Genomic DNA, 57,671 nt, shown 5'->3' on the forward strand with positions numbered 1-57,671 from the left:
ACCGACCTCTTCGAGATCACTCCTGCAGGGGCACTCTCCCTCTTGGCGGGCAAGACCCTGGACTTCGAGACCAAGACCCAACACAGCATTACCGTACGGGTGAGCGACGGCGACAAGACCGCCACCGCGCAGATCACCATTAAGGTGACCAACGTGAACGAAGGTGGAGAAGTCGGCCTCGCCGATGACCCTGCCTCCTTTATCACCACTTGGAAGACTACGGTGGCCAATGAGGAGATTGTTATTGGCACTAACTACTATGAGAATCATGTTTATGACTATGCCATTGATTGGGGAGACGGCACTGTGGAACAGATTACTGTCAGTGATGATGCCACCCATGTCTACGCCACGGCCGGCACCTATACCGTGGCCATCAAGGGCCAGTTCCCACATTTTTTGATGTACAATGAAATTGATCAGGAAAGGGGGAAAAAGCTTATGTCCATAGAGCAATGGGGCACTGTACAATGGGAAGATATGTCGGTTGCATTTCATAACTGTGTCAATATGGTCTATAATGCCACGGATGTACCAGATCTTTCCAATGTGACCAATATGCAAGGTATGTTCGAAGGGGCCACTTCCTTTAATGGGGACATCAGTGGCTGGGACACCTCCAATGTGACCGATATGTCAATTTTGTTCGCTGGAGCCACTGCCTTTAATGGGGACATTGGCGGTTGGGATACCTCCAATGTGACCGATATGTCCTATATGTTCGCTGGAGCCACTGCCTTTAATGGGGACATTGGCGGTTGGGATACCTCCAGTGTGACGAGTTTGGAAGGTATGTTCAGCCGGGCCACTGCCTTTAATCAAGACATTGGTGGTTGGAACACTAGCATGGTGACCAATATGGGCGCTATGTTCTATGGGGCCACCTCCTTTGACCAGAATCTGGGCAATTGGAACATTGGTAATGTTACAAGTATGGACTTTATGCTTGATGGTTGCGGTCTGTCAAGAGTCCATCTGAGGGATACCTTGACAGGTTGGAACACATTTGTGACGAACAACAACGGCCCCAACGACATCACTTTGGGCATGGATGGTCTTACTTCATGCACGGAAGCCAATAATGCCTTCCAAAACCTGAGCAGCAATTATGGTTGGTCCTATACGGGCACCGTTGGGTTCCAGGCCAACTGCGTGGATTTTTGATCCAATAGGAATAGCTTATTTCTTAACATAGATATAATCTTGCCACCGAGGGGCCGTTGTGTCCTTCGGTGGTTTTTTATTTGATGATTGGGTTGTCCGAAGAGACGAAAGAACATAGACCGTAGAGAATAGATTTCGGTTATTCTGTTATTTGGTGATTCGGTTACTGGGTTATTCGTGGTGCTTGTCATTCTGAAAACACGGAGTGTTTGAAGAATCTCCACTCCAAAAAGAAATGCTTTGATTGTCGGAAGTCAGAAGTCCGAAAATTTATTCGTGTATATTGGTGCAATTCGTGTCCACTAAAAAACACCCCTAAAGTCCCCTCGAGGGGACAGTTGCTCTGGATGAGGTCATTCGGTTACTGAGTTATTCGTGGTGCTTGTCATTCTGAAAACACGGAGTGTTTGAAGAATCTGACCCAAAAAGGGATTCTTCACGTTGCTCAGAATGACATGGGACACTGAAACAGGATGCTTCGATTGTCGGAAGTGTCACGTTGAGCGTAGTCGAAACGTCGGAAGAGACGAAAGAACATAGACTATAGAAAATAGACTTAGTATTTTGGTGATTCGGTTATTTGGTTTTTGGAAATATGAACATTTATTCGTGAAGATTCGTGTAATTCCTGCCTGCGGAAGGCCTCAAGGGGACAGTTACTGGTAGGCCCCAATTCAAGCTTTTGACTTCGTGATTTTGAACTCAGGAACTGGAAACCTGAAACTTTAACCAAAGCATGTATTTAACAATTCTATACATTCCTTGAGCTTGACTTTCAGATAAATAGAAAAATCTTCTATTCCTCTATCTCAACGACTTTTCGGGTAAAAAGGTGTTTTTGCTTGATGATTTCAGCAATACCTTCTGGCAGTTCATCTTCCCAACCCTCTTCGTTGTTGATGATTTTCTTGAGCACATCCCTTGAGAAAATGTGGAGCACTTCGGGATCGTAATCGATGATGTCCATCACCTTGCCATTATACTTGAAGAATTTGTACAGCTCCTTCATCCGTGGGTGCACTTTCACGTTGTTGCTGGTCAAGACTTGCCCTGTATTGGGATCCTTCATCGGATAGAGGTAGACCTTTAGGTCTTTGAAGAACAATTTTCCAAAGGCTTCCAAAATGCCACCGCTCAAATGACGGTAGTATTTTTCATCGAATACATCCACGAGGTTGTTCACGCCCATGGTAAGCCCGATCTTGGCCTTGGTGTAGTTATTGAAATATTCCACCAGTTTGTAATATTCCTGGAACTTGGAGATCAATACCGTATGCCCCAGCGAACAGAGCAATTCTGCACGGTCCATAAAATCCTGTTCATCAATTTCCCCGGCCGCCTTCAGGTTGGAGAGGGTAATCTCAAAAACCACAATGGTGTTCTCATATTCCACCGTTTGTTCCCTGATGAAAATATCATACGATTTCTGGAACATGTCCATGTTCACCTTGGTAACGGGCCTAAAACTACCACGAAGTGCCAAGATGCTCTTTTTATAAAGTACGGCAGCGGGCAAGAGGTTATTGCCATCGGGCCCGAACATCACCGCATCCGTCATATCGTTTTTGATCAACTGAAGGCTCATCAACCTGTTGTCCACATCGGCAAAGTTGGGTCCCGTAAAGTTCACCATGTCTATTTCCAAGGTGTCCTTATCAATATGATCATAAAGGTATTTCAACAGTTTTTTGGGCTTATGGAACTTAAAGAAAGCCCCATAGATCAGGTTCACCCCCAAAATGCCCAAGGTTTCCTGCTGCAAGCGGGCCTCGTTCTGTTTGAAGCGAATGTGGAGCACGATCTCGTCATATTCCTTCTGATCAGGATCCAATTGGAAGCGGATACCCACCCAGCCGTGTCCTTTGTACCTTTTGGAAAAATCGATGGTGGCCACCGTGTTCGCATAGGTAAAGAACAGATAGTTGGGATTGCTCTCCCTGCTGATCCGTTCCTCCACCAAGCTCATCTCGTGGTCCAACATTTTTTTCAATCGGGACTGGGTCACATAGCGTCCATCTTCCTCAATCCCATAAATGGCATCACTGAAAGACTTGTCATAGGCACTCATCGCCTTGGCAATGGTCCCAGAAGCCCCACCGGCCCTGAAAAAATGCCTTGCGGTCTCCTGTCCGGCCCCAATTTCTGCAAAGGTTCCGTAGATGTTGGGGTTCAGGTTGATCCTCAGGGTCTTTGCCTTTATGGAAGGTATATTTTCAAAAGCATTCTCTTTGCTGGGTACGGTAGGCATATCCGAAAGTTTACTGTGCCACAAAGTTACACTCTTCATTCAATCTATTACATAAATAAGTTATAATTTTGAATTTCATGGATGACAGGATGACCATCACTTTTTTGGGCACGGGAACCTCACAGGGCATCCCCATCATTGGTAGTGATCATCCCGTCTGCAAGAGCAAGGACCCCAAGGACAAACGCCTGCGGGTCTCCGTACTCGTCTCGTGGAAATCGTACCATTATGTGATCGATTGTGGACCCGATTTTCGTCAGCAGATGCTCAAAAATCCCATAGACCAACTGGATGGTATCCTTTTTACACACGAGCATGCCGATCATACGGCGGGCATAGACGACATCCGTCCCTTTTTTTTCCGTCAGGGTGACATTCCCATTTATGCCCACGAGCGGGTCATCTATTCCCTGAAAAGGCGTTTCGATTATATTTTTGCCGATGAGAACCGTTACCCCGGTGCCCCTGCTGTACAGGTATTTCCTGTGGAAAAGGACAGGCCCATTCGTTTGGGTGATTTGGATGTGCTCCCAATCGAGGCCTACCACAACAGGCTACAGGTATTTGGCTACCGATTTGGGGACTTTGTGTACCTCACCGATGTGAAACGGGTAGAGGAGGAGGAGATCAAAAAAATAAAGGGTGCCAAAGTGCTGGTGGTGAATGCGCTGCGCGAAGAGCCCCATCATTCGCATTTCAATCTGGAAGAGGCCCTGGCCTTCGCCGAAGAGGTAGGGGCGGAAAAAACCTATTTCACCCACATCAGCCATATGTTGGGTTTCCATGCGGAAGTGGAAAAAAAACTGCCCAAAAATGTACATTTGGCCTACGATAACCTGAAACTGAAAATATAGGCTTTCCTTATGCGTTATCCTATCGTGCCCTGTCCGTTCGAGCGCCCGCCTGCCGGACGGGCAGGCAGTCGAGAACCGGAGCGCAGTCGAGAACTAAATTGATTTTCAAAAGAATTGAACCATGAAAAACAAGATTTTCCTCTACCTATTTGTGTTTGCGGCCCTTTTGGCCCTCTATCAATTTGTGGCCGGCAACAAAATGCAAGATGCCCTGAACGCCAAGAATGTGGATATTGACCGTTTGCATGCCGAAGTGGAATCCCTCAACGATTCCCTCTTGAAGACACAGCTACGGGTCTTGGACATGCAGTATTTCACCTTGGAGAACAACGATGATGCCCTGGCCTATTATGACCATCTCAATTTGGAGAACCCATCGCGCTACATCGAGGACAAACTGTTGGAGACCAACGAAAAATCCGGGGACAATCCTTTGGTGCCCTATGCGGGAATGGAAAGCGATTTCAAGATCAACAAGATCAAAGTACTGAACCACAAATGGATACTCGCCGATTTCTCCGACGGAAAGTATTGGGGCGACCTGATCATCAAATATGAGTTGAAGGACGACATGAGCGTGGATTTTACCTTGCTGGACCATTTGCTCTACGCGAGAAACTGATGGGAAAGGTTTTGGGCTAAAGGGTGAAGGGTAAAAGGTAAAAGTTCAAGTTCAAGGAGGGTACAGAATTTCAGGTTACGGATGTTTCAGAATGCAGTTTGCAGCAGAATCTTTCATTCTGAGCAACGTGAAGAATCCCTTTTCGGGTCAGATTCTTCAAATACTCCGTGTTTTCAGAATGACAAGCACCACGAATAACTCAGTAACCGAATAACCTCATCCAGAGCAACTGTCCCCTCGAGGGGACCTTAGGGGTATTTTACGGTGACACGAATTGCACCAATATACACGAATAAATTTTCGGACTTCTGACTTCCGACAATCAAAGCATTTCTTTTTGGAGTGGAGATTCTTCAAACACTTCGTGTTTTCAGAATGACAAGCAAAGACAATTCAATTTATCCAAAACTCGAAGAATCCAACAATCCAATTAACCCAAGTCTAGGCTCTACCCGAGAATCTGCGCAGCGTGGTCATTGGTCTTTACCTTTTCGATGACTTTTTCCACAATCCCGTCCCCATTGATCAAAAAAGTGGTTCGGTGGATGCCATCAAAAGTACGTCCCATGAATTTTTTTGGTCCCCAAACCCCAAAGGCATTGATCACGGTGTGGTCCTCATCGGCCAATAACGGGAAAGGAAATTTGTATTTCTTCTTGAAATTGGCCTGTTTGCGCCCAGAATCGGCACTCACACCCAAGAGTTCAAAACCTTGCTCTTGCAATTCTTTGTAATTGTCGCGCAAATTACAGGCTTCCAACGTACAACCGGGCGTATTGGCCCTCGGATAGAAAAAGACGATCAATTTCTTTCCTTTATAGTAGCTGAGATTAATTGTATTGCCATCTTGGTCTTTTGCGGAAAATTCAGGTACTTTATCCCCTGCTTTTAACATATTCATGCGCTTTCTGTCTTGAATTATTGTTTAATATTTATATATGCAAAGTTAAACAAATATGACCAAACAAGAAAAGGTTGATTTTACCATAAATACCTTGGATGAACTCTACCCCACCATTCCCATTCCGTTGGACCATAAAGACCCTTATACCCTATTGGTGGCCGTACTGCTATCAGCCCAAAGTACGGATGTCAGGGTGAACCAGATCACACCACTTTTGTTCGAAAGGGCCGATAATCCCTTTGACATGATCAAGCTTTCGGTGGAAGAAATACGGGAAATCATCAAGCCCGTAGGGCTTTCCCCCATGAAATCGAAAGGAATCCATGGTCTTTCCCATATTCTGGTGGACAAATACAATGGCGAAGTGCCACGGAGCATTGAACTGCTGGAGGAACTTCCGGCCGTGGGCCACAAAACGGCCAGTGTAGTGGTTTCCCAAGCTTTTGGAATTCCTGCATTCCCTGTGGACACCCATATCCACAGGTTGATGTACCGATGGGGATTCAGCAATGGAAAAAATGTGGTGCAAACGGAACGGGACGCCAAGCGCTTGTTCCCGGAGGAAATTTGGAACAGGCTTCACCTCCAGATCATTTGGTACGGAAGGGAATATTCCCCGGCCCGTGGCTGGGACCTGGAAAAGGACATCATCACCAAGACGATTGGCCGCAAAACGGTGATCGACCAATATTATAAAAACAAAAAGAGCCGCTAATTGCGGCTCTTTCTGACAGTTTGATCTGCACCTTAGTTCAAGGTTACTTCAAACTGATGCTTTTTGTAGTCAACTACATGAATCGATTTGGAGTAGCTAAGCAAAAAATTTACTGTCTTTTGGCTAGCCTTCACCGTTTTCACGGATTTTTGTTCTTCAGAGTAAATATTTTCCATATTCTAGCGTAAATGTTTCAAATAGATAACGCCAGTAAAATGGAAATATTGCAACGTTCGACGTAATGCGCTATTAATTCGTTAAAACGATGTTCTTGCGATTAACGATTTTTCTCAAGTTGATAAGGGCATATCGCATTCTGCCCAAAGCGGTATTGATGCTGACCCCAGTGTTTTCGGAGATTTCCTTGAAACTCATGTCCTTGTAGATCCTCATGATCAACACTTCTTTTTGGTCATCGGGCAATTCCTCGATCAAAAGGGTGAGATCGCTCTCAATCTGATCTTTGATGATCTGTTTTTCAATGTTCAGTTTTTCATCCTTGATCACAGAAAAGATATTGAAATCATCACTGCCTTCGAATTTTGGCATTCTTTTGTTCTTACGGAAGTGATCGATGATCAGGTTGTGGGCGATTCGCATGACCCAGGGAAGAAATTTGCCCTCTTCGCTGTACGATCCCCTTTTTAGGGTCTTGATCACCTTGATAAAGGTATCTTGGAAGATGTCCTCTGCAACATCCCTGTCCATAACCTTTGAGTAGATAAAACTGGTGATTCTTTGGTTGTGCCTGTTGATGAGTATCTCTAGCGCCTTCTCATCTCCGGCAATATAGTTCTTTACTAAAGTCGAGTCATTAATCTGTAGTTCCATACAAATTACTTTTTTGGTTAAAATCATCACCCTTCCTTTTCAGGAAAGACTTTCTGGTATTTAGTTTTTAATCTTAAAAAGTAATTATTCTGTATAGGCCTATTCAGTTTTTTAATTACACTCCAAATATATAGTTTTAGGTAGGCGAGCTAAAAACTATGTTGTGAGTTGCAGATTTTTATATGTTAACTGATGCAATATACGTATTAAGTGTTGTGTATCGTATCTTTGAGACCCTAATTTTAACAAATGGCAGCCATTACCGACCTTGATCCCAAGCAGCACATCATTATAAAAGGTGCCAAACTGCACAATCTCAAAAATATAGATGTGGTGATCCCCAGGAACAAACTGGTGGTGATCACCGGGCTGTCTGGTTCGGGCAAGTCCACATTGGCCTTTGACACCCTTTATGCGGAAGGCCAGCGGAGGTATGTGGAAAGCCTTTCCTCCTACGCCCGTCAGTTCTTGGGCAAACTGGACAAACCCAAGGTGGATTATATTAAAGGTATAGCGCCTGCCATTGCCATTGAGCAAAAGGTGAACTCCACCAACCCTAGGTCTACCGTTGGGACCACCACGGAAATCTATGATTACCTCAAATTGCTCTACGCCCGCATCGGGAAGACCATCTCCCCCATTTCTGGCAAGGAGGTGAAGAAGCATACGGTATCGGATGTGATCAACCACATCAAGGCATTGGAAGAAGGAAGCAAACTGTTGCTCTTGGCCCCCATACATATTAAAGAGGACCGAGATCCCATCAAATCATTGGAACTTTTTTCCAAGCAAGGCTATGCCCGTATCAAATATAAGGGTGAAGTCTTACGGATAGATCAGGCTCCCCAGGATATCGGCAGGGAGTTTGACCTTGTGGTGGACCGGATCATTGTAAAGGACGATGAGGATTTTTACAACCGATTGGCCAATGCGGTGGACAATGCCTTTTTTGAAGGGAAAGGGGTCTGCGCCATTGAGAACCTCCAAACCGGGGAAACCCATTCGTTCAGCAACCAGTTTGAATTGGATGGCATGAAATTTTTGGAACCGAATGTGCATTTGTTCAGTTTCAACAATCCGTATGGTGCCTGTCCCAAATGTGAAGGCTATGGGGACGTCATCGGAATAGATGAAGACCTTGTGATTCCCAACACGGCTCTTTCTGTATATGAAAATGCTGTTTTTCCTTGGCGCGGGGAAAGCATGGGTTGGTACAGGGATCAATTGGTAAACTCAGCCTATACGTTTGATTTTCCCATTCACAAACCTTGGTTTGAACTTTCGGAGGAGCAAAAACAATTGGTCTGGGACGGCAACAAGCACTTTACCGGCATCCATGCATTTTTTGAGCAACTTGAGGAAAAGAGTTATAAAATGCAGAACCGGGTGATGCTTTCTCGGTACCGAGGAAAGACCAAGTGTACCGTGTGCAAGGGGAAACGGCTCCGCAAAGAGGCCGATTATGTAAAGGTAGGTGGAAAATCCATTTCGGACCTGATTGAACTGCCCATCAAACGGCTGATGCCCTTTTTTGGGGAACTCCAACTTTCGGAACATGACAGTACCGTTGCCAAACGCTTGCTGCAGGAAATCACTACCCGATTGGAGTTTTTGGACAAGGTGGGACTGGGTTATTTGACCCTCAACCGAAAATCCAATACCCTCTCCGGAGGGGAAAGCCAGCGGATCAACCTGGCCACTTCACTGGGCAGCAGTCTTGTGGGTTCCATGTATATTTTGGACGAACCCAGCATTGGACTCCATTCCCGGGACACCGAAAATTTGATAGAGGTATTGAAATCCCTTCGGAATTTAGGCAATACCGTTATTGTGGTGGAGCACGATGAGGACATTATGAAAGCGGCGGACGAGATCATCGACATAGGACCAGAAGCTGGGACCTTGGGCGGCGAGGTCGTGGCGACGGGGAACATGGAAACCATTTTGAAGTCCAGCTCGCTTACCGCTGCCTATTTGAACGGGACCCAAGAAATAGCTGTGCCCAAAGCGCGTAGAAATTCCAAGCACTACATCCAGATCAAAGGGGCACGGGAGAACAATCTTAAGAACATAGATGTTACTTTTCCACTGAACGTACTGACCGTGATCACCGGGGTTTCGGGAAGTGGGAAAAGTACCTTGGTCAAAAAGATCCTATACCCCACCATCCTTCAGGCTGTGGGTGGCTATGGTGAAAAGGCAGGGCAGTTCACTTCCATTGAAGGAAAATATTCGCACATCAAGCATGTGGAGTTTGTGGACCAGAACCCCATCGGGCGTTCTTCCCGTTCCAATCCTGTGACCTATATAAAGGCATACGATGACATCCGAAACCTTTTTTCTTCCCAAAAGCTGAGCAAACTGCGCGGGTATCAAGCCAAACATTTCTCATTCAACGTGGACGGAGGTCGATGTGAAAAATGTAAAGGAGAAGGTGAAATCACTGTAGAAATGCAGTTTATGGCCGATGTGCATTTGGAATGTGACGTGTGCAATGGCAAACGCTTCAAAAAAGATATTTTGGAAGTCCAGTTTGAGGGCAAAAACATCGACGATATCCTGAACATGACCATTGATGATGCCATCTCCCATTTCCAGACATACAAACAGGAAAAGGTAGTCAGTAAGCTACAACCATTACAAGATGTGGGATTGGGCTATGTTACTTTGGGCCAGTCCTCCTCCACCCTATCCGGCGGCGAGGCGCAGCGTATTAAACTGGCTTCTTTCCTGGTAAAAGGAACTACAAAGGAAAAAGCCCTGTTCATCTTTGATGAACCCACTACAGGGCTTCATTTTCACGACATCAAAAAATTATTGAAATCCTTTGAAGAACTGATTGCCAAAGGGCATTCCATTATTGTGATCGAGCACAACATCGAACTCATCAAATGTGCGGATTATATCATCGACCTTGGGCCGGAAGGCGGGGAAGATGGTGGTCACCTCATTGCAGAGGGTACCCCTGAGGAAATTGTCCAGAACAAGGATTCACACACCGCCAAATATTTGAGGGAAAAGCTCTGAAAGACGATAGAATTTAGACAGAAGAGCATAGACTATAGAGAATAGACTTGGGTTATTGAGTTATTTTAAAAACAACCTATTGTTCTGCCTAACCTTGAACTTGGACTTGGACTTGAGTTTTTTGGTCTTTTCCAAATCGTCCATCCGTTCTTGAAGTAAATGTCCTACATATTTCAAGCCCCATGCCCTTCTTACTGGATTTTCCTTTTTTCATCCGTTGATCCAAACCCCACTTCCATTAACCCAACTTACCCATCCATCAATTGGACCCCTTTTACAACTTTTCAATTTGTTTCATTTGCACGGAATTTTAAGGCATAAAAGCTAAAAAATCCAACTGTAAATCAAATGCTTATTTGCTTTAGGTATTTCTGCTAGCAATTGTGGATTGCCATAGCGATAAGTAACATTATTCTTCTAACCAAATAAACAAAATGAAGAAAATCGGTTTTGGGAGCTTCTCCGCAACACGCTCCAAAAAAATATGGGCTCCAATCGCCCTTTTAATGTCCTCTATCTACTTTGGTGGTCTTTTGGCCAACTGGAACAAATCAAATGTTATGGACATGGAAGAGGAACTTTTTGCCCCTTCCATTTCAATTGTAAAAACAGGCTTTGCCAGAAGTTTATCGGGAGGTCCAGGATGTGACCGTATAGAGTTCACAATTACTGTTGCCAACACCAGTACCAATGGGGAAGTGTTGGATAATATCATTGTCACCGACCCCCTCCATGTGGTGGGCCAACCAGATTTTGGAAGTGATGACAACAATGATGGCCTAATGGATCCCAATGAAATTTGGACTTACACAATTCCCTATACCATTGAGCAAACAGACATCATCAATGGTTTAATAGATAGTCAGGCCAATGTCAATGCAATTGTACAGGGACAGCCCGGTGTGGAGGTTGCTGATTCGGCACAATTAGTTTTGGACCTGACCGATTGCCAACCAGCAATATCTGTCATCAAAATACTAGGAAGGGCAAACTGTACCACTGCCCAATACAGCTTTCAAGTAGCTAATGAAGGGACCTTTCAAATATTGGAAAACGTGGTCCTTAACGACCCTCTTCTTGGAGGTGACTTGGGTGGGCCAAGTTCTGGAGACGACAATAACGTGGGGTTTCTTGACCCAGGAGAAGTTTGGATATACACACCTCCAGTATATAACATTGAATCAACAGACATTATAAATGGACGAGTAGTCAACCAAGCTACGGTAACAGCTCGATCTCAAGACTTTCCTGGCATCGTGGTCTCGGATGATTCGGATGATAACAGCCCGTTGGAAAATGACCCAACGGTACTAGACCTTACCCCTTGCCAAGGAGCCATTTCAATTGTAAAAGCTGGAACAGCTGTTGGGGATATTGATGGTGGTATGCCTGGATGCAACATTATTATATATCAGTTTACAGTAACCAATGAAGGTGATGTAGGGCTTGATAATGTGGAGGTTGTTGATCCGCTGTTGGGAAACACCCCACCCAACCTTGATTTCGGTGATCTTAACAGCAATGGACTTCTCGATCCTGGTGAGATTTGGCTCTATTCTGCAATCTATAACATTACCCCAGACGACATTGACAACGGTCAAGTGGTCAATCAAGCTACAGCTACAGCTAATGTACAAGGTTTTCTGGATGTAATTGTTTCCGATCTATCCGACGATGATAGCCCGTTGGAAGACGACCCTACAGTAATTGATCTCACTGCGTGCCAAGAAGGGATATCCCTGATCAAGACCGGGCAATCGCTCTCACTTTCAGGTGCACCTGGGTGTGATGTCATCCAATATACCTTTGAAGTGGATAACACAAGTATATTCTATGATTTGAGCAATGTGCTCCTTATTGACCCTCTTTTGGGGAATCCCCTACCAGGTCCGGATTCAGGAGACACCAATAACAACAATATACTGGATACGCACGAAACTTGGATCTATATGGCTTCCTATAACATTACGGAAGCGGATATCATAAATGGGCAGGTAATAAATCAAGCTACGGTAACTGCCGATGTTGAAGGGTTGCCAGGGGTTATGGTTTCTGACGATTCCGATGACAACAGCCCACTGGAAAACGACCCTACAATAGTTGATATCACTGCATGTCGTGCTGGTATCTATGCTATCAAAACTGGTCAGGCTTTAGATCTCTCAGGAGCTCAGGGATGCGATATTATTCGTTATTCAATAGAAGTGGTCAACCCAAGTTGGATCTATGCTTTGGACAATGTGGTACTTATCGACCCTCTACTCGGTGTAGGCCCTCTTGCTGGCCCAGACCCTGGCGAAGATGTTGGTGATGACGGTATTTTGTCTCCAGGTGAAACATGGACATACACTGTCGATTATGATATTACTGAAGTGGATATTGCAAATGGTCAAGTGATCAACCAAGCTACAGTAACTGCAGATGTACAAGGACAACCAGGTGAAAGTGTCTTAGACCTTTCCGATAACGACAGTCCTCTTGAGGATGATGCGACCGTTGTCGATTTAACCCCATGCCAACCCGGCATCTATGTCATCAAAGCAGGACAGGCCCTTTCGATCTCTGGCGGTCAGGGGTGTGATGTCATCCAATATACCTTCGAGGTGGCCAATTCAAGTTGGATCTATACTTTGGAAAATATAGTTCTGAACGATCCGCTTTTGGGAGGCATTTTACCCGGTCCTGATTCAGGGGATGACAATAGCAACGCGTTCCTTGATCCAGGTGAAATATGGATATACAATGCCATATACAATATTACACCAGCGGATATCATAAATGGTCAAGTAATCAATCAGGCAGATGTAATTGCAGATGTACAAGGACAACCGGGCGAAACAGTTTCAGACCTTTCCGACAATGACAGTCCAGTTGAGGACGACCCTACAGTGGTTAGTTTGGCCCATTGCCAAAATCCAGCACTGGGATTGATCAAAGAAGGATTGGTTGTTGATGTAGATGCCGATGGCTGTATGGAGAGTATTCTGTACACCTTCACTTTGACCAATACAGGAGATGTTGATCTGTTTGGTGTATTCATTGAAGATCCATTGTTGGGCGGGCAAATACCAGGCCCAGTGAATGGAACGGATGCAAACAATGATGGGGTTCTTTCTGTCGGTGAAACATGGACCTACGAGGCTCTTTATGCCATCACTCAGCAGGATATCAACAATACCTCAGTGGACAACCAAGCCAAAGCGACAGGGTTTACCAATGTGAATACTTTGGTAGAAGATCTATCTGATGATGACAGTCTTTTGGAAGACAATATTACAACAACATCTGTACCTGCTGATGCTTGTACAAATGGACCCCGAATAGGTCTTATAAAAGTGGGTACGTTGATTGATACTAATGGAGATGGATGTAATGAAAGTGTGCTATACCGCTTTACGGTGACCAATACAGGAGGTATTGACTTAGACGGTGTTGATTTGGAAGACCCATTGTTCGGAGGCCAGATACCTGGTCCAATGAATGGAACGGATGCAAATAATGATGGGGTTCTTTCAGTAGGTGAAACCTGGGGCTACGAAGCATTGTATGCCATAACCCAAAATGATATAGATAGTGGCACCATCAATAACCAGGCAACAGTGATTGCAGAACCTGTGGGCTTTGATGTCCAAGTCTTCGATTTGTCGGACAATGACAGCTTTTTGGAAAACGAACCTACCAGTACGGTAATTCCAAATAATGCATGTGTTGGCAATGGGGCGGCCTTGGGACTTATCAAGCAAGGTATACTAATTGACATCAACGGAGATGGATGCGTTGATACCATTCACTATACATTCACAGCAACAAACACCGGGTCAGTGGATTTGATTCAAATAGAATTGGTAGATATTCTATTGGGCGGAGATGTCCTCGGCCCCATCAATGGAACAGATCAGAATAGTGACGGTATTCTTTCAGTAGGTGAAACATGGACCTACGAAGCTTTATATGCAATTTCTCAAGATGACATAGACAATGGGGCTGTGGTTAATCAGGCTACAATTACTGCTCAGGTTGAGAGCGTGAACAGTCAATTGTTTGATCTATCGGATAATGACAGTCTGTCGGAAAACGAACCCACCAACACTGTTATACCAGCGGACGCTTGTACAAATGGAGGTGCCCGTCTAGGTCTTATCAAACAAGGTGCACTTGTGGATACCAATGGCGATGGTTGTGTGGAAACAGTGCGCTACACCTTCACCGTAACCAATAATAGCAACAGTGCTTCAATTGATAATATTATCCTGATGGATCCATTGCTGGGCGGACAGGTTGCAGGCCCAGTGGTTGGAAGTGATGAGAACAGTGATGGTATCCTATCTATTGGTGAAACATGGACTTTTGAAGCCGACAGATACATTGTCCAAGCCGATATTGACAGTGGTAACATCGTTAATCAAGCTATGGTTACAGGAGAGCCTGTTGGATTTGATATCCAGTTGATGGACCTGTCCGACAATGATAGCTACCTCGAGAACGAGATGACAGAAACCATTATTCCTAGTGATACCTGCATTGATGGCGGTGTTCTTATTGGATTTGAGATTTTCAATGGCATCACGCCGAATGGCGATGGTTCAAACGATTATTTCCTTGTTCTGGGCATCGAAAATTATCCAGATAACCAATTGAAGATCTACAACCGTTGGGGTGTGCTGGTTTACGAAAGCGAACAATATGGTCAGGGTACCAACCTGTTCTATGGCATATCGGAAGGAAGGGCCACTTTCCAGAAGGATAAACAACTCCCTAGCGGCACCTATTTCTACATACTGACCTTCACTGGAGAAAATCCAGGAAAAGATAGCTATTCAGGATACCTATATATCAACAGGGATTAATACAACTGAGCATTTCAACAATGAAAAACCACGAATTTTTAGACAAAAAGATGATTTTGAACAAACATAGGAACCTCTGGCTATCCGCCTTTGCCCTCTTTGCCGTCCTGTGTTCGGCCATTGCCCAGCAGGACCCTCAATACACACAGTACATGTACAACACCCAAGTGGTAAACCCTGCCTATGCCGGTTCTAGGGAAGTGTTGAGTTTTGGATTGCTGGGCCGTACCCAATGGGTAAGCCTCGAAGGGTCTCCAGAAACTGGTACCTTCACGGTGAATTCTCCCGTAGGGCTGTATGACAATATGGGGCTCGGTCTTTCCATCGTGTATGACAGAATAGGCCCTGCTGTGGAATCCAATGTAGTGGTGGATTATGCATATACCATTCGCTTCCTCAATGAAGCCAAACTGGCCTTTGGACTAAAAGCTGGATTGGATATGCTAAATGTCGACTACAGCAAGTTGAATATTTTTGACCCCAATGACCCCCATTTTCAAAACAATGTGGACAACAAACTCCAACCACAGGTCGGAGCAGGCACATACTATTATACCAATAAATTCTATGTGGGGCTATCCGTTCCCAATTTTCTGAACTCCAAGCATTATGATGAAAGTTCGCTGGAAAATGTCAACGTGAATGATATCGCTATTGAGCGTTTGCACTACTTTCTGATTGCGGGTTATGTTTTTGACCTCAACGAAAACTTGAAGTTCAAACCAGCCACTTTGGTCAAATATGTGAGTGGCTCCCCATTGCAATGGGACATGTCCGCCAATTTCCTGATCAATGAAAAGTTCACTTTGGGCGCATCATACCGATGGAGTGCCTCGGTAAGTGCCATGGCCGGATTTCAAATCTCCGATTCCTTTTTTGCAGGATTGGCCTATGATTACCAATCCACCAATATTGAGAAATACAGTGATGGCTCGTATGAAGTGTTTCTCCGCTTCGATATTTTCAATAGATCAGATAGGATTGTAACCCCAAGGTTCTTTTAATATAGTATTAGGATGAAAACAGGAAATATAAAACACACTGCACTGATGGTACTTTTGTCCATTGGTGTTTTAAGTGCACAAGAAAGCAAAGTGAAAAAGGCCGATGAGCAATTTGATAGCTATGCCTATATCGATGCTAGAAAAATTTATCTCAATGTAGTAGAAGATGGCTATGAGTCTGCACAAGTGTTCGAAAAATTGGGAGATACCTATTATTTCAACAGCGAATATTCTGAAGCTGCAAAATGGTACAAGAAACTGGTCCAAAACTATCCCCACGAAGTGGAAGCTGAGTATTATTACCGCACAGCCCAAACATTCAAAAGTATAGGGGAATACAGCGAGTCAGAAAAAATGATGGACAAATACGTAACCCTGTCCGGCAATAGCAAAGTCGCTACAAACCTGCAGAACAGTGCTGTTTCCTTTCAGGATCTAACCAATGACAAAACCGCAAAATATAGGGCCATCAATATTACCGAAGGACTTTCCAGTTCAGATTTTGGACCTACGTTCCATGGCAATAAAATTGTGTTCGCATCCTCTTCCAAAAATCCGGAAGGTGGAAAAACCCACGATTGGAACGGTCTCCCCTATTTAGATCTTTATGAGGCTGAAATAGGCGAAAATGGTGCTTTGGAAAATCCCATCGCTCTTGCAGGGGATATCAACACCCCATACCATGAGTCTTCAGCTGTCTTTACCAAAGATGGGAAGACCATGTACTTCACGCGGAACAATTACATCAACGGCAAAAAGAAAAGGGATAAAAAACGATTGGTCAGCCTGAAAATCTATAAGGCCAGCAAAAAAGACAATGGTAGTTGGGGAGATGTGGAAGAATTGCCCTTCAACAGCAACTCATATTCGGTGGCCCACCCAGCATTGAACAACGCAGAAAACCGTTTGTATTTTTCTTCGGACATGGAAGGCTCCCTCGGAAAATCAGACCTTTGGTATGTGGATATTTTGGGAAATGGACAATATGGCCAACCCGTTAATCTTGGCCCAAAAATCAATACTGAAGAGCGGGAAAGCTTTCCTTTTGTGAGTGGAAATGAAAATCTATACTTTTCCAGCGATGGCCATATAGGTTTGGGAGGTCTTGACGTTTTTGTAGTTTCCCTGAATGGTAATGGCCAGTTCAAAACGGTTACCAACCTAAAAGCGCCTATCAACTCCAACCAAGATGATTTCGGTTTCATCATAGATGAATCCAGTAAAATAGGTTACTTTTCCTCCAACCGGGAAGGCAATGAAGGTAGTGTTTCCGATGACATCTATGCATTCAATGAAAATTGTGGCACCATTATAAAGGGTATCATTACCGATGAAAAAACGGGCAGACCCCTTGAAGGTTCATTGGTCACCCTTTTGGATGAAAACAATGAGGTTGTTTCCCAAAAGACAGTTCAAAGCAATGGTGCCTATAGTTTTGAAGGTATCGTCGATTGCGGTACACAATATGCGATTAGGGCCTCCAACAATGAAATGGACTACCAACCCAAGGAAAAGACCCTCACCACACCCACTGGGATAATGACCACACAAGTTGATTTGGCCCTTGCCCCACCCGATTGCCCAGTCAATGATCTAGGATGTAGATTGGATCTGCAACCCATCTATTTTGACTTTGACAAACACAACATCAGACGTGATGCGGAAGTGGAACTTGCCAAGATCTTGCAAGCGATGAAAGAATACCCCCAACTGATCATTCATATAGAATCCCACACCGACTCCAGGGGAGATGACAATTACAATAGGCAATTGTCCGACAGACGGGCCAAATCTACATTGGAGTGGCTGGTGAAAAAAGGAGTGGACAGGAACAGGTTGACCGCCAAAGGATATGGCGAATCTCAATTGGTCAATAAATGCTCCAATGGGGCAAACTGTTCAGAACAAGACCATCAACTCAATAGAAGGTCCATGTTCATTATAAAAAATTAAACCACCTAAAATAAACCGCAACTTTCTAATAAATAGATAGTTGCGGTTTTCTCTATTTTTTTGGCACGCTGATTGCTATTACTTGGTTGGATACAAATAATTGTATCTAGAACTTAAAACCTTGTAATATGAAAAAGTTAGTACTCATAATAGCAGCGGTTGCACTTGGAATCCCAAACATCCAAGCAGCAAAGACAGAAAACACGATTGAGACAAATTTTGTCCGTGGATACGGTAACTCATTCATCTTTGTGGAAGATGGGGTAACTTTTTCAGTTTATCCCGATGGTGAGTTCGACTTTTACATGGACAACAGGGTGAATGTGGGAATCGGTGCCCAGATCGGTAATGTGGGTATCACCTTCAACTCTGGTTACGACTACAACCCTTTTGTGCAGTATGATGATTATGGAGCAGTGATCCAAGTAGAGAACATTCCCATATTCTATGATTATTATGGACGTGTTTCCCAAATTGGAAATGTGGACGTTTGGTACAACAACGGTAGGGTCCGAAGAATTGGTGGATTGCACATTTATTACAATGGAGGTGTCTTCAGTCACTATACAGGATACATCAACATCTATAACAGACATTATGTGTACATGCCTTACCACAGATACTTTATAAGACCTACAATTGGGTTCTGTAATGTGTACACAAGGCCTTACAGGAGATATTACACCCCTGTCCGTTACACCTATTATGCCCCTTACAGAAACAATGTTCGTAGAAGTTATGCTTCTGTTGGAAAGGTATATCGTAACGATAACCGTTACAGAAGGGATAACATTTACAGAAACGACAACAGGGTCGCCGTACGTGACAACAATACGATAAGACGTGCCGATTCTGGTAGAAGCAACAAATCTGTGGCCCAGTACAGTGAAAGAAATGGCAGCCCGGCTGTCCGTTCCAACAATGGTAACAGCAATGTGAAAAGACAGGCTACATCACAGAAAACTATACAACGCAGCAGCAGTGCTTCAAGGAGCAATGGGAACAACGGCAGGAATGTGAGCCAAAAACAAGTGGAACGTACTCCCAACACAAGGAGCGTAACACAACGAACAGTCACATCTACCCCAGAACGCAAAACGGTATCGCGATCCACGACCACCTCAAAAAAGCCTGAAACTAGGAGTTCATCCAGCAGTAGGCCAACGGTGAGCAGGGGAAATGATACCAAGAGGACAACAGTCTCCAGAAGTACTGGTAGTTCCGTAAATAGAAGCTCTGGCAATTCCGCTAGCAAAAGAAGCAACAGCAGCGCCAGAATATCTTCCTCCAGAAGCTCTAGAGGAAACAATTAAAAAAAGTTTTTAGGTTGGTTAGTTGTTTGCCCCGTGGTTGGATTTATCCGCTACGGGGCAATTTTTTTGAGCCATTTGTTCAACAGGCCAGAAACATCTTCAGAAATTCCGAAGCGGTACAAAACGAACACATAGGCTCCCATTATCATACCGGATTTCAGTATAATGTTCAAAATAGGATGAAAGGGAAACTGCAATAAGTAAAACAGTGCCGATAATACCACCAATGTGGCCAACACCTTGAGGGTTTCTTGGGTGAAGGGCAAAATGCCAAACTTCATCTTTACAAAAACAAGTTTTACCAGGTTGAAGATAAAAATAGAAACAAAACTGGCCAATGCAGCGCCTTCTAGTCCCAAGCGGGGAATCAACAAATAATTGAGGACTACGGTCAATACGGCAAGCCCCACCCCAAATCCCAAGACCGTCTTGTAATATTGGGAATTGAATAAAATGGAGTTATTGTTCCCCAAAAGAGAATCCAACACCTTGGCCAACCCTATCAAAAACACGATCACAAAACCACTTCTATAATTCTCAGGAATCAACAGATAAAGGTCGTTCAGGTTCAGAATGATCAGCACAAACAAAAGGCCCGAAGCGATGAAAAGGGTGAGCGAACTTCGTTGGTACAGTTTCTTCAGCCCGACCATATCCCCCAAATTCAAGAGTTCTGCCGTCAAGGGATAAGTAATCTGATGCATCGCCCGCGACGGAACAATGATCACTGTGGCAATATAGACGGCCACACTATAGTAGGCCACATTCTCGATACTGACGAATTGATTCAGCATCACCTTGTCAATTTCCAATAAGATCAGTGCTGCCGACCCACCCAGAATGATCAAAAGCGAGTAGTACAGTATTTCCCTTGTATGCCTTGGAAAATGGAAATCCAACTTGGGATACCGGAGTGTGAAGGCATATATTTTGATGATAACCGTTCGCAACAGGTGCAGACCGACCAATAGCTTCAAAAAAGTATCCAAGGATATCATCTCAAAATAGAACAGGGCCAATAAGATGGACACCCCCACCCTTACAAAGACCTCTTTCATGAAATTCCCGAACACGGACTTCATATGCACCTTGCACCAAGCGTTGAACACTTCAAAATAGGCCATGGAAAGGCCAACAATAAAGATGTACCACAAATAGTCCTTGACGATAGGGTTCACCTTAGAAATCAGATTGCCCAAAGGATCGTAGCCCAACCAAACAACCAATGCCAAAGGAACAATGCCCAATAAAGGGGCAAGGATCATCAGCGTCAAAAAACCATTTTTTTCCTCCTCGGGGCAACGGCTATAGAATTTCACCAAAGTGTTGTGCACCCCAAAGGTCATCAAAGGCATTAAAATGGCACCCGAAGCAAGGATGAACGTAACAAGTCCATAAAAGGCATCCGGCAATATTTTGGTATAGAGAAAAAGCGTATTGATGGCAGCAATAAAAAAGCCGGCATACGTGTACACTACATTCTGAACTGATTGTTTGAGAACAATTCCCATTAGATGAATTTTGCCAAGGATTCGGTCAATGCCCTCCGATGGTACTTTTCAATATTCCCGGAGCCGCATTCTAAATTTCCATGCTGATAGCTTATAAAGCCATCCAAAAGTACATTTTTTAACAAAGCGACATCGGCGTGGGAGCATACCTTACCGGCTTGTGCTTCCAAAACCATGTTGCCCGCCTCCCATCCTTCGGGACCGATGGCCAAAATGGGACGTTTGGCGTTCAGGTACTCGAAAAGTTTTCCTGGGATGATGCCCTTGGTCTCTTCGGAATCAATTTCCAATAACAAAAGCAATTGGGACCGCTGCTGTACTTTCAATACTTCTTCGTGGGACAGATAGCCCATTTGGACCACATAGGCATCCAATCCAAAATCCCTGATGGATTGTAGGACTTCCTCCCCTACTACCCCTGCCAACTGTATCTTCAAGTGTTTTTGAAATCCCGCGTTTTCTTGGACCAATTCGCTGAGGGCCTGCCATAATCCTAAAGGGTTTCTTCCCGTCAACAACGATCCGATGTGGGAAATGGTGAACTCCGAATCCAAGCCAACAGGCTGCAACACATCATCAAAACCGTTGGTGATTACCTTGATGGGCTTGGGCGTAATCGCCTCAAATTCCTTTTGGGTCGTGCGGCTGGTCACTACCACCTTATCCGCCAAAACCAATACTTCTTTTTCCATCCTCAAGTGTTTCTTGCGCGCAAATGGGGTCAAACGTAATTTGCTGTGATAGCCAATGGAAGTCCATGGATCCCGAAAATCGGCGATCCATTGCAAGTCATATCGCTTCTTCAACCCCATTCCTATGAGATGTAGACTATGGGGCGGTCCAGTGGTGATGATGGTTTGTATGCCCTCATCCGCAATGAGTTTTGCCAAAAAGGAAATGGAAGGTTTTACCCAAAACTTTCGGGCATCGGGGATAAAAAAGTTGCCACGGATCCACAGCAATAGTTTCTCCAAAACCGAAGGATCTTTCTCCCTAATGATCCCCGAACTGATGGTCTTGGTCTTTTTCTTGGACAACAGCGATGCAAACCCATAAGGCTCCTTGATGGGTTGTTGGATGACTTTGATGCCTTTGGGGACTTCAGCCATCAATTTTTCGTCCACAATGGGATAGTTCGGATTTTTGGGGACATACACAATAGGTTCAAACCCAAATTCCGGAAGATATTTTACAAATTTTAGCCATCGCTGCACTCCTGGTCCCCCGGCTGGAGGCCAATAGTATGCTATGACCAAAACCTTTCGCATCAGGAATCCTTGGATTTTTTGGGAACAAATGAATAGCCAACACTGCCCACAATAATCAATCCCAATAAAATAGAGGAGATCAAGGCAATTTGGCTGCCCGTTTCCACCACTTCGGGCTGGAACTTGAACTCGATGTTGTGCGTTCCGGCAGGAATTTTCATCCCGCGCAAGGCATAGTCCACCTTGTAGTGTGGCTGCTCCTCTCCATCAATAAAGGCATACCAACCAGATGGATAATGCATTTCCGAAAAGACCGCAAAACCATCATTCGGGTTGGAAGAACGGTATTTGATATGATCGGGACGGTAATCCACTACTTCGATTTGGGCCAACGAATCCACTTCATATCGAAGTTTGGTCAGCTTTGGATAGGTCTTGGTGTTCACTATGGCCTGTGATCTAGAATTGAAATCCTTCAATTTCCCGATCTCTTCGTCCGCTGACGAAATAGGAATCAATTGTTCAACAAACCAAGCATTTCCATTGGCATCGTCGTTGATGGCAGGAATACTGTTGCCTTCTTCATCTTGCTGGATGATGTATTTTACGTTCAGCATATTCAACACCTGAAGGTTGTTCTGGTACAGATGGTATTCGAACAGATTCTGGAGCGCCCTTGGTTTGGCCGCATGGTAGCCCCCGATGGAACTGTGGTAATACGAGGTACGCGCGCCATTTAGCCCTTCCTGTGGATCGAACACCCTGAAAATGGAATCGTCCTGCTGGATCATCTGATCTATTTGACTGGCCTGAAAAGGTTCGCTCATTTGGCGTTGGCGCACAAAATTGTCCTCGTTCACATAGCGAAGGTCCACGCCCACCAAATCGAGCAAAATCAATCCGCCCAATACCAATACAAATACGTTTCTTCCGATCTTTTCCTTGATAAAAAACCAAAGTGTGGCCGCGGCCAGTACCACATAGATCAACGATCTAAGGGTATCTGAAACATATACGGCCTTTCGGTCGCTTTTGAGGATTTCCAATACGGCATCCCCAAAATATTGACGGTAGCGGTCATCATTGGCCCCAGAAAAATCGAAAATGCCCATCAACAAAAAGAGGAACACGACCAATCCAAGGATGATGATAAAACTCCATTTCAAGGCCGCTACTTTTTCCTTTTGGCCCACATTGGCCCTGAACAGTTCCCTGAGCCCCAAAATTCCCAATGCAGGGAAACAGAGTTCCAAAACCACTTGAATGGAGGATACTGCCCTGAACTTGTTGTAGAGCGGAAAATAATCGATCATGAAATCCGTGAGCAATGGGAAATTTTTGCCCCAAGAAAGTAAAAGGGACATCAGCGCGCCTGCCAACAACCACCATTTTTTCTTTCCCTTGACCAAAAATAGCCCAAGAACGAACAAAAACACAATAATCGCCCCAATGTAGGCCGGTGCCGCAGGACCGGAGAATGGATGTGGCCCCCAGTACAGATAAAGCCCGGATACTTCCAAGGCCTGGGAGGGTGGCAATCCTTGATCCACAAAATATTGATAGACCTTGGAATCCTTGCCTAAATTCTCTTGACCTGTTCCCCCGAACAATCTAGGCGCAAAAAGGTCCAATGATTCCGTAACACCATAACTGTATTGGGTGATGTACTCCTTATCCAGACCACTGGTGGCTTCCTTTGGGCTGCCATCAGGATTAATCGTGAGTTCGGATTTTCCCCTCGTGCTCCAATCTGCATATTCCTTGGTGGCCATGATCCCCGTAGCATTGGTGGCAACACCCAGTACAACGGCCAGTATCAAGATACCCACAGAGACAAAAAAATGTTTCAACTCTTTCTCCTTGATGGCATAGATGAACTGTACCAATCCCAGAAGCAACACCAAAAGCATGAAGTAATAGGTCATCTGATAGTGGTTGGCGGTAATCTCCAGTGCCATGGCCACAGCCGTCAATATGAATCCCAATAGGTATTTCTTTCGAAAAACAAGTACAATCCCGCCCAAGACCATGGGAATATACCCGAGGGCATGTGCCTTGGCGTTATGCCCCACTCCAAGAATAATGATGAGATAGGTGGAAAAACCAAAGGCCAAAGCCCCGATTGCAGCCAATCTAAAATCAACTTTCAAGCAGAGCAACAGGATATAAAAACCAATAAAATACAGAAACAGATAATCCGCAGGCCTCGGTAGAAAGCGGATGGCTCGGTCCAGTTTTTTTACATAATCGTTCGGGTAATTGGCTCCCAACTGATAAGTGGGCATTCCACCAAACGCACTGTTGGTCCAGTAGGACTCATCCCCTGTCAGTTCCTTATAGGCATCACGCTCCTTGGCCATACCCTTGTACTGGGCAATATCCGATTGAAAAATGGCCTTGCCCTGCAACACTGGATAAAAGTAGAGCAGTGAGGCAAGGACGAACAAACCGATTACACAAATATGGGTGATAATGGCTTTTGGGGAGAGATTCATGGATAGGTTTTGAAAAGACAAATATTAGTCAATTTCTTCAAAATCTATGTATTCTCCAACTTTTTTTGAAGGGTTGGATCTTCGGAACGGCTTTTTGACGATGGTGGTATCCCCTTCATTTGTTCTATCCCCACCAAAATCCTGAGCACCTCCAAACTGCTGCCCAAACCGTTCACTGGTCTTCTTGATGGCATAATTGAGCAATTTGGGAGCCAACCATTTTAGGAGCAATTTCAACCCAAAATATACTAATATGATGATTAAAATCGTTTGTAGTAAAACCATATAGCTCTCGTTATTGTAACAAAATTACACTGTTGGTCTACTAAACCCCGGAAACGTATCTTAAAATAGTATTAAAATCAGTTATATGGATTTTTCCATTGCCAAAAGGTCAATTTTCTTTTTTGCTTTACTTCCAACGCTTCTCAGCGCGCAGTACACGGATGTCATCAATTCCAATAGGCCGGGAAGGGCCGTGAGTGCCTATGCCGTGGGCAAAGGTGTGGTGCAGGCAGAAGTTGGGCTTTTTTATGAGCAGCAGGACAATGTGGACCTGAACTCCGATTCCAACATTTTCGGTACGGATTACGCACTTCGGTACGGTCTGCTGTTTGAGCAACTCGAAATCAATTTGGAAGGGTCTTTCATGAGCCAGAACATTACCTATCCTGATTTTGGGATTGAAGGGAACCTGACCAATTTTTCAAGAAACCGTTTGGGGCTGAAATACTTGGTGTATGACCCTTATAAGAATCCGGAACGCAACAAACCCAACCTCTACAGTTGGAGGGCCAATAATGTGTTCCAATGGAAAAACCTGATTCCTGCCGTTTCGCTGTACGGTGGGGCCAACTTCCTGTTTGGTGACAATCCCTTTTATCCGGGAGACCCCAGCCTTTCGTACCGAGGAGGCGTGAATACCCAAAGTAGGCTGTCCCCTAGGGTTGTGCTGATTTCCAACATCGCCTATGACCGGATTGGGACTGACTTTCCCGAATGGCGCTATGCCCTTTCGGTGTCCCATGCCTTTCGTGATCCCAGATGGAGTATTTTTGTGGAGGGCCAGGGCATTTCGGGCGACCGCTATTCCGATATCATCCTCAGAACCGGTGTGGCCCGCCTCATCAATTCTGACTTTCAGGCCGATTTTCATCTTGGATCTGGTTTCAAGAATTCGCCCTCACGCATTTTTGCCGTTCTGGGCTTTTCCTACCGTCTGGACTTCCACAAAGATCAGGTGAAAGCCATAGACGAACAACGTGCCGGGCAAAACGGCAGCATCAAAAAGAACGCCAACAAACGAAAGTCAAAAAAGGACAAGAACAAGGAAAAAGATGACATCGATTTCTAATTTTTCATTGAATTATTTTCAGTGATTTAAAACATCGTCTCCTACTTAAATATAGCAACATCAAACCAGTTGATGGAGTTATGGATTATTGAGTTATTAAAAACGTCCATCTAAATAACGGAGTAACTCAATAACAGTTATCCGTTGTATTGCTTTTCAAAACCCAAGATTTTTCAATACATCGCGGTTTCGTTTTTTACTATTACCAATATTCCCTATTATTGGCCTTGCAAAAATTGATGTATGGTCACTATAAAACAGGTCCAGTCCAAAGCCGACCTCAAGCAGTTTGTCAAATTTCCATTTTCCCTATATAAAGGATCGCCTTATTGGGTCCCTCCCATCATCAAAGATGAAATGGCTTCTTTTGACAAGGATACCAACCCTGTCTTTAAAAATGCCGAGGCTTCCTTTTTCTTGGCCTATAAGGACAACAAAATAGTCGGGCGCATCGCGGCCATCATCAATTGGTTGGAAGTGAACGACCAAAACCTCAGGAAAATGCGCTTTGGTTGGTTCGATTTTGTGGATGACCTTGAAGTTTCCAAGGCATTGTTGGACAAGGTGAAGGAAATTGGCCAACAACATCAATTGGAATATATGGAAGGGCCTGTGGGCTTCTCCAATTTGGACAAAGTTGGGGTGCTCATTGAAGGTTTTGATCATATCGGGACCATGATCACGTGGTACAACCATGCATACTACCAATCGCACTACGAATATCATGGTTTTGTGAAGGAAAAAGAATATCTGGAAAACAAGTTCTTGGCCGCAAAAGCCGATCCACAGCTGTTCTACAAGGCCAATCTACTGGTAAAAAAGCGCTACGGCCTGAAGGAAATGAATTTTGAGAAGAGCGCGGACATCATGCCTTGGGTGGACAAAATGTTCGACCTGTTCAATGAAACCTACTCCAAACTATCTTCCTTTGTACGTATCACCGACATCCAAAAAGAATATTTCAAGAAAAAATACATCAGTTTCATCAATCCGGAGTACATCAAATTTGTGGTGGATTCCGAGGATAATCTGGTAGCTTTTGCCATTGTGATGCCTTCATTTTCCAAAGCATTGCAAAAGGCGAACGGCAAACTGTTCCCCACGGGTATCTTTCATTTGTTGAACGCCAGGAAAAACAGCAAGGATGTGATTTTTTACCTGATCGGCATCCATCCCGATTATCAGAACAAAGGGGTCACGGCCATTATCTTTAATGAATTCTACCATACCTTCAAGAAAAGGGGCATCGTGAACTGTATCCGAACGCCTGAACTGGAGGACAATCTGGCCATACGACAGATGTGGAAGCATTTTGATCCCGTGACTCACAAGCGCAGGCGAACCTATCGGAAAGACCTCTAACCATTGGAAAAAAGGGCTAATTACCTTTTGAGTAAGTGACCGCTGTACATCAACACCGTCCTAAAAAATGGCGTGATCCAAAAAAGGATAAGAACTAGAAGAAAACCCTATTATTCTCCCATCGCAGCCGCAACGGCAGCAGAAAGTCGCTTGTAGGTACCGTTTTCCAGTCTTTCCCTAATGGATGAAAAAGCATCCAGGGTTTCAGCAATATCGTCCATGGTATGGGTAGCCGTAGGAATCAAACGCAATAGGATCAATCCTTTGGGAATTACCGGATACACCACAATGGAACAGAAGATACCGTGGTTCTCGCGTAGGTCTTTGACCAAAGCCATGGCTTCTGGAATACTACCGTTCAAATAAACGGGAGTAACGCAGCTTGAAGTTGTTCCAAGGTCAAAACCACGCTCGCGAAGACCATTTTGCAATGCGTCCACGTTTTCCCAAAGTTTTGCCTTGAGTTCTGGCATGGTACGCAACATGTCCAACCTTTTCAATGCACCTTTCACGTAGACCATGGGCAAAGATTTGGCAAACATCTGCGAACGGAGGTTGTATTTCAAATACTCGATGATTTCTTTGTCTGCGGCAACGAAGGCCCCGATTCCGGCCATTGATTTGGCGAAAGTGGCCAAATAGACGTCAATACCGTCCTGCACACCTTGCTCCTCACCTGCTCCGGCACCTGTTTTGCCCAATGTGCCAAAACCATGTGCATCATCTACCAAGAACCTGAACTTGAATTTTTTCTTCAGTTCCACGATCTCTTTGAGGATACCTTGTTCCCCCCGCATTCCAAAGACGCCTTCGGAAATGACCAAAATGCCACCACCGGTCTCATTGGCCATTTTAGTGGCACGTTCCAAATTCTTTTCAAGGCTTTCGGGATCGTTGTGCTTGAAGGTAAAGCGTTTTCCCATGTGTAGTCGCACCCCATCAATGATACAGGCGTGACAATCCACATCATATACAATAATATCGTCTTTGGATACCAATGCATCAATCACGGACATAAATCCTTGGTAACCAAAGTTCAGCAAATATGAAGCTTGTTTGTGTACAAATTCGGCTAGTTCCTTTTCCAACTGCTCGTGGAAATCGGTGTGTCCGCTCATCATGCGGGCTCCCATAGGATAGGCAGCACCGTGCTCCATGGCCGCTTCCCCATCCACTTTTTTGATTTCCGGTCGATTGGCGAGACCCAGATAGTCATTGATACTCCACGTTATAACATCCTTTCCTTGAAATTTCATTCTGTTGGATATGGGTCCTTCCAATTTGGGGAACACAAAATATCCTTCGGCCTGTGAGGCCCATTTTCCCAAGGGTCCTTTATTCTCAATGATTCTATCAAATAAATCTCTCATCTACCTTTTAAATTTGATTCAAGTGCAAAAGTATATATTTTTATGTAGCTCACACAACGAAATTTTTGTACAAAAAAACGACAATGTTTTGCATTGCCGTTTCTTCCAATTTCTATGTATGCATTTTACTTAATGTATTCTATTTTCTCGGGTACTTCAGCATTTTGGATATCGAAAAACCCCTGGTTTTCCATCCAATCGTTGCTATACACTTTGCTCATGTACCTTGATCCATGGTCTGGGAATACCACCACGACATTGCTGTCCGCAGTAAATTCTCCCTCGGTGTCCAATTGGTAGAGTGCTTGCATGGCAGCCCCACTGGTGTAACCTGCAAAAATACCTTCGGTATGTGCCAATTTCCGCGCCATATGGGCACTTTCACCATCGGTTACCTTGATATAGCGGTCTATACTGTTGAAATCCGTGGCCGTGGGGATAAGGTTTTTGCCCAAGCCCTCGATGCGGTACGGATATACCTCATTGTGATCGAACTCACCGGTTTCGTGGTATTTTTTCAAAACGGAGCCGTAAGCATCCACTCCCAAAACTTTCACGTTTGGATTCTGCTCCTTCAAATAGCGGGCAATCCCTGAAATGGTTCCCCCTGTTCCACTACAGGCCACCAAATGGGTGATCTGTCCATTGGTCTGTTCCCAAATTTCGGGGCCGGTACTCTTGTAATGGGCCTCGATGTTCAGTTCGTTGAAATATTGGTTGATGTAGATGGAATTCGGTGTTTCGCTGTGCAATGTCTTGGCCACTTCGTAGTAAGATCGTGGGTCGTCCGCACTCACGTGGGCCGGACATACATATACCTTGGCGCCCATGGAGCGAAGCATGTCAATTTTGTCCGGTGAGGATTTTGAACTTACGGCCAAGATGCACTTGTAACCTTTTATAATGCTCACCATGGCCAGACTGAAGCCTGTATTTCCCGATGTGGTCTCAATAATGGTGCTGCCCGGTTTCAAAAGACCTTGACGTTCCGCTTCTTCAATGATATGGACTGCAATTCTGTCCTTTGAGGAATGCCCTGGGTTGAAGGATTCCAACTTGGCGTAGAAGTTTCCGGTAAGGGGGGCCGCTATTCTGTTTAGCTTAACTAAGGGGGTACTTCCAATTAAGTCTAGGATACTGCTGTGCGCATTTATCTGTTTCTTCATAACTGGTATTAGGTAAGGACCAAATCCTCAAAATAGTGGGGACATGATCCATGCAAAAGTAACATTTTATTTTAAATGGGCCTTTCCTTCCAAATCTAAAATGAAAGCATATTCCTTCGCCGTCTCCTTCAATGCCTCAAAACGCCCAGAGGCGCCACCATGTCCGGCATCCATGTTGGTGTCCAGAAACAGTAGGTTGTCGTCCGTTTTGTATTCCCTCAGTTTGGCCACCCATTTGGCCGGCTCCCAGTACTGTACCTGGGAATCGTGCAATCCGGTGGATACATACATGTTGGGGTAGGCTTTCCGCTCCACATTATCGTAAGGGGAATAGGATTTGATGTAATCGTAATACGCTTTATCATTCGGGTTGCCCCATTCATCATACTCCCCTGTCGTAAGCGGAATGGTATCGTCCAGCATTGTCGTGATCACATCCACGAAAGGTACTGCTGCAATCACTCCCCTGTACAGTTCTGGCTCCATATTGATGATGGCTCCCATCAGCAATCCTCCTGCAGAACCTCCCATGGCATAGAGGTGTGCCGTACTGGTATATTTTTGTTCTACAAGGAATTTGGAAACGTCGATAAAATCGGTAAATGTATTTTTCTTGGTCAAAAGCTTACCGTCTTCATACCAGGGTCTTCCCAAATATTCCCCACCACGGATGTGCGCTATGGCATAGATGAACCCCCTATCCAACAAACTCAACCTGACCGATGAAAAATAAGGGTCAATAGTGGCCCCATATGACCCATAACCGTATTGTAGCAAGGGACTGGTGCCGTCCAAGGGCGTATCTTTGTGGTACACCAAGGAAATGGGCACTTTCACCCCATCGCGGGCGGTGGCCCAAAGCCTTTCGGTTTTGTAATTGTTCTTATCGAACTTGCCGCCGAGTACTTCCTGTTCCTTCAAGACTTTTTTGGTCTTGGTCTCCATATTGAAGTCAATAATGGCGTAAGGCGAACCCATTTCATTGTAGTAATACCGGAGTTCCTTGGTATCAAAATCCAAATTTACCGAAGGCCCGGCCACATAGGTTTCACTATCAAAGGGCAAGTAATAGCTGTCCGAACCGTCCCAGCGGGATATTTTCATCTGGTTCAATCCATTTTCGCGTTCGGAAAGCACATAATAATCCTTGAAAATTTCCACATCTTCCAGCAACACCTCTTCCCGATGTGGTATAAATTCTTTCCAATTGTCCGATGAAGTATGGTTCTCATCGGCAACCATCAACTTAAAATTGGTGGCTTTGTCCTTGTTGGTCAGCACATAAAAGTTTCCATCGTAATGGGAAATGGAATACTCTACCCCTTTCTCGCGTGGGGAAAATATCTTGAATTCACCGTTGGGGTCATTGGCGTCCAAGAAACGGTACTCTGAAGTAAGTGTACTGGTGGAACCTATCACAATGAACTTTCTGGACTTGGTCTTATAGACAAATGTGTTATAGGTGGAATCCTTCTCATGGAAAACCAGCTCATCCTCTGCGGACGGTTTGCCCAAAACGTGCTTAAAAATCTTATCGGAACGTAGGGTGACCGGGTCCTTCTTCGTGTAGAACAAGGTTTTTCCATCATTGGCCCAAACGGAACTTCCCGTGGTATTTTCTATGATGTCCGGATAGATTTCCCCAGTTTGGAGGTCCTTCACCTGAATGTTGTACTGCCTTCTGGATACCGTATCGGTGGCAAAGGCGGCCAGTGTGTTGTCCGGGCTAATGGAAACGCCCCTTAGGTTGAAATATTCAAACCCTTCGGCCATCTGGTTACAGTCGAACATGAGTTCCTCCTCTGCTTCCAAACTTTCCTTCTTTCGGGTATGGATGGGGTACTCCTTGCCTTCTTCATAACGGGTGATGTACCAATACCCATCCAGTTTATAGGGCACGGAAGAATCGTCTTCCTTGATGCGCCCCTTCATTTCCTTAAAAAGATCTTCTTGGAACTTGACCGTGTGGGCCGTCATTTTTTGGTAGTACTCGTTCTCGGCGTTCAAATAGTCAAGGACTTGCTGGTCCTCCCTATTGTTCATCCAATAATAATCGTCTATCCGCACATCCCCATGCTTTTCCAACTTTGTTGGATGTTTGGGCGCCACTGGTGGAACTATGTTCATCGATTCTTCTTTACTGTTTTTGCAAGAGCATGCAAAAGTAAGGCATAAAACTAGAATACAAATTCTTGAAATGGAATGGATCATCCGTTTTGATTTTTCCCAATTTACTACTTTTGTCCAAACGTACAGCATATTTAATTGTTTGCCTTTATGGACTTTTGTCTTCCTGAGCGCAGTCGAAGGATTTGACAAAACGTCTCGACTGCGCTCGACGTGACAATTCAGATATAAATATTATATGTTGACACTTAGTCTATAATCATAAAATTTGAACCTATGTTTGGAGATTTGATGGGAATGATGGGGAAACTGAAAGAAACCCAAAAGAAAGTAGAAGCCACCAAGGAACGGTTGAACACCGTGATGATCGATGAGCAATCATCGGACGGAGCATTGAAAGTGACCCTCACGGCCAATCGGCAGATCAAATCGATTTCCATTGACGATTCCCTGCTTGCGGACAAGGAGCAATTGGAGGACTATCTGATACTCACCCTGAACAAGGCCATTGAAAAGGCGACCAAGGTAAACGAGACCGAATTGGCGGCCGTGGCCAAGGAAGGCATGCCCAATATCCCGGGGATGGATGCTTTTATGAAGTAGCCACACCCCTAAAGTCCCCTGCCTGCGGCAGGCAGGCCTCAAGGGGACATTTTAAATTTGTCAAGTTGAATGTCTAGTCGAGAGCTTCTCGACCCAATCGAAGTGACAACTATCCTATACTTTTCAGGACTTTCAAAAAATGCAGGTGCATCTCATCGGTATAGTCCAAATGGGTCACAATGCGCAGTTTTCCCTGTCCCATACCAATAATGGAAACTTGGTTTTCTGCCAATTGGTCCAGAAATCGTTTGGAGGTCATTTTGGACTCATCAATTTCAAAAATGATGATATTGGTCTCTATGGGCTCCACTTTTTTGATAAAGTCCAGCCCGGAAAGGATTTTTCCAATTTCCGCTGCTTTGTTGTGGTCATCGGCCAGTCGTTCAATATGATGATCCATGGCATAAATGCCGGCCGCGGCCAAAAATCCAGATTGGCGCATACCTCCACCAAATACCTTTCGGATGCGCAGCGCCTTGTCAATATGTTCCCTTGACCCTACCAAAACAGAACCTACGGGGCATCCCATGCCCTTGCTCAAACAGACGCTTATGGTATCAAAAAGGGTTCCGTAATCTTTTGGATCTTCTCCATTTTTCACCAAGGCATTCCACAATCGGGCTCCGTCCAAATGGTATTTTAGATGATGGTCGTCACAGACTTTCCTTATTTTTTGGAGCTCCCCAAAATCCCAGCAGGCCCCTCCCCCTTTGTTCGTGGTGTTTTCGATACAGACCAATGTGGTCAATGGGCTGTGGTAAAAATCAGGGGGATTGATGGATTCCTCCACCTGCTTGGCGGTCATCATGCCCCTATTGCCATCCACCAACCTACAGGAAACACCGCTATTGAAGCTCACCCCGCCACCTTCATAATTATAGATGTGCGCATATTTATCGCAGATCAACTGATCTCCGGGCTGTGTGTGTATCTTGATGGCCGTTTGGTTGGTCATGGTACCGCTAGGAAAAAATAGCGCGGCTTCCATTCCAAAATAGTCGGCCACTTTGGCTTCCAGTTCATTTACGGTGGGGTCGTTCTTAAAAACATCGTCACCAACTTTAGCGTTCATCATGGCCTCCAACATGGCCGAAGTGGGCCTAGTGACTGTATCACTGATCAAATTTATCTCCATATACTAAATCATCGTGCTAGTCCATACAATCCATTCCGATGGGTGAGCCATCGGGAATATCTGGGACCGGAATCAGTTTGAACTCCGAAGGTTCTTCCATAAAATTGTCGATGCGCTTCACCATTTCTGCGGAAATCGCACTCTTCCCATTGCCCAGCAACTGGGTCTTCAAACTTTTAAGGGTTTCATTGGCCATGGCATTCACTTGCGGATGTACGTCATTGTGTGCGGCCAAGTTCATGATATGGTAGAGCACCCTAAAATTGATGGTGTTCTGTACTTCTTCCTCGTAGGCATCCCTGTGGGAAAGATCAAAAGTATTTTTGATGGTCTCCTCCAACACTTCCTGAAGGCCCAATTGGTTTTTGTCCAAACTTTTCTGTTGGATCAATCGGGAAGCGCGTTCTGGGTGCAACAATAATCCCAAGGTCATATCAGCAGCCGTTTCGGCCACAGAAAGGGCATCAAAACTCACTCCGGTCCTCCCTTTGAAGGATTCCCTGGATCGGGAAAAACCAATGGCCCGTGGCGGGAAAAGATCCAGTTTGTCCTTAGGTATGGCAATGACCTTGGCGTCCAATGTTTTCAGTATGGATTCCAATGCTTTTTCCTGAACGGCTTCGTTCACGGGTTTAACAGGGGTCTGCCCGTCCCCTTTAACCGCATAATTGTAATCCAGACCTCCTATTATCTTCGACACGGCCTCTGTCTGGTACCTATGGAAAAAATATACGGGCACAAAAACATCTTCCAAAGTGGAATAGGCCTCTCCTGTTCTGATATTGTCAACGGAAAATTGGGCGATGGCCTTTTCCCTGATCTTCAACATGCTTTCCAATTCTTGACTGGGACTCTTCCCATTGTCCCACAAATGGGCGAGCAAATGGGCTCCGCCTGTTGCGCGGGCATCTTGGTCCGAAATATAACGCAGCCCATCGTCCTGGGCCTTTTTCAAGATACCGTTCAGGGCATCCCGTTCGTTGGTTCCCGAAGGGAAATCGGTATAGGAATAGGCCACGATCACCTTATCCCATTCCCCAATGCCCGTGTCATAGGCATTGGCAAAACTGATGGTATTACCGTTCAATTCAAATTGTGGGTGCGGATAGTCCATGACAGAAGCCCTGTTGTTCGGGCTTGCAGCAAAGTTGTGGGCAAAACCCAGGGTGTGCCCGATTTCGTGGGCGGACAATTGGCGGATACGGGCCAAGGCAAGGTCCAACATCGGCTGGTAATTATCGTCCCGCTCCGCAAAAGGTTTGTTCATGAGCGCTTGGGCAATCATAAAGTCCTGACGGATTCGCAAACTTCCCAAACTCACATGGCCTTTGATGATCTCCCCTGTTCGCGGGTCGATGACACTGGCGCCGTAGCTCCATCCCCTCGTGGAACGGTGCACCCATTGGATCACATTATAACGGACATCCATGGGGTCTGCGTCATCTGGAAGGATCTTCACTTGGAACGCATCCTTGTACCCGATGGCCTCGAAGGCCTGGTTCCACCATTTTCCGCCTTCCAACAGAGCGGAACGGATAGGTTCGGGGGTGCCATTGTCCAAATAATAAATGATGGGCTCCACCGCTTCACTGACCGATGCAGATGGATTTTTCTTCTGTAACCGATGTCTACGCACAAACTGTTTCAGGATTGGTTCCTGAACAGGTGTGGCATAATCATAGTAGGAAAAAGGGAATGATCCACTACGGGGGTCAAAGGCCCTTTTTTTGTATTTATTGTCCGGCAATTGTACCAAGGAATGATGCTGGGCCACGGTCACCAAACTGGGGTCCGGGGTCACCGATCGGATCCATGCCCCTTCGGGAGTGCCCTTGAACGTCAAGGTCACATCAAACTCCACATTCTTAGGAAATGCTTTGGTACGGTCAAAGGCCAAGGCACTTTTGCTCGCATCCAAACTATAGGTACCCTGCTTGCTCCTTTTCAGCCTATTGGAAACGCCGTGCGCATCACGCATCAAGAAGTCGGTAAAATCGATAAGGTAACTCCCTTTGGACTGTTCTTCTATCTTGAATCCGTGCAGGACCGACTTGGCAAAGGCCTGCTCCACTGATTTTTTTTCGAGTTCGTTATCTGTGATGGCCCTAAAAGTCTGGTTGGGCTGCACCAAGAGCAACTTGTTCCCTGCCTTTTTGAAGAAAACGACCTGCTCGTTCCCCAGTTGGCCTCTATCCAAACCAATATCATTGCTCCCAATACCACTGCTCAGGGAATAGACATACAAAAATTCTTTGTCCAGGTCATCCACTTGCAGGTAGATCTTATCCGATCCGTCATCATAATAAAAATTGAAATAACCGCTGAATTTTTGAAAATCCTTGGTCTTTTCAAAAGTTTGGGCCATCATGGCCGATCCCATTAAAAGGAATGCCGCAGCAAGGTTGATGGTGTTCTTCATAGTTTGGTTTGAAATAGACCTTAAAAGTAGGGAAATCATTTTAAAAAAATCTGTCCAAGATCGGAGTTGGTCACTATGTTCAATTTAGTAAAAATAGAGGCCTATTTTTGCTTGTTTCCTTTTTTTGAAGCTCCTTTTTTATGTAATGTTCATGGCATAAGAAGCTGAAAATCCATATTTTACTAAAAAAAGAATATGGGGGCAAACACGAACAAAACCATCTTTTCAAGTTACGTTAGAAAGGATGGGCTCTTTGATGAGGTCTTCGGTAACGACGGAAATGTCAAGTCCGTGTACAAGAAGCTTTTAGATCTCTATGGATCCCGGTCCATTGAGAACTATGTTACTCTGAACAACAAGGCAAAATCCTCCTTTTTCAACCAGGGAATCACTTTTCAGGTCTATGGCGACAAACAGAGCCAAGAGAAAATTTTTCCCTTTGACCTGTTTCCAAGGATTATTGACCCTAAAGAATGGGATGTGATCGAAAAAGGGGCCATCCAACGAAGTCTGGCCCTGAACCATTTTTTATGGGATGTGTACCATGACAAAAAGATTGTCAAGGACAAGATCGTGCCCATTGAACTTTTGAGTTCCTCCCCCAACTATTTGCACCAAATGATGGATGTGGACCCACCGAGCAAGATCTACAACCATATTTCAGGAACGGATATCATTAAACACGCCGATGGCAATTATTATGTATTGGAAGACAATATCCGCTGCCCGTCCGGGGTCAGTTATGTGATCTGTAACCGAACTGCCCTAAAACGTGCATTATTTGGCGTGTTCAACCATTATAAAACATATACTGTTACCGATTATGCGGAAAACCTGCTCAATCTATTGGAAAGCGTAAAACCACCGGGAGTGGATTCGCCCGTTTGTGTGGTGATCACCCCCGGCATGTTCAATTCCGCTTATTACGAGCATTCCTATCTGGCCAAGGCCATGGGCGTGGAATTGGTGGAAGGTCGCGATCTTTTTGTGGAGAATGATTTTGTCTACATGAAAACCACACAAGGCCCTGTTCGAGTGGATGTGGTATACCGGAGAATCGACGACCTGTTCATCGACCCCATGGAGTTCAACCCCGATTCCTCCTTGGGAGTGCCCGGCTTGTTCGCCGCTTACCGAAAAGGAAACGTGACCCTTGCCAACGCCCCCGGCACCGGGGTGGCGGACGATAAGGCCATTTACACCTATGTGCCGGACATCATCAAATATTATTTGAATGAGGAACCCATTCTCAAAAACGTGCATACCTATCACTGTAGCAGACCCGATGAGCTACAATATGTGCTCGATCACGTAGCCGAATTGGTAGTGAAACCGGTTGACGAAGCGGGTGGGTACGGTATTTCCATAGGAAATAAACTGACGAAGGCCGAAATTGAAGAAGTAAAAATCAAGGTGAAGGCCAATCCGAGGAAATTTGTGGCCCAACCTATCATGTCCCTCTCGGTGCACCCTACCTATATAGACCAGAATGAATCCTTTGAACAACGACATGTGGACCTTAGGACCTTTACCGTTTTGGGCCAGGACAAACAATTTGTGCTGAAAGGCGGTTTGACCCGTGTGGCATTGAAAGAAGGCAATTTGATCGTGAACTCTTCCCAAGGTGGGGGATCCAAGGACACTTGGGTACTAAAACAATAAGAACATTATGCTAGCAAGAGTGGCCAACAACCTGTTCTGGATGGGCAGGTATATTGAACGGGCGGAACATATAGCCCGGTTTATGAACGTCAATTATTTTTCTTCGTTGGATGCACCCAACCAACTGTCGCAATCCAGACAGTTTGTGTTGCGGTCCATGCTCTTCATGGTGGGCGACCCGGTCCATGACGATGCCCTCCAGCTGGAAGAAGAGGATGTGCTCTTTGATATCGGGCTCAATCCCGAGAAAAACTATTCCATCATCAGCAGCATCAAATATGCGAGGGAAAACGCCAACTGTTCACGTGATTTGATCTCCACCGAACTGTATGAGAGCCTGAACAAGTTCTATCACTTTGTGATGAACTACCCCAAAGACCTTTTTGTGAAGACCAATCTCTACGATTTTACGGTGAACGTAACGGAAATGACGGCTGTTCTCCGGGGCAAGATCAGGGGCACCTTATTGCATGACGAGGTGTATGCCATCATTATGCTGGGGGTGAACATCGAAAGGGCCATACAGATCACGCGCATCATCAACACCAAATCCAACGATGCCCTCATGGCCCAAGGCAGCTATGGCGATCCTATCGGCAACAGTTTTGAATGGACCACCCTGCTCAAATGTGCCGAGAGCTATGACATGATGCGCCGCTTGTACAAAAAATCACCGAACAGTACGTCGACCTTAGAGTTCCTGATTTTGAACGGAAAATGTCCGAGGTCGCTCATGAACTGCATCAACCAAGTGCACAAGCACATTCAGGAGTTGGACAAAAAAGTAGAGTACGACAAAAGTTCCACGGCCTTCATGGTGGGGAAAATAAGGGCCGAGTTTGAGTTCAAACAAATTGAGGACGTGCAGGAAGACATTCAGGGCAACTTGGATCTGATCCTTAATAAGATGTTCAAAATTAGTGAGAACATGGAGAAGGAATTCTTCAACTACTGACTAACTTGGCAGGATTGAATGGTCGCCACATGTTGTATGAATATGAAATAGATTACGACACCCAGAACTCCTACGAAAAAGGGCTGAGCGAAGCCTTTTGGCAGTTCTTGGTCATCCCAGAGGACAACGACACCCAAGAGGTGAGCTATTGGCATTTTGAAAACGATCTGGGCGAACGGAACAGTGTCTCCGAAAACGGATTGGGCTTCAAAACGGTACAGGTACGTTCCAAGCGGGAAATAGACCACATCACCTTCAATGCCCATTTCAAGCTCACCAAAAAGGAAATCAATCCATTCGATTTTGAACTGCCCCTCGATTTGGCCGATGAGCTCCGGATACTGGACAGCCTTGACTTCAAGGTGGACCATGAGCCCTATCTTCGCAAGACCAGATTGACTTCCCTCCCGGAGAAACATGCGAATATCTTCCTGTTTGATAGGAGCAAGTCCATTTTTGAAAATTTGGTCGATCTGAACCATTGGGTCTTCATACAGCTCTATTTCAAGACCGGCGTTACTGATGTGGACACTCCCTTGGAGGAAATCATAGAGAAACGGCATGGCGTCTGTCAGGACTTTACCCATTTGTTCTGCGCCATAGCCAAGCAGAATGGTGTACCCTGCAGGTACGTTTCGGGCTATCTGCACCAGGGCATAGGTTTTTTTGGTGATTCACAGATGCATGCATGGGCCGAGGCCTTTGTCCCCAATGTGGGATGGATCGGGTTTGACCCCACCAACAATCTACTGGCCAACCACAATCATATAAAGGTCTGCCACGGAAAGGATTACACGGATTGTGCCCCTTTGAAGGGCGTGGTGTATACCTTGGGCGGCAACGAGACCAAATATTCGGTACTGGTAAAGGCTGCGGAACAACAACAGCAATAGATTATTTTTTGTGCCAAAAGAAACCTATTTTTGCCGAAAATAGATTACATGGTAACTACAGATCAGCAGAAAGATCTTATTGAGCGCCTTGGTGCGTTAAGGAGGTATCTTTGACATCGATGCCAAACTTATTGAAATAGAGAACGAGGAAGAAAAGACCCTCGCTCCAAGTTTTTGGGACAATCCACAAGAGGCCCAAAAACAAATGCAATCCCTCAAGTTCAAGAAAAAATGGGTGGAGGACTATGAAGAGGCCAAAACCTTGGTCGGTGACCTCGAAGTTCTGGTGGAATTTCAGCAAGCGGGTGAGGTTTCAAGCGAGGAAGTCTCCAATCAATTGAAAAAGGCACTGGAGGCCATCGAGAACCTGGAATTCAAGAACATGCTCTCCGATGAAGGTGACGAACTCACCGCTGTCCTTCAGATAACCGCTGGTGCCGGAGGTACGGAAAGTTGTGACTGGGCATCCATGCTCATGCGGATGTACCTCATGTGGGCCGAAAAAAGTGGTTATACCGTAAAGGAACTTAACTATCAGGAAGGCGATGTGGCGGGCATAAAGACCGTGACCCTTGAGATTGATGGGGAATATGCCTTTGGATGGCTCAAGGGTGAAAATGGCGTGCACCGACTGGTCCGCATCTCCCCTTTTGACAGCAATGCCAAGAGGCACACTTCGTTTGCCTCTGTGTATGTGTATCCGCTGGTGGACGATACCATTGAAATCGAGATCAACCCTTCGGATATCGAAATCACCACCGCACGCTCCAGTGGCGCGGGTGGACAGAACGTGAACAAGGTGGAGACCAAGGTACAATTGTTCCACAAACCTACGGGCATACAGATTTCCTGTTCCGACTCCCGTTCCCAGCACGACAATAGGGCAACTGCCCTGAAAATGTTGAAATCCCAGTTGTATGAGATAGAACTGCGGAAAAAACAAGAGGCCCGGGCGGAAATTGAATCCTCCAAGATGAAAATCGAATGGGGTTCGCAGATCCGAAACTATGTGATGCATCCTTACAAATTGGTAAAAGACGTTCGGACCGGAGAGGAAACCGGAAATGTAGATGCCGTGATGGACGGTGAAATCAATCCATTTTTAAAGGCCTATCTGATGATGATGGGACAAAAGGAAGAATAGAAATGTTGAAAATATATCACAACCCTAGATGTGGAAAATCAAGGGAAGGATTGGAAATCTTGGAGAAATCGGGAAAGGATTTTGAGATGGTCAAATATCTGGAAGATGTTCCCACCAAAGAAGAGCTCAAGTCACTGATCGGTTATCTAAACATAGCCCCCATTGACCTAGTTCGGAAAAATGAAGCCATTTGGAAGGAAAACTATAAGGGAAAAGAACTGTCGGACGACCAGATCATCCGGGCCATGGTTGAACATCCCAAACTCATCGAACGACCCATTGTGGTGAAAGGCAACAAAGCGGTTATAGGTCGCCCACCGGAAACGATCAAGACTTTACTTTGACCTGATATTCTTGAATTTAACACAAGATGGCCCTATAAATACGGCCAAAATCTTATCTTTAAAATTATGAAACGAATCCAGACCTTATTTTTTCTTGCCTTTCTGCTGGGGCTATTTTCCATAAACGATTTGGTTGCCCAATATGGCTATGGTTCGCCCTATGGCTATGGCAGCAGGTACGGAAGACAGCGGAACATGGTTCCACAGGCTGGACCCACAGAATCCAAAAAAGACGAAACCCCTCCCACTGCAGATGAAATTGTGGACGACCAAATGCCTTCCATCACCGAGGCCTTGGGCTTGGACCCCTTTGAGCAGGCCGTGGTCAGGACTTCCTTGGTGCAATCCGTGCAGCAACGGATAGAATTGCAGATCTTGCAACTGGAACCCCTACAAATGAAGGAGGAAATAGAGAAGATCGAGCGGAGACAAAATGAAGAGCTAAAGGCCGGATTGCCCGAAGACAAATACAACGCATTCTTGGAACTACAGGAAAACAGGTTCAACACCAAAAAGGTCAAGAAAAAGAAGAAGAAAAAAGATTAACAATTCTTTAAGGTCATTCACAGGCCCAAATGCGTTGTTTGGGGATAATAATTTCTTCACCACTTTTTTTCCCTACACATTTGCGATCTAAAATCAAACTATGCACCGGATTATTATCCCGTTGTTGCTGTTGGCCCTTATTCCATGTATAGGTCAAGCCCAGCAAAACCAAAAATCCATCACCATTTCAGGAAAAATATTGGATTCCGACAGTGGACAACCCTTGGAGTATGCCACTTTTGTACTGCAAAAAGCGGACGACCCCAGTCAAGTTACCGGAGGAATCACTGATCCAAGCGGTGCTTTCGAAGTTGAAACCTCACCTGGCACCTACAATATCCGAGTGGAATATATGTCCTATAAGACCTATGCGCTTAACGGACAGAATTATACGTCATCCACCGATTTGGGCGCTATTCGATTGGCCCCAGACGTTGCACAATTGCAAGAAGTGGAAGTGGTCGGGGAAAAGACCACTGTGGAAGTACGTTTGGACAAAAAAGTCTATAATATAGGAAAGGACATCACCACGAGCGGCGGCAACGTCAGTGATGCCCTCAACAATATCCCATCCGTATCCGTGGATGTGGAAGGTGGTATCAGTCTCAGGGGAAATGAGAATGTTCGTATCTTGATCAATGGCAAACCCTCTGCCCTAGCCGGTTTTGGGTCTACCGATGTGTTGCAACAATTGCCAGCGGATGCCATTGAGAAAGTAGAGGTGATCACCAGCCCTTCAGCTCGCTACGATGCCGAAGGAACCGCAGGTATCCTCAACATCGTCCTGAAAAAGGAGAAGACCTTGGGTATGAACGGTTCTGTGAACATCACTGCCGGGGTTCCCTTGAACACCAGGGTAACCACCAACTTCAATATAAGGACCGAGAAATTCAACATTTTCAACACCTTGGGATATTATTACAATGAATCTCCGGGTGGGGGCCGATTTGACAACAATTACCTTACCGATGCCAGCGAATTTGACCGTATTCTGGAGGAAAGGGATTCCGAAAGACAGAACAATGGTTTCAATGCAAACATAGGGATGGAATATTTCCTCACGGAAAAATCATCGATAACAGGTAGCTTTTTCTACAGATTGTCCGATGGAAATGATTTGACCGAAAACGACAACCAACGCTTCTCCGACAACAGTCTGGACAGCCGCACTTTTAGGAGCGAAGACCAAGGCGAAGATGAAAGCAGCTATCAGGTATCGCTCAACTATACCAACAACTTCAACAGTGAAGGTCATAAACTGACAGCCGACCTGCAATACTCATACGACGACGAGTCCGTGTTCACCAACATCGAGGAAAACAGGATTTTTCCAACCGATAGCCTATTGGCCTGGGAAAACATTTACGAGAAACAAAATCAAGACGATATCCTAGCGCAGATCGATTATGTACTGCCCATGGGTGAGGCTCAGTTTGAAGCAGGTTACCGGGGGACTTTTGAAAAGGAGGTCAATGATTATCAACTGGATATTTTTGACCCAGCCTCTGGCCAGTTCGAAACCAATCAAGATCTGACGAATATCTTCACCTACCATGAGAACGTGAACGCGCTTTACACCCAATATGGGAACAAGTTTGGTAAGTTTTCTGCCCTTTTGGGACTTCGCTTGGAAAACACCCAGATGAAGGGTAGCGTGGATTCCGAAATTGACAGTGAGGCACTGGAAGAGATTTTGGGCGAGGATGTGGACCTGAATTTTGACAAGAACTATCTTGGGCTCTTCCCAACGATCAACTTTATTTATGAAATTTCCGAATCGGCCAATGTGTCCATCGGATATAACCGAAGGATCAACAGGCCCAGAGGTTGGTTCATCAACCCGTTCCCCTCACGATCTAGTAGGACCAACGTGTTCCAAGGTAATCCCGATTTGGATCCCGCCTATGCCAATGCATTCGATATTGGATATTTGAAACGATGGAAAGAGCTTACCTTCACATCATCCGTATATTACCAAAGGGAGACCAATTCCTTTGAGCGTATTCAGGAAGAAACCGGCGAAGTGACTTCAGATGGTATCCAGATCATCCGATCTATCCCCATCAACCTCTCCACCAATGAGCGTATCGGTGCTGAAGCGGGCATGATCTACAGCCCTGTGAAATGGTTGCGATTGAACAGTAGCTTCAACTTTTTCACATTCAAGACCGATGGTTTCTTCAACGGCGTGGATTATGGCACAGAGAATTCCAGTTGGTTTGCCCGATTGAGTTCCAAGTTCACCCTTCCTGCCAAGATAGACCTACAGGCAAATTCGTTCTATATGGGTCCAAGGCAGAATGCGCAGACCGAGGATAAGGCCATGTTCTCCTTGAACCTCGCCATGAGCAAGGATCTGTTCAAGGACAAGGCTACCCTTTCGTTGAACGTGAGTGATGTGTTCAACTCCAGAAAACGACAATCTTTCACACAAACACCAACCTTTACCTCGGACAGTGAGTTCCAATGGAGAAGAAGGCAGGTAAACCTTTCGTTCATGTACAGGTTCAACCAAGCCAAGGAACGTAACCGTCAGAATCAGGAAAGACAGGGGGATTTTGAAGAAGGCGAAGGCCAATTCTAAAATAAAGACCAACTTTACTTAACTAGAAAAGGAGCCCATTAGGCTCCTTTTTTATTTGTTGGATATCTAAATTTTTCCTTTCATCCATCTAGATTTGGCTCTTCGAAGAAATCATGAAATGGAGTTTATCCATAAAGACAAAGGCATATGATATTAATTTTGTGAAGAATAATCAAAAATGCCCAAAAACAAAAAAGAAGTCAATTTGGCTTCTTTTTTTATTTATTCAATTGGGCCCGTTTGGCCTCTTTGCGTTCTTTATACATTTCCCGTAGGTTGCCTATCAACCAGTAAGGGACCACAAAGGTCAACAAGAAAATCATCAACCAAAATCCGATGGTCAAAATTGTCAAAAAAGCTAAAAAACCTAAATACTGGTCAAAGTCAAACATTTTTCTTCCTTTAGTTCTTACAAAGATACCCTCTTCTTCTGAAAAAAAACAAATCACAAGTGAAAAAAAAGTGCATTTCACCCAATCCCCTACCATATGACTGCCCTATCCACTACCTTTGTGGATATAAATTTTTTAGAAAATGAGTTTTAGGATTGAAAAGGATACCATGGGCGAGGTAAAAGTGCCTGCGGACAAATATTGGGGGGCCCAGACCGAGCGTTCCCGCAACAATTTTAAAATTGGACCATCGGCATCCATGCCCTTGGACATTGTTTACGGTTTTGCCTACCTGAAAAAAGCAGCCGCCTACGCCAACCATGAGCTAGGTGTGTTGAGTCAGGAAAAAAGGGACCTTATTGCCCAAGTGTGCGATGAAATCCTGGAGGGCAAGCACGACGACCAATTTCCCTTGGTAATCTGGCAAACGGGTTCTGGTACACAGAGCAACATGAACGTGAACGAGGTCATTGCCAACAGAGCCCATGAAATAGCAGGCAAGAAAATCGGTGAGGGCGAAAAAACAATACAGCCCAACGACGATGTGAACAAGAGCCAATCCTCCAACGATACGTTCCCGACCGGTATGCACATTGCTGCCTATAAAAAGATTGTGGAAGTGACCATTCCCGGTGTGGAGCAACTCAAAAATACCTTGGAGAAAAAGTCCAAGGAGTTCAAAAATGTGGTCAAAATTGGCCGTACCCACCTTATGGATGCCACTCCCCTGACCTTGGGACAGGAATTTTCGGGTTATGTTTCCCAATTGGAACATGGTATCAAGGCACTGAAGAACACCTTGCCACACTTGGGAGAACTTGCGCTTGGTGGAACAGCAGTCGGTACTGGCCTGAACACACCTGAAGGCTACGATGTGCTCGTGGCCAAATATATTGCCCAGTTTACTGGACTTCCTTTTGTGACTGCTGAAAATAAGTTTGAGGCCCTTGCAGCCCACGATGCCATTGTGGAGAGTCATGGTGGTCTGAAACAATTGGCGGTTTCTTTGAACAAAATTGCGAACGATATACGGATGATGGCTTCCGGACCCCGCTCCGGTATTGGAGAAATCATCATCCCTGCCAATGAACCCGGTAGTTCCATTATGCCCGGAAAAGTGAACCCTACCCAATGCGAGGCCATGACCATGGTCTGCGCTCAAGTATTGGGCAACGATGTGGCCATTGCTGTGGGTGGTACCCAAGGGCATTATGAGTTGAACGTGTTCAAACCCATGATGGCTGCAAACATCTTACAATCTGCCGAATTGTTGGGCGACGCTTCTGTGAGTTTTGATGAGAACTGTGCCATAGGCATAGAACCAAACCATGATGTGATCAAGACCTTATTGAACAATTCGTTGATGTTGGTAACTGCCTTGAACACCAAAATTGGTTACTACAAAGCGGCTGAGATTGCCAACACAGCGCACAAGAACGGGACCACGTTGCGTGAAGAGGCCGTCAATTTAGGATATGTTACCTCGGAAGAGTATGACGAATGGGTGCGCCCTGAGGATATGGTGGGTAGCCTGAAATAGTTTTAAAAGACTTTTATCCAAAAAAAAGCCCGTCCAATTGAGGACGGGCTTTTTGCATTTATGGATAGTGTGTAATTATTTCAACTCGAATTTGGAAGTACCCAACAACTTCAATTTGTTGTCATATACATTTACCATATAGTTTCCTTTAGGGAACTCATCACCTGGCTTGTTGATGTAGTCACAAACATCCAAGTTGCTGTTCTCATAGTAGAAATTGGTTCCTTTGCTGTAGGTGATATTGGCACCTTCTTCTGTAGATTTAGTGTAGCTATCTCCCAAAACGTTGCCTTGTGGATCAAGAACCTCGATATAGAATTCTCTGTCACCAGCCTCAGCGATTACGTTATCGGCCACGGTAAAGCATACTTTGAACTTGTCAGTTGCCTTGGCCCTGGAAGTGGATACCAATTTACCACTGTTTCTTTCCCTAACTGCATCCACAGTGAAGCTGGAAAGGCTAAGAGCGGAACCTCTTTCAACAGCATCGGCCAATTGGGTGTTCTGTACCACTAGGGAATCGTTGAAAACAGTCTGTTTTTCCAATTCAGTGAACGTGCTGTCACGTTGCATGGCCAACAAGCTGTTGGACTGTGTCAAGGAATCCACTTGCTTCAACAATTTTTCCCTTTCAGCCTTCAAGACATCCACTTGCCTTCTGTAGCGGGACAAAGAAGCGATATCAGCTTTCATTCCTTGTACAGAATCAATGTACTTTGCAATGTTGTCACGTGCAGCAACCAATTCTTCATTGGTAGCATTGCTTTCCAAAATGGCTTTGTCATACTCAGACTTCAAGTTGTTCAAATCAGAAACAACCAATTCTTTTTCCTGTGTAAGAGCGTCTGTAGTTTTCTTTTTATCCTGGTAAAGACTCACGGTGTATATGATGGTTCCCAAAAGAACCACACCCAACAAACCTGCTATTACCTTCAATCCGTTGTTATTCTTTGTTTCAGTCATAACTTTTTGTATTAATTGATTTCTCGTTTAAGGTTTTTTAATCAATTGTGTTTGGTTTATATACGCTCCAGATTATAATTTGGATTATTAAAGAAAAAAAAACATCAAAAAATCTTCATTACAATGCTTATACCTTAATTTTAGGGTAACATCAATAGCATCACACCATGAAAAAAAGTATCATAGCAATGGTCTTTGCCCTTGGCCTTACCATTGCCTGTAAAGAAAAAGCACCCCAAAAAGAAGAAGCTGCCCAAGTGGAAACCCAAACCGAAGTGGAAACAATGGCCGAAGCGAAGATCATACCCATCGAACACGCCACCGCAGTTTTGGAACTGGGGGATGTTACCTTATATATAGATCCCGTTGGGGGCAAATCCATTTTTGAAGGACAAAAATCACCAGACCTGATCTTGATCACCGACATCCATGGGGACCATTTCAACTTGGAGACCCTTCAAGAACTGGACACGGATGGAGTTACCATAGTGCTCCCTCAAGCCGTTGCCGACCAAATTCCCGGGGATTCAGGTTTAAGCCTGGAAATAATGGGCAATGGTGAGACAAAGGAATTTTCAGGAATTGGCATAGAAGCCATTCCCATGTACAATCTTAGGGAGGAGGCATTGGACTTCCATACCAAAGGTAGGGGCAATGGTTATGTGATCACCTTTGGCGGAGGACGCCTCTATTTTTCTGGGGATACAGAGGATATTCCAGAAATGCGTGCCCTGAAAAATATTGATAAGGCCTTTGTGTGTATGAACTTACCTTATACCATGACCGTGGAAAGTGCCGCCGATGCCGTTCTCGAATTTAAACCCAAAGAGGTATATCCCTATCATTTTAGGGGCAGGCCCGATGTAAGCGATGTGGCCAAGTTCAAAGAGCTTGTCAACCAAGGAAATCCTGACATCAAAGTGGTACAATTGGATTGGTATCCCAACGATGATTTTTGATAGTACGAAATAATCACAAGATTTCACCGTTTACATAACAAACTATTAACCAAATCTAATACTTGATCATGGCTCCCAAATCCCTTGTTCTAGTAGCATTGGCCTTCTTTTTGGCCATACAGGCTACTTACCCCTACCAATGTGACAATTTTTATTCCAAGGTGACCTATGCCCTCAACCATTGCAAAAAAGCAATGGCGGCCACCAATTTTGAGCATCAGATGTACTATGCCGAAAGGGCCTGGGAAGCATTGGAAAATGCCAAATCTTTTATGGATGAGTGTGATTGCGCCAAAACAGAGGACAAAACCATCGATGCGATGGAGACCTTGGACAAGGCCATAGCACCTGCCGACTGGGAAGCCGGTCGCTTCTTTACTAAAAAGGGAATGGCTGAAATCAGTGAACTCATCACCTTTATAGATCAGTGTACTTTGGGGGTTTCAACCACCGCCACTGTTGCTGAGGATGAAGCTACTCCCAGTGTGAAACTTGAAACTGGCAGTGCCAATTCCATGGAACTTGAAATGGTCAAAGTCTTCGAAAAACACGCAAACGACAAGTTACAATCCGCCGAACAGGCCATCCAGAACCTCGTGGAACTGTCTAAAACCATAGGAACTACACCCTTGGGTGGGGATGAAGACCCCAATAGTCTTTCTGCACATCAAAAAGCCTATTTGGACAAAGCCAAAAAACTTTTGGAGACCGGATTAAAAAATATGGGGGGGCAATAAACGTCCCTACCTCGTCAACTTTTTATATTTGATACGCTTGGGCATAATATCCGCACCCAAGCGTTTCTTTTTGTTTTCCTCATAGTCAGAGAAAGAACCTTCAAAGAAGTACACTTGTGAATCGCCTTCAAAGGCAAGGATGTGCGTACAGATCCTATCCAAGAACCATCTGTCGTGAGAAATGATCACCGCACAGCCTGCAAAATTCTCCAGACCTTCTTCCAAGGCCCGAAGTGTGTTCACATCCAAGTCGTTGGTGGGCTCATCCAGAAGCAACACGTTACCTTCTTCTTTCAGGGTCATCGCCAAATGGAGTCGGTTCCTTTCCCCTCCTGAGAGCATGTTCACCTTCTTGTTCTGTTCGCTTCCGGAGAAATTGAAACGGCTGAGATAGGCCCTTGAATTTACTTGCTTCCCTCCCATCATCACCAATTCCTGTCCATCGCTGAAATTTTCCCAGATGGATTTTTCTGGATCGATGTTGGAGTGGCTCTGGTCCACATAGGCCAGCTTGGCTGTATCACCAACAACGAACTCCCCTTTATCAGGTGTTTCCTCGCCCATGATCATCCTGAAAATAGTGGTCTTACCGGCACCGTTGGGGCCAATGATTCCCACAATACCTGCTTGTGGAAGGTTAAAGTTCAAGTCTTCATAGAGCAATTTATCACCGTAAGCTTTGCTTACTCCCTTGGCCTCGATCACATTGGTGCCCAATCTTGGTCCATTGGGGATATAGATTTCCAATTTCTCCTCTACCTGTTTTTGGTCTTGGCTGAGCAATTTGTCGTAGTTGCTCAAACGAGCCTTTTGCTTGGCCTGTCTTCCCTTGGCTCCTTGGCGCACCCATTCCAGCTCTCGTTCCAAAGTTTTTTGACGTTTGGAGGCCTGCTTGCTCTCTTGGGCCAAACGTTTGGCCTTTTGGTCCAACCAGCCTGAATAGTTTCCTTTCCAGGGGATACCTTCTCCCCTGTCCAACTCCAGGATCCATCCGGCCACATTGTCCAAAAAGTAACGGTCGTGGGTAACGGCAATCACTGTTCCTTTATATTGTGCCAAATGGTGCTCCAACCAATGTACGGATTCTGCATCCAAGTGGTTGGTGGGCTCATCCAACAGTAGCACATCGGGTTCCTGTAGCAACAAACGGCACAGGGCCACCCGTCTTCTTTCCCCACCGGACAGCACTCCGATTTTTTTGTCAGATTCGGGAGTGCGGAGCGCATCCATGGCTATTTCCAACTTGGTATCAAGTTCCCAAGCGTTGGACGCATCAATCTGGTCTTGAAGTGCGGCCTGCTTATCCATCAGCTTTTGCATCTTGTCCGGGTCCTCATAGACCTCGGGCAAACCGAACATATCGTTGATCTTATTGTATTCGTCCAAAATGGCAACGGTATCAGCAACACCTTCCTTTACAATTTCCAGAACCGTCTTGCTTTCATCAAGAAGTGGTTCCTGCTCCAAATATCCTACTGTATATCCTGGGGAGAAGACCACATCGCCCTGATAGTTTTTGTCTACCCCAGCAATAATCTTCAGCAAAGTGGATTTACCAGAACCATTGAGACCCAAGATCCCAATTTTGGCTCCATAGAAAAAGCTCAGGTATATATTTTTGAGTACAGGTGTATTGGCCGTTTTATAGGTCTTGGTGACCCCGGACATTGAAAAAATGACCTTTTTATCGTCTGACATTGGTTGTTTTTTTAACTATTAGTGAAAAGAGTGGTCACACACGACCTTTGAGGGCATTGAATACCCATGCGATGGCAAAAAAACCGATACCTACCGCTGCGAAACCATATCCAGCAACTTCATCATATTTGAAGGCACCCAGTGCAATCATTCCCAGTCCTACAAAAATCATGATCCATGTGGCCCAAGCGAGCACCGTGTTCTTGTTCATTCCCATTAGTAATTGTTCTGAAGAAGCCCAAATATCGTAAAAAATGAAATAATGCAAAGACTAAGCCTTGGATTATGTTTCAAAAGGAAAGGTAATTCCACATTTTTCACGCACAGTGTCGAGCAATTCCAATAAATCAAGGCTATTTTGATGCGACCAGAGCTTACTTTCAATCTGTTTGGCCTTGAGACATTTGTTCACTTCCATGATTTCATAGTAGTACCCAATCCCGGTCAATGGCATTGGGAATTCTTCTTCGTCCCCATCTTTGGACAATCTGTACCCATCCGCTTCGTGCCATCTGGAATTTAACAGCAATTCTCCTTCGGTACAAGAAATTTCGGCAATCATGCTAGACCGACTGGTCAATCCAGAATACAAAACCGCGTGTGCCCCGTCGTAATCAAAAATCATACTGGTCTGTAGTTCCGTTCCGTTGGGATGAAAATTGGAAGTGGCCAAAATCTTCTTCGGCATTCCCAACAATAAATAGGAAAGAAAAATAGGATAGATTCCGATGTCCAGTAAAGAACTTGAAGCTAGATTTAGATTCCAAATTCTGGAACTTTCATCCCTGTCCAAGGCATAAAAGGCGAAATCGGCGTGTAGGTAGCAAAGCTTGCCCAGTTCGCCATCATCGATCATTTGCTTTACCTTCTGGATGGTAGGATTAAAACGAGACCACATGGCCTCCATCAAGAAAACATTGTTTCGTTTGGAAGCTGCCACCATCTCCATAACTTCTGCCCTACTTATTCCCAATGGTTTTTCACACAGAATATGTTTCCCGTGTTCCATGGCCATTATGGCCAAATCTTTATGAAAATTATGTGGTGTGGCTATGTAGAGGACGTCTACTTCGGTAGATTGAAACAGTTCTTCATAACTGCCAAAAACGTGTGGCACATCGAACTCATCGGCAAACTCCTGTGCCCTTTTCAAATTTCTTGATCCTACGCTGGTGATTGTAGCATCTTCAACCAATTGCAGGTCCGACGCAAATTTCCTGGCTATTTTTCCTGGGCCCACAACGCCCCATCTGATTTTGCTTTCCATATATGCCAAAAGTAATGATTCCCTACATGCTTTCAGACGTCCAGGTCAATTCGAGTGATTTTTGGAGCGATTGCGAAAAAAATTGTATCGAGAATGTTCATTTTCTCGTATAAACCCTAGTTCTCGATACTTTTTCACAAGTGAAAAAACTCGAACTGACAACTCGCCCCAACAATATATCCCAACAAGCAATAAAGGTTAATTCCTATAACTCCTTATCTTTAGCCGACTAAACGAATTTGGACGAAAATGGACCTTACCTTCAATAAAAACGAAGACCATAATAAACTAAAACTCTCCGAGTTACGAAGAAGACTTGCCGAAGTGAAACTGGGAGGCGGCAAAAAGCGGATTGAAAAACTGCATGCCCAAGGTAAAATGTCGGCCAGGGAGCGCATCGATTATTTGTTGGACAAAAATGCTCCTACAATCGAAATTGGTGCGTTTGCAGGTGATGGCATGTACGCCGAACATGGCGGCTGCCCTTCGGGAGGGGTTGTGGTGAAGGTTGGCTATGTGAAGGGAAAACAATGTGTGGTGGTCGCCAACGATGCCACCGTAAAAGCTGGAGCTTGGTTTCCCATCACAGGAAAGAAGAATTTAAGGGCACAGGAAATTGCCATGGAAAACAAACTGCCCATTATTTACTTGGTGGACAGTGCCGGGGTTTACCTCCCCATGCAAGATGAAATTTTCCCGGACAAGGAACATTTTGGTCGCATTTTCAGAAACAATGCCATCATGAGCAGCATGGGAATTACCCAAATTGCCGCGGTGATGGGAAGTTGTGTGGCCGGTGGTGCCTACTTGCCCATTATGAGTGATGAGGCATTGATCGTGGACAAAACCGGAAGCATCTTTTTAGCAGGAAGTTATCTGGTCAAGGCTGCCATCGGGGAAAGTATTGACAATGAAACGTTGGGCGGCGCCACTACCCATTCCGAAATCAGTGGTGTCACCGATTACAAGGCCAAGGACGATATGGATGCCTTGGACAAGATCAAAAATATTGTAGATAAAATCGGGGATTTTGAAAAAGCCGGTTTCAATCGTGTGGAGGCCAAAAAGCCTACAGAAAATCCAGAGGACATCTATGGTATCCTTCCCGCTTCGCGTACGGACCAATACGATATGTTGGAAATCATCAAACGGTTGGTGGACAATTCCGAATTTGAACAATATAAGGAAGGTTATGGCAAAACCATTCTGACCGGCTACGCCCGAATCGATGGCTGGGCCGTAGGTATTGTGGCCAATCAGCGTAAGGTGGTGAAGACCAAACAAGGCGAAATGCAATTTGGCGGCGTCATCTATTCCGATTCTGCGGACAAGGCCACCCGTTTTATTGCCAATTGTAATCAAAAGAAAATTCCGTTGGTGTTCCTTCAAGATGTTACGGGATTCATGGTGGGTAGTAAAAGTGAACATGGCGGCATCATAAAGGATGGTGCCAAAATGGTGAATGCGGTGAGCAATTCCGTTGTGCCCAAATTTACCATTGTGATAGGCAACAGCTACGGAGCCGGAAATTATGCCATGTGCGGAAAAGCATATGACCCTAGACTGATCGTGGCATGGCCCAGTGCCGAACTTGCTGTAATGAGTGGAAATTCTGCTGCCAAAGTTTTATTGCAAATTGAAAAAGCATCTTTGGAGAAAAATGGGGAGCCCTTGGACCCTGAGAAGGAAAAAGCCCTTTTTGACAAGATCAAACAACGGTATGATGACCAAATTTCACCTTATTATGCCGCAGCCCGATTGTGGACGGACGCGATTATAGATCCTCTTGACACCCGAAAATGGATTTCCATGGGAATCGAAGCGGCCAACCATGCACCCATTGAGAAGCAATTCAATCTGGGTGTGTTGCAGGTGTGACCAACCCTAATTTCCCAATTGTGGTTTGGGTCGGGGAATCAATAGCAATTCGGTCTGCCGCCCGTTTACATAGCGGAAACCTTCCTCTCCATAGAAACCGGGCTCTTCCAGCATAATACGGATATCCCTGTTCCATTCGGGAATATTGACGGTGGCGTTCAACTCAATGGCATATGCAGTATTGGGATTAAGAGGATAGTTTTCGCCATCATCTTTTGCAATACCGCCTTGCGCGTCCCACATTCCGATGGTTGTTCCTGCGGAGTGGCCATAAGTTCCCAAGGGATGGGTATAGATGGAAGGGCGAAGCCCAGTATCCTTGGCCGCCTGAAGGGATTTGGCCAAAATGTCGTTCCCTACCCTACCCTTGATCATATTTTGGGTCAAAAAATCCTGTACGCGATTGCCATCCTTCAAAGCATTGACCAAAAATTGAGGTGCCTCCCTTTCTTCCGGAAGCAAAACATAACCCATTTCCTGACAATCTGTGTTGAGTCTGAGATACGTAATTCCAAAATCGCAATGCAACAAATCCCCAGGAAGGATTACTTTTTCTGCCTCTCCTGCTGAAAAAGAAGTCAAGTGGCTCACCAACCCCTCATTGTTACGCTGAATATCCACTGTGGGATGGAACCAGGTATCCAAACCCAGATCTGTCACTTGTTGGCGCATCCACCATACCACATCGTCCGTAGTGGTGATTCCGGGTGTGATCACTTTTTCAGAAAAGGCCTCGGCCACAATATGGTGTGTGATGTCGGTCAGTTGGGCAAAAATGGCCATTTCCCTTGGGGTACGGGTCTCGATCCAACGAACGGCCAATTGCTCGGCAGAACCTACGCGGGAATGAAATTTTTTAGGAAGGTTGGCCATGAACTCATCATAATCCGTCTTGTCCAAACCATCAGCAATGTTATGGTCTTTTGAAAAATTAAGGCCAATTTTCTTCGGATTGCGCTCTTCTATCAATTGTATCAAGCGTTTCCATTGGTCAGGTTCCTTCTCCTTGTCCCATGCAGAAACAATACTTTCCCCTACATTGTATCGGGCCACTGCCAACTTATCCAAGGTGTTCGTTGCTTTGTTCCGATAAAAAAGAAGGATGGTCCTCCGCCTGGCATTCAACCAAGTGGCAGGAAGCATGGTCCGTATGACTGGGTCTTCATTGTATTCCCTGGAAATGACGATCCACATATCGATATCCGTCTTGTCCATCAATTCGGGGAGCAGATGGTTGAAACGTTCCTCCAAGATTTCGTCCATTACCTTGGCCCGTTCCCTTTCGGGCAGAATTTGTTGAGCGGGAAGAATTGCGGGCAATACAAATAGGATGAGCTGGAAAATACTTCGCATGGTTGATTTTTAGCTGAATTTACAGCTTTTGACAGAAATAAAAAAAGTGCCCTGAGGCACTTTATATTATGCATTTGCATACTTTTTGATCAACCGCACGATCAAGTCGTTTAACTTTTCAACCTCATACTTGGATGTTGTAGGTTTAAGGTGTGGGTTTCCTACACCACTATCATCCGTCAGAAAAACATAGGTTCCATTGGTTGAGATGCTGAAAAACCTCATTAGCATTTCAACAGTTTTGTCCGCACCGCTTGCCACTACCGGGATGATTTTTATACCTTCTTTCTGTGCAATTTTTATTTGTTGATGTATGGTTTCAATGTTTTCTTCCGTCAAATGTGGCGGAGCGTCCAAAAGCAGAAACATCAATCGTGCTCGGGCATTTTCATTCCAAGATTTGGACATGGCTATTTTCATTGCCTTTTCCACGGCTTCCTCATAATCCCCGCCTCCACCGGCATACTGCTTGTTTAAATTCATTTGGGCCTCATTCAAGTTGGAGGTAAAATCAAAATCCTTTACAACATACTCATCACCTTGGTCCCTATAAAAGGTCATCGCTATCCTTTTTTCACCAACGGTATTGTCAATTCTACCAATAATGTCCTTCAGTTCTTCTTTCAAATACTCCATTTCATCCCCCATGGAACCAGTTGCATCAATGGTGAACATAATATCCAAATTGTTGCAGGAGGACAAATCCTCTGTTGAGAAGACTACTTCCTTGACATTGGACTTTATCTTTTTTCCGAACAGTTTATCATTGTGAACCACCTGGACATAGTAATAATCACTGTTGGCATTGCATTCAACGTCCTTGAACAATATGCTTTTGCCAAACACATCGGTTTTCGTGGTCATTTCAGGGGTATTTGCATGTTCATTCGCAGAGTACAAGGAAACCTTGGCATTGTTGACCCCTTTTCCATTTTTATCTTTTACCGTGACAATCAATTTATTTTCAAGGTGAAAGCCCCAATCCTCCTTGATTTTTTGGAATTCTTTTTCACGGATGATTTCCTGCCATTCACCAAAATTTTCAATGTCGTTGATCTCCCCCGCTGTCAAAGTTCCCGACCTATAATTTCCATACACCTTTGAATCTCCTTCTTTTGTAACGGACACCCCCGCAACGCTTCCTCCCAGCACATCGGAAACGGCATAACTTAATGACCTCTCACTTTTTTTGGTGGCATAGCCCATAATCACGACCTCTTCCAATGCTTCGTGGCTCTCTTCCATTTGCACATCCACTGTTTTGCTCTCCCCAATCTTTACTTCCAAGGTTTCAAAACCAATGAAGGAAAAAACCAATGTCTGGTCTTTTTGGGCCACAATACTGTACTGTCCATCAAAATTGGTCTGGGTTCCTTTTGAAGTTCCTTTTACCATCACATTCACTCCGGGAATCGGGGTGTTGGTAGCATCCGTCACCACACCCGAAACCAGATGCTCTTGTGCGGTGACCTGTAGGCTAAACGCCAGCAGAAAAAGTAAAACTTGATTTTTCATAATTGACACGGTTTTTAGATTTACCACTAACCTATCATGAAAAACCATAAGGGAAAATCCAGAATGAGTTATCCCGGACGATGGTAACGTGAACGTAACTTTTGGGTGAGTTTAAAAAGTAATGGCCGCCAGCGTTTTGGAACGATCTATCTTTTTTGTGGATGTCTCAGAAAAAGCGTTTACTACGAAAATTTTCTTGGGAACTTCATATTTGGAAAGGGTTTTGAGGGCTTTGATTTGATTCAGCAGAGTATGTGCCTCAAAGGTTTCAGGTTCGGCTTCCACGACCAGCACCAATTGTGTACCCAAGGTTTCGTCCGGTATTCCTGTAACAAAAAAGCGGGTTTTCAAGATGGCGCCCAACTTGTCCTCAATGACTTCTGGGACCAGTTTAATGCCCCCGGAATTGATGATCGAATCGAATCGTCCCAACCACGTGAACCGATTCGCTGCGACCAGTTCCACCAGATCATTGGTGATGACTTTCTCCTCGGAAATCTTGGGCGCATCAATGATCAAACATCCCCTATCGTCCCTAGTGATGCCAATACCAGGAAGAGTTTCAAAATAAGCCCGCGGCTCAGGGGCAATTTCCTTTACGGCTATATGGGTGATGGTTTCCGTCATGCCATAGGTTTCATAGACCTTTGTGGGGAGCAATCCCAACTGTTGCTTCAATGACACATCAACAGCTGCCCCTCCAATGATCAAGGTGCGCACCCTTGGCAACTGATCCAACGACTTTTGGGCCTGCAAGGGTACCATCGCCACAAAATCATAAGCTTTGCCATTGTTGTCCAAAGGTGTGGACGAGGGTTCCACAACATCCAAATGCAGCCCTAGCACCATGGCCCGGACGAGCATCATTTTTCCGGCAATGCCCGTGGAAGGAAGGCATAAAAGTGCCGTCTGTTTTGGTTTCAATTGAAAATAGGCCGCTGTGGCCATGGCCGAGTTGACCATCTGCTCCTTTTTGAGAGTGATTTTTTTAGGTTTACCTGTAGAACCC

General features: G+C 45.0%; 42 protein-coding genes (1 of these 42 running past the window's edge). 23 read left to right on the forward strand and 19 right to left on the reverse strand.

From position 1 onward, the window contains the following. The coding region (locus DB398_RS11865) for a BspA family leucine-rich repeat surface protein (RefSeq protein ID WP_159076423.1) at window positions 1-1,164 on the forward strand (1,164 nt) is incomplete at its 5' end. A 796-nt stretch (window positions 1,165-1,960) separates the two neighbouring features. On the opposite strand, the gene DB398_RS11870 is transcribed toward DB398_RS11865, so the two are convergent. Further along, window positions 1,961-3,412 (reverse strand): nicotinate-nucleotide adenylyltransferase, encoded by a 1,452-nt coding sequence (locus tag DB398_RS11870; protein WP_108424614.1) that lies wholly within the window; start codon window positions 3,410-3,412, stop codon window positions 1,961-1,963. 89 nt (window positions 3,413-3,501) lie between these two features. Here DB398_RS11870 and DB398_RS11875 point away from each other — a divergent pair, with 89 nt between their 5' ends. Together DB398_RS11875 and DB398_RS11880 are read left to right on the forward strand one after the other, a co-directional pair. Continuing rightward, on the forward strand, window positions 3,502-4,266 hold the full coding sequence (locus DB398_RS11875; protein ID WP_108424842.1) for an MBL fold metallo-hydrolase: 765 nt from the start codon (window positions 3,502-3,504) through the stop codon (window positions 4,264-4,266). A 121-nt stretch (window positions 4,267-4,387) separates the two neighbouring features. Further along, window positions 4,388-4,888 carry a hydrolase gene (locus DB398_RS11880; protein WP_108424615.1) on the forward strand — a complete coding sequence of 167 codons (501 nt, stop codon included), beginning with the start codon at window positions 4,388-4,390 and terminating at the stop codon, window positions 4,886-4,888. Window positions 4,889-5,336: 448 nt separating this feature from the next. On the opposite strand, the gene bcp is transcribed toward DB398_RS11880, so the two are convergent. Next, window positions 5,337-5,789: a thioredoxin-dependent thiol peroxidase gene (gene bcp / locus DB398_RS11885; protein ID WP_108424616.1), complete on the reverse strand. Its 453-nt coding sequence runs from the start codon at window positions 5,787-5,789 to the stop codon at window positions 5,337-5,339. A gap of 55 nt (window positions 5,790-5,844) precedes the next feature. Between bcp and DB398_RS11890 the strand changes: the two genes are divergently transcribed. Further along, window positions 5,845-6,507: an endonuclease III domain-containing protein gene (locus DB398_RS11890; RefSeq protein ID WP_108424617.1), complete on the forward strand. Its 663-nt coding sequence runs from the start codon at window positions 5,845-5,847 to the stop codon at window positions 6,505-6,507. A gap of 249 nt (window positions 6,508-6,756) precedes the next feature. Here DB398_RS11890 and DB398_RS11895 read toward each other — a convergent pair whose 3' ends face one another. Further along, the gene (locus DB398_RS11895) at window positions 6,757-7,338 is read right to left on the reverse strand and encodes an RNA polymerase sigma factor (protein WP_108424618.1); all 582 of its coding nucleotides are present in this window, start codon (window positions 7,336-7,338) and stop codon (window positions 6,757-6,759) included. A gap of 249 nt (window positions 7,339-7,587) precedes the next feature. Here DB398_RS11895 and uvrA point away from each other — a divergent pair, with 249 nt between their 5' ends. The 5 genes from uvrA (at window position 7,588) to DB398_RS11920 (ending at window position 19,482) form a co-directional block, all read left to right on the forward strand. Further along, window positions 7,588-10,365 (forward strand): excinuclease ABC subunit UvrA, encoded by a 2,778-nt coding sequence (uvrA, locus tag DB398_RS11900; protein ID WP_108424619.1) that lies wholly within the window; start codon window positions 7,588-7,590, stop codon window positions 10,363-10,365. A 434-nt stretch (window positions 10,366-10,799) separates the two neighbouring features. Then, entirely contained in the window at window positions 10,800-15,212 is a 4,413-nt protein-coding gene (locus DB398_RS11905; protein WP_108424620.1) for a gliding motility-associated C-terminal domain-containing protein, read from the forward strand. 50 nt (window positions 15,213-15,262) lie between these two features. Next, entirely contained in the window at window positions 15,263-16,216 is a 954-nt protein-coding gene (locus DB398_RS11910; RefSeq protein ID WP_108424844.1) for a PorP/SprF family type IX secretion system membrane protein, read from the forward strand. A gap of 12 nt (window positions 16,217-16,228) precedes the next feature. Then, window positions 16,229-18,169: an OmpA family protein gene (locus tag DB398_RS11915; RefSeq protein WP_108424621.1), complete on the forward strand. Its 1,941-nt coding sequence runs from the start codon at window positions 16,229-16,231 to the stop codon at window positions 18,167-18,169. 128 nt (window positions 18,170-18,297) lie between these two features. Beyond that, window positions 18,298-19,482, forward strand: a complete 1,185-nt coding sequence (locus DB398_RS11920; RefSeq protein WP_108424622.1) for a hypothetical protein — start codon at window positions 18,298-18,300, stop codon at window positions 19,480-19,482. 50 nt (window positions 19,483-19,532) lie between these two features. Here DB398_RS11920 and DB398_RS11925 read toward each other — a convergent pair whose 3' ends face one another. The 4 genes from DB398_RS11925 to DB398_RS11940 are packed head-to-tail and all read right to left on the reverse strand — an operon-like array spanning window position 19,533 to window position 24,981. Continuing rightward, the gene (locus tag DB398_RS11925) at window positions 19,533-20,993 is read right to left on the reverse strand and encodes an oligosaccharide flippase family protein (protein WP_108424623.1); all 1,461 of its coding nucleotides are present in this window, start codon (window positions 20,991-20,993) and stop codon (window positions 19,533-19,535) included. Beyond that, a complete protein-coding gene (locus tag DB398_RS11930; protein ID WP_108424624.1) occupies window positions 20,993-22,261 on the reverse strand; it encodes a glycosyltransferase family 4 protein in 1,269 nt (422 codons plus the stop codon). Before DB398_RS11930 ends, DB398_RS11925 begins: the two co-directional genes overlap by 1 nt. Next, a complete protein-coding gene (locus tag DB398_RS11935; protein WP_108424625.1) occupies window positions 22,261-24,696 on the reverse strand; it encodes a YfhO family protein in 2,436 nt (811 codons plus the stop codon). The genes DB398_RS11930 and DB398_RS11935 overlap by 1 nt, the downstream gene beginning before the upstream one ends. Before the next feature lie 24 nt (window positions 24,697-24,720). Beyond that, window positions 24,721-24,981, reverse strand: a complete 261-nt coding sequence (locus DB398_RS11940) for a DUF4834 family protein (RefSeq protein WP_108424626.1) — start codon at window positions 24,979-24,981, stop codon at window positions 24,721-24,723. An 85-nt stretch (window positions 24,982-25,066) separates the two neighbouring features. Here DB398_RS11940 and DB398_RS11945 point away from each other — a divergent pair, with 85 nt between their 5' ends. Further along, window positions 25,067-26,050, forward strand: a complete 984-nt coding sequence (locus DB398_RS11945; RefSeq protein ID WP_108424627.1) for a transporter — start codon at window positions 25,067-25,069, stop codon at window positions 26,048-26,050. 243 nt (window positions 26,051-26,293) lie between these two features. Next, the gene (locus DB398_RS11950; RefSeq protein ID WP_108424628.1) at window positions 26,294-27,412 is read left to right on the forward strand and encodes a GTP cyclohydrolase; all 1,119 of its coding nucleotides are present in this window, start codon (window positions 26,294-26,296) and stop codon (window positions 27,410-27,412) included. A gap of 110 nt (window positions 27,413-27,522) precedes the next feature. On the opposite strand, the gene DB398_RS11955 is transcribed toward DB398_RS11950, so the two are convergent. The 3 genes from DB398_RS11955 to DB398_RS11965 form a co-directional block, all read right to left on the reverse strand. Further along, on the reverse strand, window positions 27,523-28,782 hold the full coding sequence (locus tag DB398_RS11955; protein ID WP_108424629.1) for a cysteate-C-fatty acyltransferase: 1,260 nt from the start codon (window positions 28,780-28,782) through the stop codon (window positions 27,523-27,525). A 125-nt stretch (window positions 28,783-28,907) separates the two neighbouring features. Then, the gene (locus DB398_RS11960; RefSeq protein ID WP_108424630.1) at window positions 28,908-29,948 is read right to left on the reverse strand and encodes a cysteate synthase; all 1,041 of its coding nucleotides are present in this window, start codon (window positions 29,946-29,948) and stop codon (window positions 28,908-28,910) included. A gap of 66 nt (window positions 29,949-30,014) precedes the next feature. Further along, the gene (locus DB398_RS11965; protein ID WP_108424631.1) at window positions 30,015-32,159 is read right to left on the reverse strand and encodes a S9 family peptidase; all 2,145 of its coding nucleotides are present in this window, start codon (window positions 32,157-32,159) and stop codon (window positions 30,015-30,017) included. 192 nt (window positions 32,160-32,351) lie between these two features. On the opposite strand from DB398_RS11965, the gene DB398_RS11970 reads away from it, so the two are divergent. Then, a complete protein-coding gene (locus DB398_RS11970) occupies window positions 32,352-32,678 on the forward strand; it encodes a YbaB/EbfC family nucleoid-associated protein (RefSeq protein WP_108424632.1) in 327 nt (108 codons plus the stop codon). Window positions 32,679-32,787: 109 nt separating this feature from the next. Here the strand turns inward: DB398_RS11970 and DB398_RS11975 are convergent, their stop codons facing one another. Further along, on the reverse strand, window positions 32,788-33,813 hold the full coding sequence (locus DB398_RS11975; RefSeq protein WP_108424633.1) for a threonine aldolase family protein: 1,026 nt from the start codon (window positions 33,811-33,813) through the stop codon (window positions 32,788-32,790). A gap of 16 nt (window positions 33,814-33,829) precedes the next feature. After that, on the reverse strand, window positions 33,830-36,232 hold the full coding sequence (locus tag DB398_RS11980) for a zinc-dependent metalloprotease (RefSeq protein WP_108424634.1): 2,403 nt from the start codon (window positions 36,230-36,232) through the stop codon (window positions 33,830-33,832). A 195-nt stretch (window positions 36,233-36,427) separates the two neighbouring features. Between DB398_RS11980 and DB398_RS11985 the strand changes: the two genes are divergently transcribed. From DB398_RS11985 to fumC, 8 genes are all read left to right on the forward strand, one after another. Beyond that, window positions 36,428-37,894: a circularly permuted type 2 ATP-grasp protein gene (locus tag DB398_RS11985; RefSeq protein ID WP_108424635.1), complete on the forward strand. Its 1,467-nt coding sequence runs from the start codon at window positions 36,428-36,430 to the stop codon at window positions 37,892-37,894. Window positions 37,895-37,901: 7 nt separating this feature from the next. Next, a complete protein-coding gene (locus tag DB398_RS11990; protein WP_108424636.1) occupies window positions 37,902-38,849 on the forward strand; it encodes an alpha-E domain-containing protein in 948 nt (315 codons plus the stop codon). 5 nt (window positions 38,850-38,854) lie between these two features. After that, a complete protein-coding gene (locus tag DB398_RS11995; RefSeq protein WP_234416244.1) occupies window positions 38,855-39,742 on the forward strand; it encodes a transglutaminase-like domain-containing protein in 888 nt (295 codons plus the stop codon). 48 nt (window positions 39,743-39,790) lie between these two features. Beyond that, window positions 39,791-40,886, forward strand: a protein-coding gene (gene prfB, locus DB398_RS12000; protein WP_159076424.1) for a peptide chain release factor 2 whose coding sequence is annotated in 2 segments (ribosomal slippage) — window positions 39,791-39,853 and window positions 39,855-40,886 — 1,095 coding nt in all. Because the reading frame shifts where the segments join, the coding sequence is not laid out codon by codon here. 2 nt (window positions 40,887-40,888) lie between these two features. After that, entirely contained in the window at window positions 40,889-41,230 is a 342-nt protein-coding gene (arsC, locus tag DB398_RS12005) for an arsenate reductase (glutaredoxin) (RefSeq protein ID WP_108424638.1), read from the forward strand. A gap of 66 nt (window positions 41,231-41,296) precedes the next feature. Continuing rightward, a complete protein-coding gene (locus DB398_RS12010; RefSeq protein WP_108424639.1) occupies window positions 41,297-41,776 on the forward strand; it encodes a hypothetical protein in 480 nt (159 codons plus the stop codon). A gap of 100 nt (window positions 41,777-41,876) precedes the next feature. After that, the gene (locus DB398_RS12015) at window positions 41,877-44,360 is read left to right on the forward strand and encodes a TonB-dependent receptor (RefSeq protein ID WP_108424640.1); all 2,484 of its coding nucleotides are present in this window, start codon (window positions 41,877-41,879) and stop codon (window positions 44,358-44,360) included. A 534-nt stretch (window positions 44,361-44,894) separates the two neighbouring features. Beyond that, on the forward strand, window positions 44,895-46,292 hold the full coding sequence (gene fumC / locus DB398_RS12025; protein ID WP_108424642.1) for a class II fumarate hydratase: 1,398 nt from the start codon (window positions 44,895-44,897) through the stop codon (window positions 46,290-46,292). A 75-nt stretch (window positions 46,293-46,367) separates the two neighbouring features. On the opposite strand, the gene DB398_RS12030 is transcribed toward fumC, so the two are convergent. Continuing rightward, a complete protein-coding gene (locus DB398_RS12030) occupies window positions 46,368-47,255 on the reverse strand; it encodes a hypothetical protein (RefSeq protein ID WP_108424643.1) in 888 nt (295 codons plus the stop codon). A 167-nt stretch (window positions 47,256-47,422) separates the two neighbouring features. On the opposite strand from DB398_RS12030, the gene DB398_RS12035 reads away from it, so the two are divergent. Further along, a complete protein-coding gene (locus DB398_RS12035) occupies window positions 47,423-48,214 on the forward strand; it encodes an MBL fold metallo-hydrolase (RefSeq protein ID WP_108424644.1) in 792 nt (263 codons plus the stop codon). Window positions 48,215-48,282: 68 nt separating this feature from the next. Continuing rightward, window positions 48,283-48,951 (forward strand): hypothetical protein, encoded by a 669-nt coding sequence (locus DB398_RS12040; RefSeq protein ID WP_108424645.1) that lies wholly within the window; start codon window positions 48,283-48,285, stop codon window positions 48,949-48,951. 6 nt (window positions 48,952-48,957) lie between these two features. Here DB398_RS12040 and ettA read toward each other — a convergent pair whose 3' ends face one another. The 3 genes from ettA to DB398_RS12055 all read right to left on the reverse strand — a co-directional run bounded on the left by ettA (window position 48,958) and on the right by DB398_RS12055 (window position 51,916). After that, a complete protein-coding gene (gene ettA, locus DB398_RS12045; RefSeq protein ID WP_108424646.1) occupies window positions 48,958-50,649 on the reverse strand; it encodes an energy-dependent translational throttle protein EttA in 1,692 nt (563 codons plus the stop codon). A gap of 34 nt (window positions 50,650-50,683) precedes the next feature. Then, window positions 50,684-50,860 (reverse strand): CAL67264 family membrane protein, encoded by a 177-nt coding sequence (locus DB398_RS18465; protein WP_168796318.1) that lies wholly within the window; start codon window positions 50,858-50,860, stop codon window positions 50,684-50,686. Between the two features lie 72 nt (window positions 50,861-50,932). After that, window positions 50,933-51,916, reverse strand: a complete 984-nt coding sequence (locus tag DB398_RS12055; protein WP_108424647.1) for a Gfo/Idh/MocA family protein — start codon at window positions 51,914-51,916, stop codon at window positions 50,933-50,935. A gap of 249 nt (window positions 51,917-52,165) precedes the next feature. On the opposite strand from DB398_RS12055, the gene DB398_RS12060 reads away from it, so the two are divergent. Then, complete coding sequence (locus tag DB398_RS12060) at window positions 52,166-53,794, forward strand: acyl-CoA carboxylase subunit beta (protein WP_108424648.1); 1,629 nt, start codon at window positions 52,166-52,168, stop codon at window positions 53,792-53,794. Between the two features lie 6 nt (window positions 53,795-53,800). On the opposite strand, the gene DB398_RS12065 is transcribed toward DB398_RS12060, so the two are convergent. From DB398_RS12065 to DB398_RS12075, 3 genes are all read right to left on the reverse strand, one after another. Next, window positions 53,801-55,147 (reverse strand): M24 family metallopeptidase, encoded by a 1,347-nt coding sequence (locus DB398_RS12065; protein ID WP_108424649.1) that lies wholly within the window; start codon window positions 55,145-55,147, stop codon window positions 53,801-53,803. Between the two features lie 66 nt (window positions 55,148-55,213). Then, entirely contained in the window at window positions 55,214-56,662 is a 1,449-nt protein-coding gene (locus DB398_RS12070; protein WP_159076425.1) for a vWA domain-containing protein, read from the reverse strand. A gap of 111 nt (window positions 56,663-56,773) precedes the next feature. After that, window positions 56,774-57,671, reverse strand: the 3' portion of a protein-coding gene (locus tag DB398_RS12075; RefSeq protein WP_108424651.1) for an AMP-binding protein. Its footprint extends 185 nt past the window's final position; the window shows 898 of its 1,083 coding nt (coding positions 186-1,083); the start codon falls outside the window, past its right edge; its stop codon occupies window positions 56,774-56,776.

Origin of the sequence: Flagellimonas amoyensis (genome assembly GCF_003058265.1) — a bacterium.
Lineage (GTDB): Bacteria > Bacteroidota > Bacteroidia > Flavobacteriales > Flavobacteriaceae > Flagellimonas > Flagellimonas amoyensis.

Coding starts and splice junctions, on each gene's coding strand:
- DB398_RS11870 (WP_108424614.1), bottom strand. CDS start 3,412: ATGCCTACCGTACCCAGCAAAGAGAATGCTTTTGAAAATATACCTTCC.
- DB398_RS11875 (WP_108424842.1), top strand. CDS start 3,502: ATGACCATCACTTTTTTGGGCACGGGAACCTCACAGGGCATCCCCATC.
- DB398_RS11880 (WP_108424615.1), top strand. CDS start 4,388: ATGAAAAACAAGATTTTCCTCTACCTATTTGTGTTTGCGGCCCTTTTG.
- bcp (WP_108424616.1), bottom strand. CDS start 5,789: ATGAATATGTTAAAAGCAGGGGATAAAGTACCTGAATTTTCCGCAAAA.
- DB398_RS11890 (WP_108424617.1), top strand. CDS start 5,845: ATGACCAAACAAGAAAAGGTTGATTTTACCATAAATACCTTGGATGAA.
- DB398_RS11895 (WP_108424618.1), bottom strand. CDS start 7,338: ATGGAACTACAGATTAATGACTCGACTTTAGTAAAGAACTATATTGCC.
- uvrA (WP_108424619.1), top strand. CDS start 7,588: ATGGCAGCCATTACCGACCTTGATCCCAAGCAGCACATCATTATAAAA.
- DB398_RS11905 (WP_108424620.1), top strand. CDS start 10,800: ATGAAGAAAATCGGTTTTGGGAGCTTCTCCGCAACACGCTCCAAAAAA.
- DB398_RS11910 (WP_108424844.1), top strand. CDS start 15,263: ATGATTTTGAACAAACATAGGAACCTCTGGCTATCCGCCTTTGCCCTC.
- DB398_RS11915 (WP_108424621.1), top strand. CDS start 16,229: ATGAAAACAGGAAATATAAAACACACTGCACTGATGGTACTTTTGTCC.
- DB398_RS11920 (WP_108424622.1), top strand. CDS start 18,298: ATGAAAAAGTTAGTACTCATAATAGCAGCGGTTGCACTTGGAATCCCA.
- DB398_RS11925 (WP_108424623.1), bottom strand. CDS start 20,993: ATGGGAATTGTTCTCAAACAATCAGTTCAGAATGTAGTGTACACGTAT.
- DB398_RS11930 (WP_108424624.1), bottom strand. CDS start 22,261: ATGCGAAAGGTTTTGGTCATAGCATACTATTGGCCTCCAGCCGGGGGA.
- DB398_RS11935 (WP_108424625.1), bottom strand. CDS start 24,696: ATGAATCTCTCCCCAAAAGCCATTATCACCCATATTTGTGTAATCGGT.
- DB398_RS11940 (WP_108424626.1), bottom strand. CDS start 24,981: ATGGTTTTACTACAAACGATTTTAATCATCATATTAGTATATTTTGGG.
- DB398_RS11945 (WP_108424627.1), top strand. CDS start 25,067: ATGGATTTTTCCATTGCCAAAAGGTCAATTTTCTTTTTTGCTTTACTT.
- DB398_RS11950 (WP_108424628.1), top strand. CDS start 26,294: ATGGTCACTATAAAACAGGTCCAGTCCAAAGCCGACCTCAAGCAGTTT.
- DB398_RS11955 (WP_108424629.1), bottom strand. CDS start 28,782: ATGAGAGATTTATTTGATAGAATCATTGAGAATAAAGGACCCTTGGGA.
- DB398_RS11960 (WP_108424630.1), bottom strand. CDS start 29,948: ATGAAGAAACAGATAAATGCGCACAGCAGTATCCTAGACTTAATTGGA.
- DB398_RS11965 (WP_108424631.1), bottom strand. CDS start 32,159: ATGATCCATTCCATTTCAAGAATTTGTATTCTAGTTTTATGCCTTACT.
- DB398_RS11970 (WP_108424632.1), top strand. CDS start 32,352: ATGTTTGGAGATTTGATGGGAATGATGGGGAAACTGAAAGAAACCCAA.
- DB398_RS11975 (WP_108424633.1), bottom strand. CDS start 33,813: ATGGAGATAAATTTGATCAGTGATACAGTCACTAGGCCCACTTCGGCC.
- DB398_RS11980 (WP_108424634.1), bottom strand. CDS start 36,232: ATGAAGAACACCATCAACCTTGCTGCGGCATTCCTTTTAATGGGATCG.
- DB398_RS11985 (WP_108424635.1), top strand. CDS start 36,428: ATGGGGGCAAACACGAACAAAACCATCTTTTCAAGTTACGTTAGAAAG.
- DB398_RS11990 (WP_108424636.1), top strand. CDS start 37,902: ATGCTAGCAAGAGTGGCCAACAACCTGTTCTGGATGGGCAGGTATATT.
- arsC (WP_108424638.1), top strand. CDS start 40,889: ATGTTGAAAATATATCACAACCCTAGATGTGGAAAATCAAGGGAAGGA.
- DB398_RS12010 (WP_108424639.1), top strand. CDS start 41,297: ATGAAACGAATCCAGACCTTATTTTTTCTTGCCTTTCTGCTGGGGCTA.
- DB398_RS12015 (WP_108424640.1), top strand. CDS start 41,877: ATGCACCGGATTATTATCCCGTTGTTGCTGTTGGCCCTTATTCCATGT.
- fumC (WP_108424642.1), top strand. CDS start 44,895: ATGAGTTTTAGGATTGAAAAGGATACCATGGGCGAGGTAAAAGTGCCT.
- DB398_RS12030 (WP_108424643.1), bottom strand. CDS start 47,255: ATGACTGAAACAAAGAATAACAACGGATTGAAGGTAATAGCAGGTTTG.
- DB398_RS12035 (WP_108424644.1), top strand. CDS start 47,423: ATGAAAAAAAGTATCATAGCAATGGTCTTTGCCCTTGGCCTTACCATT.
- DB398_RS12040 (WP_108424645.1), top strand. CDS start 48,283: ATGGCTCCCAAATCCCTTGTTCTAGTAGCATTGGCCTTCTTTTTGGCC.
- ettA (WP_108424646.1), bottom strand. CDS start 50,649: ATGTCAGACGATAAAAAGGTCATTTTTTCAATGTCCGGGGTCACCAAG.
- DB398_RS18465 (WP_168796318.1), bottom strand. CDS start 50,860: ATGAACAAGAACACGGTGCTCGCTTGGGCCACATGGATCATGATTTTT.
- DB398_RS12055 (WP_108424647.1), bottom strand. CDS start 51,916: ATGGAAAGCAAAATCAGATGGGGCGTTGTGGGCCCAGGAAAAATAGCC.
- DB398_RS12060 (WP_108424648.1), top strand. CDS start 52,166: ATGGACCTTACCTTCAATAAAAACGAAGACCATAATAAACTAAAACTC.
- DB398_RS12065 (WP_108424649.1), bottom strand. CDS start 55,147: ATGCGAAGTATTTTCCAGCTCATCCTATTTGTATTGCCCGCAATTCTT.
- DB398_RS12070 (WP_159076425.1), bottom strand. CDS start 56,662: ATGAAAAATCAAGTTTTACTTTTTCTGCTGGCGTTTAGCCTACAGGTC.